Annotated in this window: 48 protein-coding genes and 2 pseudogenes (2 of these 50 only partly in view); 30 read left to right on the top strand and 20 right to left on the bottom strand. The window is 64.4% G+C overall.

Features of this window, described 5'->3' with window-relative positions:
- Nucleotides 1–665, bottom strand: partial view of an RNA-guided endonuclease InsQ/TnpB family protein gene (locus FVF58_RS22830; RefSeq protein ID WP_149672114.1) — the 5' portion only. It extends 469 nt beyond the left edge of the window; only the first 665 of its 1134 coding nucleotides appear in the window; its start codon is at nt 663–665; the stop codon falls past the left edge of the window.
- Between the two features lie 113 nt (nt 666–778).
- On the opposite strand from FVF58_RS22830, the gene FVF58_RS22825 reads away from it, so the two are divergent.
- The 3 genes from FVF58_RS22825 (at nt 779) to FVF58_RS22815 (ending at nt 5072) form a co-directional block, all read left to right on the top strand.
- Entirely contained in the window at nt 779–2524 is a 1746-nt protein-coding gene (locus FVF58_RS22825) for a long-chain fatty acid--CoA ligase (protein ID WP_149672113.1), read from the top strand.
- Entirely contained in the window at nt 2521–4077 is a 1557-nt protein-coding gene (locus FVF58_RS22820) for a class I adenylate-forming enzyme family protein (RefSeq protein WP_149672112.1), read from the top strand. Before FVF58_RS22825 ends, FVF58_RS22820 begins: the two co-directional genes overlap by 4 nt.
- An 89-nt stretch (nt 4078–4166) precedes the next feature.
- Nucleotides 4167–5072 carry an SDR family oxidoreductase gene (locus FVF58_RS22815; protein WP_149672111.1) on the top strand — a complete coding sequence of 302 codons (906 nt, stop codon included), beginning with the start codon at nt 4167–4169 and terminating at the stop codon, nt 5070–5072.
- Nucleotides 5073–5136: 64 nt separating this feature from the next.
- Here the strand turns inward: FVF58_RS22815 and FVF58_RS22810 are convergent, their stop codons facing one another.
- The 6 genes from FVF58_RS22810 to FVF58_RS22785 all read right to left on the bottom strand — a co-directional run bounded on the left by FVF58_RS22810 (nt 5137) and on the right by FVF58_RS22785 (nt 11394).
- Nucleotides 5137–6321 (bottom strand): ABC transporter substrate-binding protein, encoded by a 1185-nt coding sequence (locus FVF58_RS22810; RefSeq protein WP_149672110.1) that lies wholly within the window; start codon nt 6319–6321, stop codon nt 5137–5139.
- A gap of 81 nt (nt 6322–6402) precedes the next feature.
- A complete protein-coding gene (locus FVF58_RS22805; RefSeq protein ID WP_149672109.1) occupies nt 6403–7110 on the bottom strand; it encodes an ABC transporter ATP-binding protein in 708 nt (235 codons plus the stop codon).
- Nucleotides 7097–7861 carry an ABC transporter ATP-binding protein gene (locus FVF58_RS22800; RefSeq protein ID WP_149672108.1) on the bottom strand — a complete coding sequence of 255 codons (765 nt, stop codon included), beginning with the start codon at nt 7859–7861 and terminating at the stop codon, nt 7097–7099. The genes FVF58_RS22805 and FVF58_RS22800 overlap by 14 nt, the downstream gene beginning before the upstream one ends.
- Nucleotides 7854–8864: a branched-chain amino acid ABC transporter permease gene (locus tag FVF58_RS22795; protein WP_149672107.1), complete on the bottom strand. Its 1011-nt coding sequence runs from the start codon at nt 8862–8864 to the stop codon at nt 7854–7856. Before FVF58_RS22795 ends, FVF58_RS22800 begins: the two co-directional genes overlap by 8 nt.
- Nucleotides 8861–9724 (bottom strand): branched-chain amino acid ABC transporter permease, encoded by an 864-nt coding sequence (locus tag FVF58_RS22790; protein ID WP_425468962.1) that lies wholly within the window; start codon nt 9722–9724, stop codon nt 8861–8863. Before FVF58_RS22790 ends, FVF58_RS22795 begins: the two co-directional genes overlap by 4 nt.
- Nucleotides 9725–10302: 578 nt before the next feature.
- Entirely contained in the window at nt 10303–11394 is a 1092-nt protein-coding gene (locus FVF58_RS22785; protein ID WP_425468960.1) for a porin, read from the bottom strand.
- Nucleotides 11395–12075: 681 nt separating this feature from the next.
- On the opposite strand from FVF58_RS22785, the gene FVF58_RS22780 reads away from it, so the two are divergent.
- The 4 genes from FVF58_RS22780 (at nt 12076) to FVF58_RS22765 (ending at nt 15915) form a co-directional block, all read left to right on the top strand.
- Nucleotides 12076–12390, top strand: a complete 315-nt coding sequence (locus FVF58_RS22780; protein ID WP_188130900.1) for a hypothetical protein — start codon at nt 12076–12078, stop codon at nt 12388–12390.
- A 445-nt stretch (nt 12391–12835) separates the two neighbouring features.
- A complete protein-coding gene (locus tag FVF58_RS22775) occupies nt 12836–14014 on the top strand; it encodes a quaternary amine ABC transporter ATP-binding protein (protein WP_149672105.1) in 1179 nt (392 codons plus the stop codon).
- A complete protein-coding gene (gene choW, locus FVF58_RS22770; RefSeq protein ID WP_149672104.1) occupies nt 14007–14909 on the top strand; it encodes a choline ABC transporter permease subunit in 903 nt (300 codons plus the stop codon). The genes FVF58_RS22775 and choW overlap by 8 nt, the downstream gene beginning before the upstream one ends.
- A 7-nt stretch (nt 14910–14916) precedes the next feature.
- Nucleotides 14917–15915, top strand: a complete 999-nt coding sequence (locus FVF58_RS22765) for a GlxA family transcriptional regulator (protein WP_149672103.1) — start codon at nt 14917–14919, stop codon at nt 15913–15915.
- 22 nt (nt 15916–15937) lie between these two features.
- On the opposite strand, the gene FVF58_RS22760 is transcribed toward FVF58_RS22765, so the two are convergent.
- Nucleotides 15938–17020 carry a GlxA family transcriptional regulator gene (locus FVF58_RS22760; RefSeq protein WP_149672102.1) on the bottom strand — a complete coding sequence of 361 codons (1083 nt, stop codon included), beginning with the start codon at nt 17018–17020 and terminating at the stop codon, nt 15938–15940.
- 321 nt (nt 17021–17341) lie between these two features.
- Between FVF58_RS22760 and FVF58_RS22755 the strand changes: the two genes are divergently transcribed.
- The 7 genes from FVF58_RS22755 to fdhA all read left to right on the top strand — a co-directional run bounded on the left by FVF58_RS22755 (nt 17342) and on the right by fdhA (nt 25799).
- Nucleotides 17342–18736: an L-serine ammonia-lyase gene (locus FVF58_RS22755; protein ID WP_149672101.1), complete on the top strand. Its 1395-nt coding sequence runs from the start codon at nt 17342–17344 to the stop codon at nt 18734–18736.
- A 29-nt stretch (nt 18737–18765) separates the two neighbouring features.
- On the top strand, nt 18766–20010 hold the full coding sequence (locus FVF58_RS22750) for a sarcosine oxidase subunit beta family protein (protein ID WP_149672100.1): 1245 nt from the start codon (nt 18766–18768) through the stop codon (nt 20008–20010).
- Nucleotides 20011–20071: 61 nt separating this feature from the next.
- Nucleotides 20072–20443 (top strand): sarcosine oxidase subunit delta, encoded by a 372-nt coding sequence (locus FVF58_RS22745; RefSeq protein WP_149672099.1) that lies wholly within the window; start codon nt 20072–20074, stop codon nt 20441–20443.
- Complete coding sequence (locus tag FVF58_RS22740) at nt 20440–23442, top strand: sarcosine oxidase subunit alpha family protein (RefSeq protein ID WP_149672098.1); 3003 nt, start codon at nt 20440–20442, stop codon at nt 23440–23442. Before FVF58_RS22745 ends, FVF58_RS22740 begins: the two co-directional genes overlap by 4 nt.
- Nucleotides 23432–24088 carry a sarcosine oxidase subunit gamma gene (locus FVF58_RS22735; protein WP_149672097.1) on the top strand — a complete coding sequence of 219 codons (657 nt, stop codon included), beginning with the start codon at nt 23432–23434 and terminating at the stop codon, nt 24086–24088. Before FVF58_RS22740 ends, FVF58_RS22735 begins: the two co-directional genes overlap by 11 nt.
- A 66-nt stretch (nt 24089–24154) precedes the next feature.
- Entirely contained in the window at nt 24155–24418 is a 264-nt protein-coding gene (locus FVF58_RS22730; protein ID WP_149672096.1) for a hypothetical protein, read from the top strand.
- 181 nt (nt 24419–24599) lie between these two features.
- Nucleotides 24600–25799 (top strand): formaldehyde dehydrogenase, glutathione-independent, encoded by a 1200-nt coding sequence (fdhA, locus tag FVF58_RS22725; protein WP_149672095.1) that lies wholly within the window; start codon nt 24600–24602, stop codon nt 25797–25799.
- Between the two features lie 126 nt (nt 25800–25925).
- On the opposite strand, the gene FVF58_RS22720 is transcribed toward fdhA, so the two are convergent.
- The gene (locus tag FVF58_RS22720; RefSeq protein WP_149672094.1) at nt 25926–26921 is read right to left on the bottom strand and encodes a GlxA family transcriptional regulator; all 996 of its coding nucleotides are present in this window, start codon (nt 26919–26921) and stop codon (nt 25926–25928) included.
- Nucleotides 26922–27388: 467 nt separating this feature from the next.
- Here FVF58_RS22720 and FVF58_RS22715 point away from each other — a divergent pair, with 467 nt between their 5' ends.
- The 10 genes from FVF58_RS22715 to FVF58_RS22670 all read left to right on the top strand — a co-directional run bounded on the left by FVF58_RS22715 (nt 27389) and on the right by FVF58_RS22670 (nt 39960).
- A complete protein-coding gene (locus FVF58_RS22715; protein ID WP_149672093.1) occupies nt 27389–28663 on the top strand; it encodes a serine hydroxymethyltransferase in 1275 nt (424 codons plus the stop codon).
- Between the two features lie 18 nt (nt 28664–28681).
- On the top strand, nt 28682–29653 hold the full coding sequence (locus FVF58_RS22710) for a dipeptidase (protein WP_149672092.1): 972 nt from the start codon (nt 28682–28684) through the stop codon (nt 29651–29653).
- A gap of 42 nt (nt 29654–29695) precedes the next feature.
- Nucleotides 29696–30232, top strand: coding sequence for a DUF5943 domain-containing protein (locus FVF58_RS22705; RefSeq protein WP_149672091.1), 537 nt, complete (start codon nt 29696–29698; stop codon nt 30230–30232).
- A gap of 81 nt (nt 30233–30313) precedes the next feature.
- On the top strand, nt 30314–32377 hold the full coding sequence (locus tag FVF58_RS22700) for an NADH:flavin oxidoreductase (protein ID WP_149672090.1): 2064 nt from the start codon (nt 30314–30316) through the stop codon (nt 32375–32377).
- Nucleotides 32378–32379: 2 nt separating this feature from the next.
- Nucleotides 32380–34329 carry a (Fe-S)-binding protein gene (locus FVF58_RS22695; protein WP_149672089.1) on the top strand — a complete coding sequence of 650 codons (1950 nt, stop codon included), beginning with the start codon at nt 32380–32382 and terminating at the stop codon, nt 34327–34329.
- A gap of 4 nt (nt 34330–34333) precedes the next feature.
- The gene (locus FVF58_RS22690; RefSeq protein ID WP_149672088.1) at nt 34334–35503 is read left to right on the top strand and encodes an electron transfer flavoprotein subunit alpha/FixB family protein; all 1170 of its coding nucleotides are present in this window, start codon (nt 34334–34336) and stop codon (nt 35501–35503) included.
- A complete protein-coding gene (locus FVF58_RS22685; protein WP_149672087.1) occupies nt 35500–36291 on the top strand; it encodes an electron transfer flavoprotein subunit beta/FixA family protein in 792 nt (263 codons plus the stop codon). The genes FVF58_RS22690 and FVF58_RS22685 overlap by 4 nt, the downstream gene beginning before the upstream one ends.
- Before the next feature lie 73 nt (nt 36292–36364).
- Nucleotides 36365–37669 carry an aromatic ring-hydroxylating oxygenase subunit alpha gene (locus tag FVF58_RS22680; protein WP_149672086.1) on the top strand — a complete coding sequence of 435 codons (1305 nt, stop codon included), beginning with the start codon at nt 36365–36367 and terminating at the stop codon, nt 37667–37669.
- 33 nt (nt 37670–37702) lie between these two features.
- Nucleotides 37703–38956, top strand: coding sequence for an FAD-binding oxidoreductase (locus FVF58_RS22675; protein ID WP_149672085.1), 1254 nt, complete (start codon nt 37703–37705; stop codon nt 38954–38956).
- 146 nt (nt 38957–39102) lie between these two features.
- Entirely contained in the window at nt 39103–39960 is an 858-nt protein-coding gene (locus FVF58_RS22670) for a glycine betaine ABC transporter substrate-binding protein (RefSeq protein WP_149672084.1), read from the top strand.
- A 47-nt stretch (nt 39961–40007) separates the two neighbouring features.
- Here the strand turns inward: FVF58_RS22670 and purU are convergent, their stop codons facing one another.
- Both purU and FVF58_RS22660 read right to left on the bottom strand, forming a co-directional pair.
- Nucleotides 40008–40892: a formyltetrahydrofolate deformylase gene (purU, locus tag FVF58_RS22665; protein ID WP_149672083.1), complete on the bottom strand. Its 885-nt coding sequence runs from the start codon at nt 40890–40892 to the stop codon at nt 40008–40010.
- 141 nt (nt 40893–41033) lie between these two features.
- Nucleotides 41034–41948, bottom strand: coding sequence for a LysR family transcriptional regulator (locus FVF58_RS22660; protein ID WP_149672082.1), 915 nt, complete (start codon nt 41946–41948; stop codon nt 41034–41036).
- A gap of 109 nt (nt 41949–42057) precedes the next feature.
- Here FVF58_RS22660 and FVF58_RS22655 point away from each other — a divergent pair, with 109 nt between their 5' ends.
- The 4 genes and pseudogenes from FVF58_RS22655 to FVF58_RS22640 all read left to right on the top strand — a co-directional run.
- Nucleotides 42058–42699, top strand: coding sequence for a glutathione S-transferase family protein (locus tag FVF58_RS22655; protein ID WP_149672081.1), 642 nt, complete (start codon nt 42058–42060; stop codon nt 42697–42699).
- A 66-nt stretch (nt 42700–42765) separates the two neighbouring features.
- Nucleotides 42766–44808: a pyridoxamine 5'-phosphate oxidase family protein gene (locus FVF58_RS22650; protein ID WP_149672080.1), complete on the top strand. Its 2043-nt coding sequence runs from the start codon at nt 42766–42768 to the stop codon at nt 44806–44808.
- A 973-nt stretch (nt 44809–45781) separates the two neighbouring features.
- Nucleotides 45782–46426: pseudogene (locus FVF58_RS22645) on the top strand (MipA/OmpV family protein); the annotation flags it as partial.
- A gap of 1 nt (nt 46427) precedes the next feature.
- Nucleotides 46428–46673, top strand: a pseudogene (locus FVF58_RS22640) (ankyrin repeat domain-containing protein); the annotation flags it as partial.
- A gap of 46 nt (nt 46674–46719) precedes the next feature.
- Here FVF58_RS22640 and gph read toward each other — a convergent pair.
- The 5 genes from gph to FVF58_RS22615 all read right to left on the bottom strand — a co-directional run bounded on the left by gph (nt 46720) and on the right by FVF58_RS22615 (nt 50332).
- Nucleotides 46720–47415 (bottom strand): phosphoglycolate phosphatase, encoded by a 696-nt coding sequence (gene gph, locus FVF58_RS22635; RefSeq protein ID WP_149672078.1) that lies wholly within the window; start codon nt 47413–47415, stop codon nt 46720–46722.
- Nucleotides 47409–48227, bottom strand: a complete 819-nt coding sequence (locus FVF58_RS22630; protein ID WP_149672077.1) for an HAD-IA family hydrolase — start codon at nt 48225–48227, stop codon at nt 47409–47411. Before FVF58_RS22630 ends, gph begins: the two co-directional genes overlap by 7 nt.
- Before the next feature lie 145 nt (nt 48228–48372).
- Nucleotides 48373–48795, bottom strand: coding sequence for an ExbD/TolR family protein (locus FVF58_RS22625; protein ID WP_149672076.1), 423 nt, complete (start codon nt 48793–48795; stop codon nt 48373–48375).
- A complete protein-coding gene (locus FVF58_RS22620) occupies nt 48786–49547 on the bottom strand; it encodes a MotA/TolQ/ExbB proton channel family protein (RefSeq protein WP_149672075.1) in 762 nt (253 codons plus the stop codon). Before FVF58_RS22620 ends, FVF58_RS22625 begins: the two co-directional genes overlap by 10 nt.
- 35 nt (nt 49548–49582) lie before the next feature.
- On the bottom strand, nt 49583–50332 hold the full coding sequence (locus tag FVF58_RS22615; protein ID WP_246217153.1) for an energy transducer TonB: 750 nt from the start codon (nt 50330–50332) through the stop codon (nt 49583–49585).
- Nucleotides 50333–50515: 183 nt separating this feature from the next.
- Between FVF58_RS22615 and FVF58_RS22610 the strand changes: the two genes are divergently transcribed.
- The gene (locus FVF58_RS22610; protein ID WP_149672073.1) at nt 50516–51616 is read left to right on the top strand and encodes a YVTN family beta-propeller repeat protein; all 1101 of its coding nucleotides are present in this window, start codon (nt 50516–50518) and stop codon (nt 51614–51616) included.
- A 24-nt stretch (nt 51617–51640) separates the two neighbouring features.
- Here FVF58_RS22610 and FVF58_RS22605 read toward each other — a convergent pair whose 3' ends face one another.
- A complete protein-coding gene (locus FVF58_RS22605) occupies nt 51641–53992 on the bottom strand; it encodes a TonB-dependent receptor (RefSeq protein ID WP_149672072.1) in 2352 nt (783 codons plus the stop codon).
- A 181-nt stretch (nt 53993–54173) separates the two neighbouring features.
- On the opposite strand from FVF58_RS22605, the gene FVF58_RS22600 reads away from it, so the two are divergent.
- A complete protein-coding gene (locus FVF58_RS22600; RefSeq protein WP_149672071.1) occupies nt 54174–55223 on the top strand; it encodes a histidine kinase in 1050 nt (349 codons plus the stop codon).
- Here FVF58_RS22600 and FVF58_RS22595 read toward each other — a convergent pair.
- The 3 genes in view from FVF58_RS22595 to pqqD are tightly spaced (at most 4 nt apart) and all read right to left on the bottom strand, a layout consistent with a single transcriptional unit that may run on beyond the window.
- Nucleotides 55193–55855: a response regulator transcription factor gene (locus tag FVF58_RS22595; RefSeq protein ID WP_149672070.1), complete on the bottom strand. Its 663-nt coding sequence runs from the start codon at nt 55853–55855 to the stop codon at nt 55193–55195. The genes FVF58_RS22600 and FVF58_RS22595 overlap by 31 nt on opposite strands.
- Nucleotides 55852–57078 (bottom strand): pyrroloquinoline quinone biosynthesis protein PqqE, encoded by a 1227-nt coding sequence (pqqE, locus tag FVF58_RS22590; protein WP_149672069.1) that lies wholly within the window; start codon nt 57076–57078, stop codon nt 55852–55854. Before pqqE ends, FVF58_RS22595 begins: the two co-directional genes overlap by 4 nt.
- Before the next feature lie 4 nt (nt 57079–57082).
- A protein-coding gene (gene pqqD / locus FVF58_RS22585; RefSeq protein WP_149672068.1) for a pyrroloquinoline quinone biosynthesis peptide chaperone PqqD crosses the window boundary here: on the bottom strand, nt 57083–57108 show its end. It continues 265 nt past the right edge of the window; only the last 26 of its 291 coding nucleotides appear in the window; its start codon lies beyond the right edge, outside the window; it ends in the stop codon at nt 57083–57085.

The raw sequence follows: 57108 nt of genomic DNA, 5'->3' as shown, positions 1-57108 counted from the left end.
TTTGCAAGTCGCCGTTGCAACCTGGCGAGCTTGGCTTCGTTCTTGCGGAACGCATTCGGCGCAGCGATCTTCTCGCCCGTCGAAAGAATGGCGAAATGCGTCAGGCCCAGGTCGATACCGACTTGGGATTGCGCTTTGGGCTTGGCGGCCACCACGTCATCGCAGAGCATAGAAACGTGGTATCGCCCGGCCGTGTCTTTCGACACGGTAACGGTCGTTATTTTCGCGCCCTGCGGAATAGTGCGTGACCAGCGGATCGCGAGAGGCACATCCATCTTTGCGAGCTTCAGCGATACGCCATCCCATTTGAATGCACTCGTCGTGTACTCGGCAGACTGCACGCCATCCTTGCGCCTGAAATTCGGATACTTCGCGCGCTTGGCGAAGAAGTTGGCGAATGCCGTTTGCAAGTGGCGCAAAGCCTGCTGCACAGGAACCGAACTGACTTCGTTCAGCCATGCGTGCTCAGGTGTTTTCTTGAGCGCCGTGAGCGCAGCGGAGGTTTCGTGGTAGCCGACTCGTTCCTGCCGCTGATACCACGCATCGGTACGCAACCGCAGCATGTGGTTATAGGCAAAGCGCGCGCACCCGAACGTCCTGGCAAGAATCACTTCCTGCCCAGGCGTTGGGTAGAACCGAAATCGGTATGCGAGCTTAATGTCCATGCCTCACACAATATCGTTAGTTTGCGTGAGATTCAAATGTTGGAGAAGCAGCCTTGCGGCTGCGCTCCTTTCACTCCCCACCCTGAAGGACGGGTTTTTTCGGAGCAAATCTGATGAACGAACGCCATCATCCACATTGGCCACCGCAAGTGCCGTTGCATCTGACGCTGCCGCAGACCAACATTTTCTACAACGCCGAAGTCTCGGCGGCGCGTTTTCCCGACAAGCCGTTTATTGTCTTTTACGACACTGCGGTTTCGTTCGCCGAGTTCAAGGACGAAGCCGAGCGGATCGCGGGCTTCCTGCAGCACGAGTGCCACGTGAAGGCGGGCGACCGCGTGCTGCTCTATATGCAAAACAGTCCGCAATGGATCATCGCTTACTACGGCATTCTGCGGGCGAACGCGGTCGTGGTGCCGGTCAATCCGATGAACATGGGCGCCGAGCTGGCGCACTACGTCGAGGACAGCGGCGCGACCACGATCATCGCGCCGCAGTGCCTGTTCGCGAACGTCGAGCCGCTGATCGGCAACGGGCCAGGGCAGGGACTCGAACACGTGATTGTCGCGACGTATAGCGATTATCTGAAGCGGCCGTCGCCGTTTGCCGTGCCCGAGTTCGTCGCCGCGCCGCGCAAGACCTTCGACGTCGACGGCGTCACGTCCTGGCAAGCCGTGCTGGAGCGTCGCATCGCGCCCGGCCCGCTGACCACCGGCGCCGACGATCTGTGCGTGATGCCCTACACGTCCGGCACCACCGGCAAGCCGAAGGGCTGCATGCACACGCATCGCAGCGTGATGAGCACGCTGCTCGGCGGCTGCGTATGGTTCGGATCGCAGTCGGACGGCGTCCATCTTTCCGTGCTGCCATTTTTTCACGTCACCGGCATGCAGGGCGGCATGAACAGCGCGGTCTTTTCCGGCGCGACGATCGTCGTGCTGCCGCGCTGGGATCGCGACGCGGCCGCGCTATGCATGCAGAAATATCGCGTCACCGCATGGCAGTCGATCTCGACGATGATGGTCGATTTTCTGTCGAATCCGCGCCTCGCCGAATACGATCTGTCGAGTCTGTCCGGTACGCGCGGCGGCGGCGCGGCGATGCCGGACGCGATCGCCAGAAAGCTCAAGGCGCTGACCGGGCTCGATTATGTCGAGGGCTATGGCATGTCGGAGACGATCGCCGGCACGCACATCAATCCGCCGCATCGTCCGAAACCGCAGTGTCTGGGCATTCCCGTGTTCGACGTGGACTCGCGCGTGATCGATCCGATCACGTTGCAGGAACTGCCGCAAGGCGAAACGGGCGAGATCGTCGTCAACGCGCCGCAGGTGATGCAAGGCTACTGGCGCAATCCGAAGGCAACCGAAGAAGCGTTCATCGAACTCGACGGCAAACGCTTTCTGCGTACCGGCGACCTCGGGCATATCGACGAGGACGGTTATTTCTTCATGACCGACCGCCTCAAACGGATGATCAACGCTTCCGGCTACAAGGTCTGGCCGGCCGAGGTCGAGGCGCTGATGTACCGGCACCCGGCGATTCACGAAGTGTGCGTGATCGGCGTGAAGGACGAGAAGCGCGGCGAGACCGTCAAGGCGCTGGTGGTGCCCGACGCCGCGCATGCGGGGACCATCAGCGCGCAGGAAATCATCGACTGGGCGCGTGAGCAAATGGCCGCGTACAAAGCGCCGCGCATCGTCGAGTTCGTCGCGTCGCTGCCGAAGTCGGGCAGCGGCAAGATTCTGTGGCGCAAATTGCAGGAAGAGGATGCGGCGCGCACGGCAGCTGCTAGTCGCGGCAATCAAGGCGACGCGGGCAACGGTAGCGGCAACGGCGGCGGAGGCGCGGCGCGATGACATGGCTCGATACCTTGCTCGACGAACCGTTCGTCTGCATCACCGACATGCTGCGCCGCTTCGCCAAAGAGCGCGGCGAGCATCCGGCGTTGATCTGCGGCGGCGAAGTGGTCACCTACGCGGCGCTCGATGCGCGCGTCGACCGCTTCGCAGCGGCGTTGCAGCGCGATGGCATCCAGCCGCGCGACGCGATCGCGTTGTGCGCGGCCGCTTCGGTGAACTACGTGGTGGCGTTTCTCGGCGGCTTGCGCGCGGGGGCGGCAGTCGCGCCACTTGCACCTTCGTCGAGCGCGGCGAGTCTGGTCAGCATGATCGGCAACTCGGGCGCGCGGCTACTGTTCATCGACGCCGAGGTCAAGCGTCTGCTCGAACCGGTCGCCGTTGAAATCGGCGCGGTGCGGGTCGCGCTCGACGGCCACCCTGGCAGCCTGGCGCTCGACCCATGGCTTGCACCCGATGGCGCAACGCCCGCTGCGGTGACGATCGATCCGGCGTGGCCGTTCAACATCATCTATTCGTCCGGGACCACTGGAACGCCGAAGGGCATCGTGCAATCGCACGGCATGCGCTGGGCCTACGCGGTGCGCAGTATCCAGCGCGGCTACGGACCCGATGCGACGACGCTGATCTCCACACCGCTGTATTCGAACACCACGCTCGTGAGCTTCATGCCGACGCTGACCTTCGGCGGCACCGTCGTGCTGATGCCGAAGTTCGAGACCACGCGCTATCTGGAACTGGCGCAGCAGCACCGCGTCACGCACACGATGCTCGTGCCGATCCAGTATCAGCGGCTGATGGCGCATCCGGATTTCGACCGCTACGACCTGTCCAGTTTCCAGGCGAAGTTCTGCACCAGCGCGCCGTTTGCGGCCAGCATCAAGGCGGAGGTGGTGCGCCGCTGGCCCGGCAGGCTCACCGAGTACTACGGGATGACCGAAGGCGGCGGCTCGTGCCAGTTGGAGGCCGACGAATGGCCGGCCAAGCTGCATACGGTCGGCCGGCCGATGGAAGGGCACGACATCCGCCTGATCGACGAACTCGGCAACGAGGTGCGGCCCGGCGAGGTGGGCGAGGTCGTCGGCCACTCGCCGGCGATGATGACCGGCTACTACCGGCAGCCCGACAAGACGGCGGAAGCGGAGTGGTACGACCCGGGCGGCAAGCGCTTCATTCGCACGGGCGACATGGGCCGCTTCGACGAGGACGGCTTTTTGACGCTGCTCGACCGCAAGAAGGACATGATCATCTCGGGGGGCTTCAACGTGTATCCGAGCGATCTCGAAGCGGAATTGCGCCAGCATCCGGACGTCGCGGATGTGGCGGTGATCGGCGCGCCATCGGAACAATGGGGCGAGACGCCGGTTGCCTTCGTGGTGCGCCGTCCGCACGCGCGGATCGACGAGCCAACGCTGCTCGCCTGGGTCAACGCGCGGCTCGGCAAGATGCAGCGCCTCTGCGCGCTGAGCTTTGTCGACGGTTTGCCGCGCAGTCCGATCGGCAAGGTGTTGAAGCGGGAATTGCGCGAGCGGTTCTATCCCGCCGCGCGCTAGCCGTACTTGTCGCACCAGGCGCGCTGGTGCAAATCACTAGCGCGCAATCGCAAGAAAAACCGACACCAACCTAAGCATAGGGACAACGCATGGACAATTTTGCAGGCAAGGTCGCGGTGATCACCGGCGCGGGCTCCGGCTTCGGGCGCGAGTTCGCGAGGCTCGGCACGAAGCTCGGCATGCGGCTCGTGCTGGCCGACGTGCAGCAGGACGCGCTCGACCAAACCTTCGCCGAGGTCGAGGCGGCCGGCGGCCAGGCGATCGCGCGCCGCGTGGACGTCGCGAAGGGCGACGAGGTCGACGCACTGGCGCGCGCCACGCTCGACGCGTTCGGCAGCATGCATCTGGTGTTCAACAACGCGGGCGTGGGCGGCAGCGGCGGCCTCGTATGGGAGAATTCCGAGCACGACTGGCAATGGCTGCTGGGCGTCAATCTGTGGGGCGTGATTCACGGCGTGCGCGCGTTCACGCCGTTGATGCTGGAGGCCGCGAAACGCGATGGCGGGTATCGCGGGCATATCGTCAATACGGCGTCGATGGCGGGTCTGCTCAATCCGCCGATGATGGGACCGTACAACGTGTCGAAGCACGCGGTGGTGTCGCTGACGGAATCGCTGTATCAGGATCTTTCGCTGGTCACGCAGCAGGTGGCGTGCTCGGTTCTGTGTCCGTACTTCGTGCCGACCGGGATTGCCCACGCGCATCGCAACCGCCCGTCGGAACTCGCCAACGACACGCCGCCGACCTTGTCGCAACGCGTATCGCGCGCCCTCAGCGAGAAGGCGGTGAGTTCGGGGAAGATCAGCGCCGAGGAAGTCGCGGCAATGGTGTTCGACGCGATTCGCGCGGAGCAGTTTTATATCTTCTCGCATCCGCACGCGCTGGGTGCGGTGAAGACGCGTGCGGAAGATGTCGTGACGGCACGCAATCCGAGTGATCCGTTTGCTGAGCGGCCGCAAGTGCGTGAGCAGATTGTCGAGGCGTTGAGGGGGTGAGGGGCCTTCAATAAAAACGGCGCCGTGACCACCACGGCGCCTGTCTCACATCCCACCCAAAACCTCACTTCGCCGCAGTCAACGAACTTAACGCCGCCTGCTTCAACTGCCCACCCTGAATCACCGCCGCAAGCGGATTGTCGATCACGAAACCCCCGTGGTCATCGACACCCGTCACGCTTTGCGGATTGTTCTGCGGCGGCAGCGCCTTCACGGCCTTGTCGAACTGATTGCGGATCGCGGTCGCGTCATTGACGCTGCTGGCCAGTTTCATCGCGAGCGCGGTCGCGTAGACGGCGGTGTAGTTCAGCGCCACTTCCTGGCTCGGATCGCGCCCACCGTGAGTCTTGCGGAACCGTTCGACGAAGGCCTTCGCGTTCGGCGTCTGATCGTCGGCGAGCGGCAGCACCCCGATCGCGCCGTTCAGCGGCGCGTAGCCGCTCGTCACCTTGGCCACCTCATCGAGCTTGGCCTGATCCATCACGATGAAGCCGCCCTTGAAGCCCAGTTCGCGTGCCTGCTGCGCGACCAGACCGGTCGGCTCGGACGGTCCGCCGATGAACAGCACGTCCGGTTTGGCCGCGAGCACGCGGCTCACGCCGCTGTAGAAATCGGTTGCGCGGTTATACGACATCGCGTTGTCCGCGACGATCGTGCCGCCGGCAGCCTCCCATGCAGGCTTGAACGCGGCGACCCAAACCTTGCCGTAGTCGGTGTCGGTGGCGGCCAGCGCGACCTTCTTGCCGTAGGTCGCCATCTCATACTTGATGAACGAGTTCAGATACGACGTGAACGCAGGCGGAATGCGCACGGTCAGCTTGTTACCGCGTTCGCTGATCTGCGGGACGCTGGTGTACGACAGCAACAACAGCTTCTGCTGCTCGTTGCTGGTCTGCACCGCGAAGCCGCCGCCCGAATGCGGCACGAGCACCACTGCGGCCTGCTGTTCCTGCGCGAGACGCCGCGCGTTGATCGCGGTTTCGCTGGGGTTGTACTTGTCGTCGAGCGGCACGATCTCGAACTTGACCTTCTTGCCGGCCACCTCGATGCCCGCCTGATTGACATCGGCTGCGGCCATCTGCATGCCGTCGAGCACTTCCTGGCCGTACTTCGCGGCGCCTCCGCTCAACGGGCCCGAGAAGCCGATGTGCACCACCTGCTGCGCCATCGCGGCGCCCGCACTCATCAGCGCGGTCGTAGCGACGGCCGCAACCAGTCCGGCGCGAGCGCGCAAGCGTTTGATCGTCATAGGTGTCTCCTTGGGAAGGTTCGAATGCTGGAATGCGCCACGCTCACCGCGCGCGGCAATACGTCGAATGCCTCGAATGCGTCAGCCGCCGACGTACGCGCGCCGGATCGCTTCGTTGTTCATCAGGCTCGCCTGATCGCCTTCGAGCACGATGCGGCCGTTCTCGATCACATACGCGCGGTGCGCGATCTTCAGCGCCGCGAACGCGTTCTGTTCGGCGAGCAGCACGGTCGTGCCCGCGCGGTTGATCTGCTGGATCACGTCGAACACCTGCTTGACCACCAGCGGCGCGAGTCCGAGCGACGGCTCGTCGAGCAGCAGCACCTTGGGCCGCGCCATCATCGCGCGGCCGATCGCGACCATCTGCTGCTGGCCGCCGGACAGCGACCCGGCCGCATGGTCCTTGCGCTCGGCGAGCAGCGGGAACAGCGCGAACACCTGGTCGAGATTGCGCTGATTGCCGGCCTTGTCGCCGCGATGCACGTAAGCGCCGAGCGTGAGGTTCTTCAGCACCGACATGCCGGGGAAGAGCTTGCGTCCCTCGGGGCACTGAATCACGCCGTTACGGACGATCTGTGCGGGCGTCATGCCGAGCAGTTCGCGATTGCCGAAGCGCAGGCTGCCGCCCGCCGTGCGGCGCAAGCCGCTCGTCGCCAGAAAGATCGAGCTTTTGCCCGCGCCGTTGGCGCCGAGCAGCACGACCAGCTCGCCGTCGGCGGCGTGCAGATCGATGCCGTCCAGCGCACGAAAACTGCCGTAGTCGAGCGACACGTTGTCAAACTTCAGCATGCTCGCTCCCCAGGTAAGCGTCGATCACGGCCGGGTTCGCGCGAATCTCGGCGGGCGCGCCCTCGGCGATTTTCTTGCCGTAGTTCAGCACCATGATGCGGTCCGCCAGCTTCATGATCATGTTCATCTTGTGTTCGACGAGGCACACGGTCACGCCGTGTTTCACGAGCTTGCGGATCAGCTCGGCGAGGCCTTCGGTCTCTTCGGGATTCACGCCGCCGGCCGGCTCATCCAGCAGCATCAGGCTCGGCCCGGTGGCGAGCGCGAGCGCGACAGCCGCGCGTTTGCGCTCTTCCTGCGAGATGTCGCCGGCCATCCTTGTAGCGATTGCGGACAGGCCGACGAAGTCGAGCGCCTCGCGCGCCTTGTCGCGGCACACACGTTCCTCGTGCTTCAGACGCTGCGAATGCGTGAGCACGTCCCACAGCCCCGAGCGCGTGCGCAGACGATGGCCGACGATCAAATTGTCCAGCACGCTGGCCCGGTCGAACAGCGCGGTGGACTGGAACGTACGCGCGACGCCGAGACGCGCCATCTGGTCGGCGCCGAGCTTCGTCACATCCTGGCCTTTGAAGCGGATGCGGCCCGAGGTCGGCAGATGCGTGCCGCTGATCAGATTGAAGAAGGTGGTCTTGCCCGCGCCGTTCGGTCCGATGATCGCGTTGATCTTGCCGGCTTCGATGTGCGTGCTGACGTCGTCGACCGCGACGAGGCCGCCGAAGCGTTTGCTGAGCGAATCGATTTCAAGCATGACCGTCGCCTCCGGTGGGTTGCGGCCGGCGCGCGGCCATGCCGCCCGCGGGCGCCGCACGATGCGCGCGCCGGACCTTGCGCGCCTGATACAGGCCGACGATCCCGTTGGGCAAGAAGATCACCAGCACGATGAGGATCGGCCCGAACACCACGAAGCGGTACTCCTGCAAAAACTGCAGATACTGCGTGAGCCACGGGATGATCAACGCGCCGAGCAACGGACCGGCGAGCGTGCCGATGCCGCCCACCAGCATGTACATGGTCATGTCGAACGTGTGTTCGACGCCTGCCAGATCCGGGCCGAGAAAGCGCACGGCTCCCGCATACAGCCCGCCCGCGAGCCCTGCATAGACGACCGACAGCACGAAGGCCAGCACCTTGTTGCGCATCAGGTTGATGCCGAGCGATTGCGCGAGTCCGTCGCTATTGCGGATCGCCATGAAGGTGCGGCCGAGCAGCGAGTCGACGATGCGATGCATCAGCCACACGCCGAGCACGAGGAACGCGAACACCAGGTAATAGAGCGCGCGCGGATTCTCGAACGACACGAGCCCGAAACCCGATGGCGCCGGAATGCCGATGATGTCCGCCACGCCATGCGTGAGGCCGTCCCACTTCTCGATCACGAGAAACATGATGTAGCCCACGCACAGCGTGAAGATCGAAAAATAGTGACCGCGCAGCCGCAGCGACACGAGGCCGACCAGCGCACCGAGCACCGCGACCACCACGCCCGACGCAATGAACGCGAGCCAGAACGGCACCTGATGATCGACGGTCAGAATGCCGACCGTGTATGCGCCCACCGCCATGAAGCTGCCGTGCGCGAGATTGAACTGCCCGGTATAGCCGGTGATCAGATTCAGTCCGACGGTCGCCAGCGCGAAGATGTACGCGGTGGACATCATGGTGAGCATGTAGTCGTTGGTGGCGACGAACGGAAACACCAGCCCGAGCACGAACAGCAGCGTCCACCCCGGTTTGCCCTCGAGTAATTTCATGATGCGCGCAGTTCCCTGGTGAAGAGCCCCTGAGGACGAACCGACAGAATCACCACCAGCAGCACGAACGCGATGATGTCCTTGTAGTCGGTCGAGATATAGAACGCGCCGAAGCTCTCCGCCATGCCGATGATCAGCCCGCCGACGATCGCGCCCGGCACGCTGCCCATGCCGCCGAGAATGATGATGACGAAGGCCTTCAGGATCACCAGTTGGCCCATGGCCGGATAGACCAGGTTGATCGGCGCGTAGAGCGTGGCGGCCACCGCCGCGAGCAGGCCCGAGATGCCGAAGGTGAGCATGGTCACCCGGTTCGCGTCGATGCCCATCAGCGACGCGCCTTCGCGGTCTTGGGCCATCGCCACGATGCTCGCGCCGATCACCGTGAACTTGAGGAACAGTTGCAACAGTACGACCAGCGCGAACGCCGCGCCGATGATCAAGAGCCGCTGCAACGGCGCGCTCACGTTCCCCAGTTCGACGATGCCCGTATAAGGCGTAGGCATGCGGTGAAAGTCGGCACCCCAGAGCGCTTGCGCGCCGGCTTCGAGAAACAGCAGCAGACCGATCGCGGCGATCATCGGATGCAGTTCGGAAGACTTGCGCAACGGATGGAACACCAGCCGCTCGGCGAGGATGGCGAGCAGCGCGACCGCGAGTCCGGAGCCGATCATCGCCAGCCAGTAGTTGAGGCCGAGCCGGTTCATCAGGTAGAACGACACGAATGCGCCGACCATGTAGAACGCGCCGTGCGCAAAGTTCGGCACCGCGAGAATGCCGTAGACCAGCGTGAGGCCGAGCGCGACGAGGCTGTAGATGCCACCGAGCGTCAACCCGTTGAGGACCTGCTGCAGAAACATATCCACGCTTTGACACCCTCCAGCGAGGCACACGGCGTGAGCACGGCCCCGGCTTCTGGGGGCGCGGCGCGCCTGATTTGCGGACGGGACAACAGCCGCTGTTCGAACCAGACGACGGCTGCCGACGGTTGAAAACACGCCCTGAGGGGGCGCAGACTTTTAAACGCGATGTGCGGTGGTGCGGGATAAATTTGGCACGGGCGTTCACTTTTCGTCAATAGGGTTTTGCATTCGCTTGTTCTGCATTGCAGATTATTAGGGAAGTCACTGACACAGCGGATGACGTGCGTTAGCGGTTTTGATGCGAGTTGCCTCGATGCTTGAAGAGGCGCGCAGGGACTTGCATTCGGCGCGTATCGACGTTTTGCAAAAGGGCTGCGCGACGAGCATGGGCAATGGTGAAAGCATGCTAGCCAATTTCTTTGAACGCATGTCACGGTTCTGCCATGCAGAAGCTCAACGGGCTCGCCGGCTCACGCTTCGCAGCCTGGCGATGCACGCATCACCAGGCTGCAGGCCGCCGCACGCATCACGCGATGCGTGCGGCGGCCCACCACCTGTCTCATGCTCGCCCGCAACTAGAACGTGTGGCGGATGCCGACGTTCGCGCCAGCCGTCGTGCCGGTCGGCAGATTCAGCGCGTTGTTGACCGAGAGTCCGTTGTGCATCGCGCCGTGATTGGTCACGAAACCGACCTGCGCATACGTGATGGTGGCCTTCGACAGCGCATACGTCACCCCGGTCGACGCCAGCACCGAATTGTTCGACGAGTCGTTCCCGTCGCGCGTGACCCACACGCCCGCGTCGACGTTCAGCGCCGGTGTGATCCGATAGCTCGCGCCACCCGAAAACACGCGGCTGTTGAACGAGCCCGCGACCTTGTATTGCACATACGACGCTTTCACCGTCAGGTCGCTGAACGAGTAGCTCGCGCCGAGCGCGCGGCCGTTGAATTCGACCACGCTCGGCACCGGGATCGACGCGGCGCTGCCGCCCGCGTTGCCGCTATAGAGTGCGGCATCGACGGTCAACGGACCGAGGTGGTAGCGCAGGCTCGCCGAGTACTGGCGGCCGGCCTGGAAGTCGCCCGCGGCGCCGCCCAGCGCTAGCAGCGCGCTGGCTTGCAGCCCGGCAATTTCCGGTGAGGTGTACGAAATGCCGTTGGGGTTGAAGAGGCCGGTCACAAAAACGTTGTTCAGATAGGTGACAAGTCCGCTGCCGAAGTACGACATGTCGCGCGGGTCGACGTCGTACACCGCGAGGAAGAACGGCGAGTACTGCAAACCGGCCTTGACCGTGCCGAAGCGGCTTTCCACCCCGACGTTGGCGAGGCGGCCGAACAGATTGCCGTTCGAATTGCCGAGCGCGCCGTTCGCGACGCTGAAGCCGCTTTCGAGCTGGAAGATCGCGCGCATGCCGCCGCCGAGATCTTCGGCGCCGCGCATGCCGAAGCGCGAGCCGGACATGCCGCTGTCGGTGAACGAGTATTGATGGCCGGTGCTCTGGCCGGTCGTGGTGTTCAGCGTTTTATTGGTGTAGAGCAGCGATGCGTCGACGATACCGTATAGCGTGACGCTGCTTTGCGCGTGCGCGCTGTGGGTCGCCCCCAGCGCGCATGCACCCATCAATCCGAGAATGGCTCCAATCCGATTGCGATGACTTGCCGGCATGCTGCGTGTCTCCCTGTTTTTGGATTCGACTTGGCAATCTGTTGCGCGCTGCGGTTTCAATGGACAACAGCGCGCCGTCGCAATCTGATAAGGGCTGCGAAATATCGGCGATGCTGGTTTGTATGTCAGTTGAATGCGCCGCGCGCTCCTGTCTCCCTCAAGCGGCGCTCCAGTGCCGCCGCGCTCGTTGCCTGCTGGTTCGCGCACCGGATGCAGGCGCAATTTGGCACGACCGTTCGTACTGTGTCAACGGGGGTAAATCACGATTCGGACTGCAATGCAGTTCAGAATAGGGAAAACACCTGGCAAACACCTTGGGGCTTAATTATTTGGATAAGCGCTTGTAATCAATGGAATAGTTTGGAAGATCGCGTTTGACAAAGGGGTCGTTGGGTCTTTGATAAGTTCTGCATTGCAGAACTCGCGCCGGGTAGGCCTTGCGCGCCGAATAACAAGGCCGGCCCCGCGACTTGCGCGTTGCAGCTTGCAGTCTGCCGCCACTCTCGCGGCGCTATATCCAATCAAACAGAACGCTCAACGCATTCAGTTGCGCTCGTCCGATTTGGCTGTAAGCTCTTGCCGACGAGCCGGTGTCACGATCGCGCCGCGGCTCGTCGTGGCGAACGAAGATTCGCAGTCAGGCTTCACTGCATTGTCAACTTTTCACAAGGGATATCAGATATGAAGAGCTCTGCCATTAAACGAATCATGCTCGGGGTTTCGGTCGGCGCGCTGGTGGCCGGCAGCATTCCGCTCGCCGCCGCGCAAGACGCAAGCGACGTCTCGGCTTCCCCTGCGGGCAAGACGACGAACACCGCGAAAACGACCAAAGCAGAGCGCAAGGCGGCCCACAAGCAGGCCCGCGCGAAGAATACCGCGGAGCTGAAGAAGCTCGAGGACGCAGGCTATCAGCCGGCCCAGAATGATCCGACTTATCCGGCCAAGCTGCAGCAGGCGGAAAAGAAGGCTGGGGTCGGCGCAGCCGCAAGCCAATAACCGTTGAGCGCGGACGCCCGGCGCGCGGTGATCCGGCGCAGCGCACGCCGGGCGTCTCGAACTGCATGTCGACGAACGCGTCGACATGCGTCTTCGTTTGTCACTGCTGCGGTTATACGGCCTGGCTTTTAGGTCCCGCCTGTCGGCTCCCGCCGTTTTCTGCTCCGCGCGAGCGCCACTTGCTCTAACGCGACATCCGCGGCCGGCCTCGCCGGCGCCCGCCAAACCCTTGTCCCACAACGCCCTCGCCGTGCGCCGACGGTCTGCGCGCCGCCCAGGTGTCGTATTTCCTCATGTGGTTGTCGCAAATAGTCGGCAACCCGCACTTTTTTCTGGCAACTATGTAGGCACAGCGCGGACGCATGTCCGCCCCCCAGCAAATATCTTGCATGGGACCGGAGTAGGCGCTGAAGCGCCAACTCTGGTCGACAAAGGAGAGCATTCGATGGATTCCCCCAAGGTCGTAGTCGAAGGGCTATGCAAGGTGTTCGGCGCCAGCCCGCAACAGGCGCTCGCCATGCTGGCAGCCGGTGCGACGAAAGAGGACGTGTTCGCGCGCACCGGTCAGATCGTCGGCGTGCACAACGTGTCGTTCGAAGTGAAGGAGGGCGAGATCTTCGTGCTGATGGGCCTGTCCGGCTCCGGCAAGTCGACGCTGATTCGCCTGATCAATCGGCTCGTCGAGCCGACCGCCGGCAAGGTGCTGATCGACGGCCGCGATGTGGCGAGCGTGCCGCGCTCGGAATTGACCGCACTGCGCCGCAAGGACATGAGCATGGTGTTCCAGTCTTTCGCGCTGATGCCGCAGCGCACCGTGCTGTCGAACGCGGCCTTCGGGCTCGAAGTGGCGGGCGTCGGCCGCAAGGAGCGCGAAAAGCGCGCGCTCGCCGTGCTCGAACAGGTCGGCCTCGCACCGTTCGCCGAGAAGCTGCCCGCGCAGCTGTCGGGCGGCATGCAGCAGCGCGTGGGCCTCGCGCGGGCGCTCGCGGTCAACCCGTCGCTGATGATCATGGACGAGGCGTTCTCCGCGCTCGATCCGCTCAAGCGCAAGGAAATGCAGAACGTGCTGCTCGATCTGCAACGCGAGCAGCAACGCACCATCCTGTTCGTGTCGCACGATCTGGAGGAGGCGATGCGCATCGGCACGCGCATCGCGATCATGGAAGGCGGCCGGGTGGTGCAGATCGGCACGCCGCAGGAAATCATCACGAATCCCGCCGACGATTACGTGCGCGCGTTCTTCGAAGGCATCGACACCAGCCGCTATCTGACCGCCGGCGATCTGATGCAGACCGACGCCGTGCCGCTGATGCAGCACTCGTCGCGGCTCGACGCATCGAGCGTCGCGGCGACCCTCAACGGCAGCGCCGACTATGCGTTCGTGCTGGACAGCGAGCGCAGGATTCGCGGCTTCGTATGCCGCGATGCGCTGGGCAGCGCGTCGCCGCAGCTCAACCAGATCGAATGCATCCGCCGCAGCACGCCGCTCGACGACGTGGTGGAACGCGTGGTGGCGAGCCGCGCGCCGCTGCCTGTCGTCGAAGCGGACGGTTCCTACTGCGGGTCGGTCAACAAGACGAACGTGCTGCATGTTCTCACGCGCCATCGAGGTTCCCATGTCTGAAGTCATTCCACTTGGCGCCTGGGTCGATCACGGCGTTCACTATCTGCTCAACCACGACGCCAAGGCGTTCGATTCCATCGGCAAGGTCATCGAGAGTTTCGCGGCGATGGTCGAGCACGGTCTGCAAGCTGTGCCGATGTGGGCGCTGATGGCGTTCTTTGTCGGCATCGGCCTGTGGCGGGTGGGCTGGCGCTTCGCGCTGTTCACGCTGCTGGCGCTGCTGCTGATCTACGGCACCGGCTTCTGGGATCAGATGGTGATCACGCTCGGCCTCACGCTCTCGTCGACGCTGATCAGCCTGCTGCTCGGCATCCCGCTCGGCATCTGGACTGCGAAGAGCCGCGCCGTCGAGATGATCGTGCGCCCGGTGCTCGACCTGATGCAGACCATGCCGGCTTTCGTCTACCTGATTCCGGCCGCGATGCTGTTCGGCCTCGGCCGCGTGCCGGGCATCCTGTCGACGGTGATCTTCGCGATGCCGCCTGCCGTGCGCCTCACCTCGCTCGGCATCAAGCACGTGAACCGCGAGATCGTCGAGGCGGGCCAGGCGTTCGGCTGCACGCCGTGGCAGCTGCTCTACAAGGTGCAGTTTCCGAACGCGCTGCCGTCGATCATGACCGGCGTGAACCAGACCATCATGATGGCGCTGTCGATGGTGATCATCGCGTCGATGGTCGGCGCGGGCGGTCTGGGCAACGACGTGCTGGCGAGCATTCAGCGGCTCGATATCGGGCTCGGCTTCGAAAGCGGCCTCTCGGTGGTGATGCTCGCGATCATTCTCGACCGCATCACGGAGAGCTTCGGCCGCGCGCCGGGGATGGCGCGCGCGCCGCTGCTGTCGGGCCTGCGCAGCGTGATGAAGGTGCGCCGCGCGCCGGCCCCGCAGCACGGCTGAGCCGCCAATGAAGCGCGACGCGCTCACACCAGCCGGGCCCCAGACCGATGCACCGTTGTCCGGGCCCGCGCACTTCGGCTTTCTGACGTTGCCGAACTTTTCGATGATCGCGTTCACCAGCGCGGTCGAGGTGCTGCGCATGGCCAACTACGTGGGCCGCGCGCAGCACTACAGCTGGTCGGTCATCACGCCGGACGGCGAGCCGGCGCGCGCGAGCAACGGCATCACCGTGAAGCCGACCACGACGCTCGCCGAAGCCGGCATGCCGGATGTGCTGTTCGTCTGCGCCGGCTGGCACGTGCGCGATCACGTCGACGAGACGATCATCGCGTTGTTGCGCGAGGTGGCCGCGCAGGGCATCCCGCTTGGCGGCATCTGCACGGGACCGTATGCGCTGCTGGCCGCGGGCCTGCTCGACGGCTATCGCGCGACCGTGCATTGGGAGGACATGTCGCCGTTGCATCAGCGCTATCCGCACGTGCGTTTCGCCGACGAACTGTTCGTGATCGACCGTGACCGGATGACCTGCACGGGCGGCACCGCGCCGCTCGATCTGATGCTGAACCTGGTCGGCCAGCGGCTCGGGCCCGCGGTGGCGGCGCAGGTGTCCGAGCAGTTCGTCGTCGAGCGGATTCGCGGCTCGACCGACTATCAGCACATTCCCGTCGACGCGCGGGTCGGCTTCTCGCGCGCGGAGTTGATCGAAGTGGTGCGGCTGATGGAAGCGAACATCGAGGAGCCGTTATCGCTCGACGAACTCGCGCGGCTCGTGCAGTTGTCGCAACGTCACTTGCAGCGCATGTTCAAGATGTTCCTGAGCGTGTCGCCCACGCACTACTATCTGACGCTGCGTTTGCGGCGCGCGCGCGAGTTGCTGCGCAACACGGATGCGTCGATTGCGCGGGTGACGGCCGTGTGCGGCTTTCATTCGCCGTGTCATTTCAGCAAGGCTTATCGCGCGCAGTTCGGGCATGCGCCGAGTGTGGAGCGGCGCTTGTCGGCGTGAGGCGAGGCAATGATCGAGCGCCTCAGATTGCCTGCGCGCGCCCCGGAAAAGTTTCGTCGTAACCCGAGCCGTCGTCCGTCTGTGCCGCCGTGCCGCGCTGCTCTCGATACATGACGGGCGGCAAGCCGAACTGCTTGCGGAATTCGCGGCCCAGATGCGACGCGTCGGAAAAGCCGCAACTCGATGCGATGTCCGCAACCGTCTTGTCCGAACTCGTCAGCAGCCACGCGGCGGTGCGCAAGCGCACCTGCTTCGCGTAGGCCTGCGGCGCCTTGCCGGTTTGCGCCTTGAAGAGACGCTCGAGCTGGCGCGGCGACAGGTCGAGCTTGCGCGCCAGTTCGTCGAGCGGTAGCGCGCGGCCCACGTGCTGCTCCATCAGCAGGATCGCGCGCTTGACCTTCGGATGGGCGGCGGGCGCGAGGCCAGGCGGATGCGGTTGCGGCGCATTGCCTTTCTGCATGTCGTCGACCAGCAGGATGCGCAGCGCCTTCTGCACGGTGGCGGTTTCGAAGTGACGCAGCAGGATCGCCGCCGCCACGTCGATCGACGCCCGTCCGCCGGAACACGTGATGCGCCGCCGGTCGATCACGAACAGCCGGTCCGCGACCAGCGCTTCCTCGTTCACCGACGGAAAGCGCTCGATGAAGTCCCAGTAGTGAAACCAGCTCACGCAGATGCGATGGCCGTCGAGCACGCCCGCGCGCATCAGCGAGAACACGCCGGTGCACATGCCGACCAGGGTCGCGTCGGTGGCGGCGGCGCGGCGGATGAACGCGAGCGTCGCGTCGCTCGCGGCGGGCCCCGAATGCAGCAGGCCGCCGACCACCACCACGTAGTCGAACGGCTCGGCTTTGTCGAACGTCTCCCACGGCGTGATCTGGATGCCGCAACTCGCGCGCACCGGTGCGAGGGTTTCCCCTAGCACGCTCCACGAACAGCGCACCGGCTTGCTGAAGTCGCCTTCGTCGGCGGACAGGCGCAACAGGTCGACGAAGCCGGAAAACGCCGTCAGCGTGAAGTTCGGCAGCAGGATGATGCCGAAGCGGATGCGTTGCTTCGCGGCGCCATCGACGGATTGAGGGGGAAGCGGTTCAGCGGAATTCATGCAGGCGACCGGCAAGGAAAGGGTGGAGTCGGGCATGGCGGCGGGTTGAGACAGCGCTCGAACGCAGAGCGGGCGCGTGGCAGCTTGCCATGTCCATTCAGTGACGCCAACGCTGCCGTTGCCAGGCCAGCATCGCGAGCCTCGAGACCAACGCCTGTCGCCAATGCGTCAGAAGTCATCGCAAATGCGCCGCCACGCTTGGCCGGTGGCCCGCTTGACGCCACTATCCCACTGTCATGCCGTTTTTATTCTAGCGATTCAAAGCGGCGTGCGGTGCAATAGCGACACATTCACTTGATGCACCTACGCACAAGGCACCCCATGAACGTCAGCGTCTTCGATCTGTTCAAGATCGGCATCGGTCCTTCCAGCTCGCACACGGTCGGGCCGATGATCGCCGCCTGCCGCTTCGCCTCGCATATCGAAGACGCGAACCTGCTCGGCTTCGTGCGGCGCGTGAAGGTCGATCTGTTCGGCTCGCTCGGCGCGACCGGCAAAGGGCACGGTACCGACAAGGCGATTTTGCTCGGACTCGAAGGCAATCTGCCCGATCTGATCGACCCGGACCTGATCGAGCCGCGCTTGCGCTCGATCCGCGAGACCAAGCAACTGGTGTTGCTCGGCAAGCATGCGATCGGCTTCGACGAGCGCGAGCACCTTGGCTTCTTCCGCAAGCTGATGCCGGGTGCGCCGGGCTCGGGCATCGTGCATCCGAACGGGATGCGCTTTCAGGCGTTCGACGAACACGGCCAGTTGCTGGTGGAGAAAGAGTATTACTCGATCGGCGGCGGCTTCGTGGTCAACCGCGAAGGCGATCGCGTGAACGGCCTGCGTGCCGGCGCGCAGGTGCCGTATCCGTTTCGCACCGGCGCCGACCTGATGCGGGTGTGCCGCGAAACCGGCCTGTCGATCGCGCAGGTGACACTGCGCAACGAATGCGCGACGCGCACCGAGCCCGAAGTGCGCGAAGCCCTGCTGGCAATCTGGCGCGTGATGGCCGCCTGCGTCGAGCGCGGCTGCACGGTGCACGGCGAGTTGCCCGGCCCGATGCACGTGAAGCGCCGCGCCGCCGATCTGTGCGCGCAACTGCGCACGCGCTCGGAAGAGTCGCTGCGCGACCCGTTGTCGATGCTCGACTGGGTCAACCTGTACGCGATGGCCGCGAACGAAGAAAACGCCGCCGGCGGCCGCGTGGTGACCGCGCCGACCAACGGCGCAGCCGGTGTGATTCCGGCGGTGCTGCATTACTACGTGAAGTTCATGCATGCGTCGAGCGACGCGGGCATCGTCGACTTTCTGCTGACCGCCGCCGCGATCGGCGTCATCTACAAGGAAACCGCTTCGATCTCCGGCGCCGAAGTGGGCTGCCAGGGCGAGGTGGGCGTGGCCTGCTCGATGGCCGCCGCGGCGCTCGCCGCCGTGATGGGCGGCACGCCCGCCCAGGTGGAGAACGCCGCCGAAATCGGCATGGAGCACAACCTCGGCATGACCTGCGATCCGGTCGGCGGACTCGTGCAGATTCCGTGCATCGAGCGCAACGCGATGGGCGCGATCAAGGCGCTGAACGCGGCGCGCATGGCGATGAAGGGCGACGGCCAGCACTACGTGTCGCTCGACAACGTGATCAAGACGATGCGCGAAACCGGCGCCGACATGAAGACGAAATACAAGGAGACGTCGCGCGGCGGGTTGGCCGTGAACGTCATCGAGTGTTGAAAGAGACCGCATTGAGACAAGGACCGACGATGAGCCGCTATTCGATATTCAGCCTGTTGCGCAACGGGATGTCGTATCACGAGAACTGGGAGCGACAGTGGAAAAGCCCCGAGCCCAAACGTGAATACGATGTCGTGATCGTCGGCGGCGGCGGGCATGGTCTCGCCACCGCGTACTACCTCGCGAAAGAGCATGGCGTGCGCAATGTCGCCGTGCTGGAGAAGGGCTGGATCGGCGGCGGCAACACGGCGCGCAATACGACGATCGTGCGCTCGAACTACCTGTGGGACGAATCAGCCGCGCTATACGAAAAGGCGATGAAGCTGTGGGAAGGGCTCTCGCAGGATCTGAACTACAACGTGATGTTCAGCCAGCGCGGCGTGATGAATCTCGCGCACACGTTGCAGGATGTGCGCGACACCGAGCGCCGCGTGAACGCGAACCGTCTGAACGGCGTGGACGCGGAGTTCCTCACGCCCGCGCAGATCAAGGAGATCGAACCGACGATCAATCTGAACAGCCGCTATCCGGTGCTCGGCGCATCGATCCAGCGGCGCGGCGGCGTGGCCCGGCACGATGCGGTGGCCTGGGGTTTCGCGCGCGGCGCGGACCAGGCGGGTGTCGACATCGTGCAGAACTGCCAGGTGACCGGGATTCGCCGCAATGGCAGTCAGGTAGTCGGCGTGGAGACCACGAAGGGTTTCATCAAGGCGAAGAAAGTCGCGGTGGTCGCGGCGGGCAACACCTCGACGCTTGCCGACATGGCCGGCGTGCGGCTGCCGCTGGAGAGCCATCCGTTGCAGGCGCTCGTGTCCGAGCCGATCAAGCCGGTCGTCAATACGGTGGTGATGTCGAACGCGGTGCATGCGTATATCAGCCAGTCGGACAAGGGCGATCTGGTGATCGGCGCGGGCGTCGATCAGTACACGGGCTTCGGGCAGCGCGGCAGTTTCCACATCATCGAAGGCACGCTCGAAGCGATCGTCGAAATGTTTCCGGTGTTCTCGCGGGTGCGGATGAACAGGCAGTGGGGCGGCATCGTCGATGTCTCGCCGGATGCGTGCCCGATCATCAGCAAGACCGATGTGAAGGGGCTCTACTTCAATTGCGGCTGGGGCACGGGTGGCTTCAAGGCGACGCCGGGTTCGGGCTGGGTCTATGCGCACACCATCGCGAGGGATGAGCCGCATCCGCTGAACGCGCCGTTCTCGCTGGAGCGTTTCTATACCGGCCACCTGATCGACGAGCACGGCGCGGCTGCCGTTGCGCACTAATGTTGTACATGGGACCAGAGTCAGTGTTGAAACACCAACTCTGGTCGACAGGAGAACCTACATGCTGCTGATCGAATGCCCGTGGTGCGGACCCCGCGCCGAAACCGAATTTTCCTGCGGCGGCGAAGCGGGTATCGCCCGCCCGCTCGATACCGACCAACTCACCGACAAGGAATGGGGCGACTACCTGTTCATGCGCAAGAACCCGCGCGGCGTACATCACGAGCAGTGGATGCACACGCAGGGCTGCCGCCGCTGGTTCAAGGCGCAGCGCGACACGGTGAGCTACGAGATCCAGGGCTACGAGACGTTCGAGCTTCCGCTGTTGTCGATGGGCAGCGACGCCAACGCACCAGGCCAGTCACAAAGCCAGACGCAGAGCCAGACCCAGGGCAAAGCAGGAAGCAACGCACAAGAGGGCACCGCATCATGAGCCAGAAAGACCGACTGCCCAGCGGCGGGCGCATCAACCGCGCGATCGCGCTGGGCTTCACGTTCAACGGCGTCAAATACGAAGGCTATCAGGGTGACACGCTGGCCTCCGCGCTGCTCGCGAACGGCGTGCATTTCGTCGCGCGCAGCTGGAAGTATCACCGGCCGCGCGGCATCGTGACGGCGGGCGTCGAAGAACCGAATGCGGTCGTGCAGCTCGAAACCGGCGCGTACACCGTACCGAATGCGCGCGCGACCGAAGTGGAGCTGTATCAGGGACTCGTAGCGGCGAGCGTGAACGCGAAGCCGAGCATCGAGAAAGACCGCATGGCGATCAACCAGAAGTTCGCGCGCTTCATTCCGGCGGGCTTCTACTACAAGACCTTCATGTGGCCGCGCAAATTCTGGCCGAAGTACGAGGAAGCGATCCGCGACGCGGCCGGTCTCGGCAAGTCGCCCGAACAGCCCGACGCCGACCGCTACGACAAGTGCTTTGCGCATTGCGACGTGCTGGTGGTCGGCGGCGGCCCCACCGGTCTCGCGGCCGCGCATGCTGCGGCGTTGTCCGGCGCGCGCGTGACGCTGGTCGACGATCAGCCGGAACTCGGCGGCTCGCTGCTGTCGTGCCGCGCCGAGATCGACGGCAAGCCCGCGCTGCAATGGGTGCAGAAGATCGAAGCCGAATTGCGGCGCATGCCCGACGTGAAGATCCTGAGCCGCAGCACCGCTTTCGGCTATCAGGACCACAACCTCGTCACCGTGACGCAGCGGCTCACCGATCATCTGCCGGTCTCGCAGCGCAAGGGTACGCGCGAACTGCTGTGGAAGATCCGCGCCAAACGCGTGGTTCTCGCGACCGGCGCACATGAACGGCCGATCGTGTTCGGCAACAACGATCTGCCGGGTGTGATGCTGGCGTCGGCGGTGTCGACTTATCTGCATCGCTACGCGGTGCTGCCGGGCCGCACCGCGGTGGTGTTCACCAACAACGACGACGGCTATCAATGCGCGCTCGACCTGAAGGCAGCGGGCGCGCAGGTGACGGTGATCGATCCGCGTGCGGGTGAATCGAAAGGCACGCTGCCCGCGCTCGCCCGCCGCCACGGCATCAAGGTGCTGAGCGGTGCGGTCATCACGGCGGCGCACGGCAAGCTGCGCGTCGCGTCGGTCGAGGTGGCGTCGTATTCGAACGGACAGCTCGGTGCCAGGCAGGGCGAGTTGCCGTGCGATCTGCTCGCGATGTCGGGCGGCTGGAGCCCGGTGCTGCATCTTTTCGCGCAATCGGGCGGCAAGGCGCATTGGCATGACGACAAGGCCTGCTTCGTGCCCGGCAAGGCGATGCAGGCGGAGACGAGCGTCGGCGCGTGCGCGGGCGACTTCACGCTGGGCCAGGGCATCCGCTTCGCTGTCGATGCGGGCATCGAGGCGGCGCGCGCGGCCGGCCACATCGTCGCGCGGCCCAGTGCGGTGCAGGTGGCCGAGCTGACCGAGACGAAGCTCGCGCCGCTGTGGCTGGTCGGCGGGCGCGAGCTGGCCACGCGCGGGCCGAAGCAGTTCGTCGACTTCCAGAACGACGTCTCGGCGGCGGATATTTTCCTTGCCGCGCGCGAAGGCTTCGAATCCGTCGAGCACGTGAAGCGCTACACGGCGATGGGTTTCGGCACCGACCAGGGCAAGCTCGGCAACATCAACGGCATGGCGATTCTCGCGCAGGCGCTCGGCAAGACGATCCCCGAGACCGGCACGACGACCTTCCGGCCGAACTACACGCCGGTCACGTTCGGCACGTTCGCGGGCCGCGAGCTGGGCGAGTTTCTCGACCCCGTGCGCAAGACGGCGGTGCACGAATGGCACGTGGAAAACGGCGCGGCGTTCGAGGATGTCGGCAACTGGAAGCGTCCGTGGTACTACCCGAAAGCGGGCGAGGACATGCACGCGGCAGTCGCGCGCGAAGCGCTCGCGGTGCGCACGAGTGTCGGCATACTCGACGCATCGACGCTCGGCAAGATCGACATTCAGGGGCCCGACGCGGCGAAGCTGCTGAATTGGGTCTACACGAATCCGTGGGGCAAGCTGGAAGTCGGCAAGTGCCGCTACGGCCTGATGCTCGACGAAAACGGCATGATCTTCGACGACGGCGTGACCGTGCGTCTGGCCGACCAGCACTACATGATGACGACCACCACCGGCGGCGCGGCGCGCGTGCTCACCTGGCTCGAACGCTGGCTGCAAACGGAATGGCCCGACATGCGCGTGCGGCTCGCGTCGGTCACGGATCACTGGGCCACGTTCGCCGTGGTCGGGCCGAACAGCCGCAAGGTGTTGCAGAAGGTCTGTCACGACATCGACTTCGCGAACGCCGTGTTTCCGTTCATGAGCTATCGCGAAGGCACGGTGGCCGGCGCAGCGGCGCGCGTGATGCGCATCAGCTTCTCGGGCGAACTGGCTTATGAAGTGAACGTGCCGGCAAACGTCGGGCGCGCGGTGTGGGAGGCGCTGATGGCGGCCGGTGCGGAATTCGGCATCACGCCGTACGGCACCGAAACGATGCACGTGCTGCGCGCGGAGAAGGGCTACATCATCGTCGGCCAGGATACGGACGGCTCGATGACACCGCACGACCTCGGCATGGGCGGCCTCGTCGCGAAGTCGAAGGATTTTCTCGGCAAGCGTTCCCTGACGCGCTCGGACACCGCGAAGGCGGGGCGCAAGCAACTAGTCGGGCTGCTCGCGGACGATCCGTCGTTCGTGATACCCGAAGGCTCGCAGATCGTCGCGGGTCCGTTCCAGGGCGACACCGCGCCGATGCTCGGCCACGTCACGTCGAGCTACTACAGCCCGATCCTGAAGCGCTCGATCGCGATGGCGGTCGTCAAGGGCGGTCTCGACAAGATCGGCGAAACGGTCACGATCCCGCTTGCGAGCGGTCGGCAGATCGCCGCCAAGGTCAGCAGTTCGGTGTTCTACGACAGCGAAGGAGCACGTCAACATGTGGAATGAAACAGGCGGGACGATGTCGGTCGTGGATCGCACCGTCGGCGGACAAACGGGTGTGTGGCAGGAGTCGCCGCTGGTGGGCGCGGACGCATTGCTGAAACGGCATCAGGCGGTGACGTCCGCTGCGTTCAGGCTGAGCGAGCGGCCGTTTCTCGAACTGGTGAACCTGCGTGGAGACACGCGCGATGCGGCGTTCATGCAGGCGGTGCAGGACGTGATCGGCTGCCTGCCGCCGGAGAAGCCGAACACCGTGGCGTGCGGCAACGGCTACGACATGGTGTGGCTCGGCCCGGACGAGTGGCTGGTGCGCTCGGCCACCGCGCACGACGCCGCTCGCAGCGCGCCGTTGCAGGCGAAGCTCGGTACTGCGTTGAGCGGCGTGTTCGCGTCGGCGGTGGATGTCGGCAGCGGCTATACGGTGCTCGAAATCAGCGGCACGCGCGCGCGCGACGTGCTGGCGCGCGGTTGTCCGCTCGACCTGCATCCGAAACTGTTCGGCGAAGGGCAATGCGCGCAGAGCCACTATTTCAAGGCGTCGATGACTTTGCTGCATAACGGCGCGGACAGCTTCGAGATCGTCGTGCGCCGCAGCTTCGCGGATTACTTCGTCCGCATCCTGCTCGACGCGGCCGAGCCGCTGATGTCGTAACGCGTGGCGAGCGGTGATCGCACACATCGCTCGCGTCGCCCTCGACTCTCGCAGCCACTGACCGCCATGCCGTCGACGCGCATCGCCACCGCGCGCCTCACCGAGCGCGCGTGCCACGAAGGCGATGCCGATGCCGCACTCGCGCTGCTCGATCAGAGCATCGCGCTGCGGCATCGACGCATCGCGCTGATCCGCTATCTGCTCGCGCAACAGCTTGGCGCGCCGTTGCAGGCGCGCCATCACGAATACGTCGAGAAAATCGCCGCGCGGCTGAGTGCGGACACGCTCGCGAGCCTGGCGGGTGCTGCGCGTGCGCGCTTGCGCGTGTAGTGGGGCGAGGCCACGGCGGTGGTTTGCGCGCACCTGTCGCTCGATCAAAAGCGCTCCTGTCGGTTTCAGCCAAACTCATGTCGCGTTCGCTGCATGTGCTTCGCGGCGGCGGGCGCTACGCTCGTTGAACGGCGTGCCCCGTACAGTCGGTCGCGCCGCTCACAAGACATGGAGACAGACAATGAGCAGCAATCGCGGCGTCGTGTATCTAGGGCAGGGCAAGGTGCAGGTTCAGTCGATCGACTATCCGAAGATGGTCGATCCACGCGGCCGGTCGATCGGCCACGGCGTAATCCTGAAGGTGGTGAGCACGAATATCTGCGGCTCGGATCAGCACATGGTGCGCGGCCGCACGACCGCCGAAGTCGGCCTCGTGCTGGGTCACGAGATTACCGGCGAGGTGATCGAGGTGGGGCGCGACGTCGAGACGCTCAGGATCGGTGATCTGGTTTCGGTGCCGTTCAACGTCGCGTGCGGACGCTGTCCGACCTGCAAGGCGCAGCATACCGGCGTGTGCCTGAACGTGAACCCGTCGCGCGCGGGCGGCGCGTATGGCTATGTGGACATGGGCGGCTGGATAGGCGGCCAGGCCGAATACGTGATGGTGCCGTACGCGGACTTCAATCTGCTGAAGTTTCCGGACCGCGCGCAAGCGATGTCGAAAATCTGCGATCTCACGTGTCTGTCCGACATTCTGCCGACCGGCTATCACGGCGCGGTGATGGCGGGCGTGAAGCCGGGCGCGACGGTTTATATCGCGGGCGCGGGACCGGTCGGCATGGCGGCTGCTGCGTCGGCGCGCTTGCTTGGCGCGGCCTGCACGATTGTCGGCGACATGAACGAGGCGCGTCTCGCGCATGCGCGCAAGATGGGCTTCCAGACCATCGACCTGTCGAAAGACGCGACGCTCGGCGAGCAGATCGAGCAGATCCTCGGCAAGCCCGAAGTGGATTGCGCGGTGGACTGCGTCGGTTTCGAGGCGCACGGTCACGGCAGCAGCGGCTCGCATGAAGAAGCGCCGGCCTCGGTGCTCAATTCGCTGATGGAGATCACCCGGGCGGCCGGCGCGATCGGTATTCCGGGCCTGTATGTGACCGACGACCCCGGCGCCGCCGATGCCGCCGCGCGCAAAGGCAGCCTGAGCATCCGCTTCGGACTCGGCTGGGCCAAGTCGCATTCGTTCCATACGGGGCAGACGCCGGTGATGAAGTACAACCACAATCTGATGCAGGCGATCTTGTGGGACCGCCTGCCGATTGCGGACATCGTCAACGTGACCGTGGTGTCGCTCGATGACGCGCCCGAGGGTTACCGGCAATTCGACGGCGGCGCGCCGAAGAAGTTTGTGATCGACCCGCACGGGTTGTTGAAGGCGGCTTGATGGCCGGCTGAAGCGTGACCTGATGCACGCAACCGCGTGGCGATAGCCACGCACGCGCTGAGCGGAGATCCGTTCAGCGCGTTTATTTTTTATGGCGAAGAAAAACGCCCAGCCGGACCGCTCGCCTCAAGCCGCCAGAGTCGGTACCGGCGCAAGCGACGGCGTCTGCTTGCGCCGCTCGCGCGTGGGCGCCGTGCCGAAAGCGTCGCGATAGCTCTTCGAGAAATGGCACGCGGACTGGAAGCCGCAAGCCATCGTGATGTGCATGATCGACATGTCGGTCTGCAGCAGCAGTTCGCGCGCGCGCCGCAAACGCAGCGTCAGATAGTAGTGCGTGGGTGTCATCCCCAGATGTTCGCGGAACAGCCGCTGCAATTGCCGTTGCGACATCCCTGCGAGCCGCGCGAGTTCTTCGCGCGACAGCGGCTCTTCGATGTTGTTCTCCATCAGCGAGATCACTTCGAACAGCGACTTGTTGGCCGAGCCGAGCCGCGCGACGAGCGGCATTTTCTGTTGCGCGCTGGTGTCGCGCACATGTTCGACGATGAACTGCTCGGCGATCTGCGTGACGCGTGCCGTGCCGACGCGCGGCGTGATCAGGTTCAGCATCATGTCGAGCGGCGCGACGCCGCCGGTGCAGGTGACGCGATCGCGGTCGACCACGAACAGCTCTTTCAGAAAGCGGGTGTCGGGAAACTCTTCCTTCAGCGCCGACATGTTCTCCCAGTGAATCGCGCACGCGTAACCGGCCAGCAAGCCGGCGCGTGCGAGCGCATAGGTGCCGGTGCACAGGCTGCCGAGCATGCTGCCCATGCGCGCGAAACGGCGCAGCGCCGTCAGGTGGGCAGGCGTGGTCGAGTGCTGCACGTCGATGCCGCCGACCACGAACACGATGTCTGGCAGGCCGACGCCTTCGACGGGAGCGGTGTCGACCGACAGGCCGTTGCTCGCGGCGACCGGACCGCCTTCGGGGCTCACGATCGACCAGCGGTAAACGGTTTGCCCCGTCAGATAGTTCGCCATGCGCAGCACTTCGATCGCGTTGGTGAACGCGATCATCGTGAAGTTGGGAACCGGCATGAAGGCGAAGTGCGACAACGACGCAATGCGATCGGTGGACATGGGGGGATTGATTCCTTCGAACCTGTAATGTCGCGTCGCCGTGGGGAGCGGCGACTCCTTCAATTCTGAGCAGTAGCGCAACTAGCGTGCCATCGGGCTAAACCCTCGGTTGGCGGAGAAACAGCTTGGATAGCTAAACAACCAGCACCAGAACGGCGCCGCTGGACGCGTGCGGCGCACTCGAAGAGCGCACGGCGATCAGTCGCAGTGCAGCAAATACCCGGCGTTTATTGAGCATTTCATTCGTTATATCGGGTCGCGCTATTCGTCGCCGAGCGGTCGCGCCGCGGCTTGTTCATGCCGACTTGTCGAAAAAGGACGCGGATGGCGGAAAAGGTAAAGAACACGTCTGAATTCGTAAATTGACGCGCGGGGCGAGCGTCAAGAATAGATGCAATGCAGACACCGGCGCAGCAACGCTTCAGGCGCCGCAACCGGACTTTCGTCAACCACCCCACGGACCTTCCATGTCGAACCCGAATCCTTTCTTCCACGACTCGCTGGCCGCGCGCGATACGGCGGTGCGAGGCGCCATTCTGAAAGAGCTGGAACGTCAGCAGTCGCAAGTCGAGCTGATCGCGTCGGAAAACATCGTGTCGCGCGCGGTGCTCGAAGCGCAAGGCTCGGTGCTGACCAACAAGTACGCGGAAGGGTATCCGGGCAAACGTTACTACGGCGGTTGCGAATACGCGGACGTGATCGAGACGCTGGCGCTCGATCGCATCAAGCAGTTGTTCAGTGCCAAGTTCGCCAACGTGCAGCCGCACTCCGGCGCGCAGGCCAACGGCGCGGTGATGCTCGCGCTGCTCAAGCCGGGCGACACGGTGCTCGGCATGTCGCTCGACGCGGGCGGCCACCTCACGCACGGTGCGAAGCCTGCGTTGTCGGGCAAGTGGTTCAACGCGGTGCAATACGGTGTCAGGCGCGAATCGATGCTGATCGACTACGAGCAGATCGAGGCGCTCGCGCAACAGCACCGACCCGCACTGCTGATCGCCGGCTTCTCGGCTTATCCGCGCGCGCTGGATTTCGCACGGCTGCGTGCAATTGCCGACAGCGTGGGCGCGAAACTGATGGTGGACATGGCGCACATCGCCGGTGTGATCGCAGCGGGGCGTCATGCGAATCCGGTCGAGTACGCACACGTGGTCACGTCGACCACGCACAAGACCTTGCGCGGCCCGCGCGGCGGCTTTGTGCTGACGAATGACGAAGACATCGCGAAGAAGATCAACTCGGCGGTGTTCCCCGGCCTGCAAGGCGGCCCGCTGATGCACGTGATCGCCGGCAAGGCGGTGGCGTTCGGCGAGGCGCTGCAACCCGGCTTCAAGACCTACATCGACAACGTGCTCGCCAATGCGCAGGCGCTCGGTGATGTGCTGAAGGCAGGGGGCGTCGACCTGGTGACGGGCGGCACCGACAACCATCTGCTGCTGGTCGATCTGCGGCCCAAGGGCCTGAAGGGCAATCAGGTCGAGCAGGCGCTGGAACGCGCGGGCATCACCTGCAACAAGAACGGCATTCCGTTCGACACCGAAAAGCCCACGGTCACGTCCGGCATCCGCCTCGGCACGCCGGCGGGCACGACGCGCGGCTTCGGCGCGAGCGAGTTCCGCGATATCGGGCGGCTGATCGTCGAGGTGCTCGACGCGCTGCGCGACCACCCGCAAGGCGATGCCGCCACCGAACAACGCGTGCGCCGCGAGATTTTCGCGCTGTGCGAGCGCTTCCCCATTTACTGAGTCCGCGTGGAGCAAACGATGAGCACTTTGCACGACAACAGCATCATCATCGACGGTCTGAACATTTCGAAGTTCGAGCGCTCCGTGTTCGAGGACATGCGCAAGGGCGGTGTGACCGCGGTGAACTGCACGGTCTCGGTGTGGGAGAGCTTCCAGAAGACCGTCGACAACATCGCCGAAATGAAGCAGCAGATTCGCGAGTACGGCGAGATTCTCACGCTGGTGCGCACCACCGACGACATCTTCCGCGCGAAGAAGGAAAACAAAACCGGCATCATCTTCGGCTTCCAGAACGCGCACGCGTTCGAAGACAACCTCGGCTATATCGAGGCGTTCAAGGACCTCGGCGTGAACGTGGTGCAGCTTTGCTACAACACGCAGAACCTCGTGGGCACCGGCTGCTACGAACGCGACGGCGGCCTGTCCGGCTATGGCCGCGAAGTGATCCAGGAGATGAACCGCGTCGGCATCATGGTCGATCTGTCGCATGTGGGCGGCAAGACCTCGTCCGAAGCGATCGCCGCGTCGAACAAGCCGGTGTGCTATTCGCATTGCTGCCCGTCGGGGCTGAAAGAGCATCCGCGCAACAAGAGCGACGAGCAATTGAAAGAGATTGCCGACGCCGGCGGTTTCGTCGGCGTGACGATGTTCGCGCCGTTCCTCAAGCGCGGCCCCGACGCCACCGTCGACGACTATATCGAGGCGATCGACTACGTGGTGAATCTGATCGGCGAAGACCAGGTGGGCATCGGCACGGACTTCACACAAGGCTACAGCACCGAGTTCTTCGACTGGATCACGCACGACAAGGGCCGTTACCGCCAACTGACGAACTTCGGCAAGGTCGTGAATCCCGAAGGCATCCGCACGATCGGCGAGTTTCCGAATCTGACCGCCGCGATGCAGCGCGCCGGCTGGAGCGAAACGCGCATCAAAAAGATCATGGGCGAAAACTGGGTGCGGGTGTTCGGCGAAGTCTGGAAAGTCTGAGCGTTCAGCCACCCGATCAAGCACATAAAACGGAGTCCCCACATGCAACCCCAACTGCCTATCGACGTCGACGCGAACACCGGCGTCTGGACCACCGACGCGCTGCCGATGCTCTACGTGCCGCGCCATTTCTTCACCAACAATCACACCGCCGTCGAAGAAGCGCTCGGCCTCGATGCGTATGCGGAGATTCTCTACAAGGCCGGCTACAAGTCCGCGTATTTCTGGTGCGACAAGGAAGCCAAACAGCACGGCATCAGCGGCATGGCGGTTTTCGAGCACTACCTGAAGCGTCTGTCGCAACGCGGCTGGGGGATCTTCACGATTACCGAAGCGGATCCGCAGAATTCGCGCGCCCGCATCGAACTGCATCATTCGTCGTTCGTGCTCGCGCAGCCGGGCAAGGTCGGCAAGCTCTGCTATATGTTCGCCGGCTGGTTCGCGGGCGCGATGGACTGGGTCAACGACACCGCGCCGGACGCCGCGCGCAAAGGGCCGCCGTCGCATTCGAGAGAAGCGCGCTGCGCGGCGGAAGGCCACGCGCATTGCGTGTTCGAAGTGTCGCCGCTCGCGTCCTGACGCGGCGGCTGTCGCAACCCCGCGCAATCCACGCAAGCACGGCAGAGCGCAACTAGCCTATCCATTCCGAGGTCGATCGCGATGCGTTACCCGAACCTTTTCAAACCGCTCACGCTGAACAAGCTGACCTTGCGCAACCGCATCGTCAGCACCGCGCACGCGGAAGTTTATGCGGAGCCGGGCGGCTTGCCCGGCGACCGTTATATCCGCTACTACGAGGAAAAGGCCAAGGGCGGCGTCGGGCTTGCGGTGTGCGGCGGTTCGAGCCCGGTGTCGATCGACAGCCCGCAAGGCTGGTGGAAGTCGGTGAATCTGTCGACCGACAGGATCATCGACCCGCTCGCGCGGCTTGCCGAAGCGATGCATGCGCACGGCGCGAAGATCATGATCCAGGCCACCCACATGGGACGCCGCTCGGCGTTTCACGGCGAGCACTGGCCGCATCTGATGTCGCCGTCGGGCGTGCGTGAGCCGGTGCATCGCGGCAACGCGAAGATCATCGAAGTGGAGGAGATTCGCCGCATCATCGACGACTTCGCGGCGGCCGCGAAACGCGTGAAGGAGGCGGGCATGGACGGCATCGAAATCTCCGCCGCGCACCAGCATCTGATCGATCAGTTCTGGAGTCCGCGCACCAATTTCCGCACCGACGAATGGGGCGGTTCGCTCGAAAACCGTCTGCGTTTCGGTACCGAAGTGCTGAACGCGGTGCGCGCGGCGGTGGGTGCGGACTTCTGCGTGGGCCTGCGCATGTGTGGCGACGAGTTCCATGAGGACGGGCTCGATCACGAACAACTCAAAGAAATCGCCCAGGCGATGAGCGAAACTGGTCTGATCGATTACCTCGGCGTGATCGGCTCGGGCGCGGACACGCACAACACGCTCGCCAACTGCATGCCGCCGATGGCGCTGCCGCCCGAGCCGTTCGTGCATCTCGCGGCCGGCATCAAGTCGGTGGTGAAGCTGCCGGTGATGCACGCGCAGAGCATTCGCGACGCGGGGCAGGCCGAGCGGCTGCTGGCGAGCGGCATGGTCGATCTGGTCGGCATGACGCGCGCGCAGATCGCCGATCCGCATATGGTCATCAAGATCCGCGACGGCCGCGAGGATGAGATCAAGCAGTGCGTCGGCGCGAACTACTGCATCGACCGGCAATACAACGGGCTCGACGTGCTGTGCGTGCAGAACGCCGCGACCTCGCGCGAAGCGACCATGCCGCATGTGATCGCGAAGACGCGCGGGCCGAAGCGCAAGGTCGTCGTGGTCGGCGCGGGTCCGGCCGGACTCGAGGCTGCACGCGTGGCGAAGTCGCGCGGTCACGACGTAGTGTTGTTCGAGAAGAACGACTACGTGGGCGGCCAGATCATGCTGGCAGCAAAAGCGCCGCAACGCGAACAGATGGCGGGCATCGTGCGCTGGTTCGACATGGAGACGAAGCGCCTCGGCGTCGAACGGCGTCTCGGTGTCGCCGCCGACGAGAAAACCATCATGGCCGAGAAGCCGGACATCGTCGTGCTCGCGACGGGCGGCTCGGCGTTCACGTCGCAAGTGGCGGCGTGGGGTGTCGCGGACGGCCTGGCGGTGAGTTCGTGGGACGTGCTGTCGGGCAAGGTCGAGCCGGGCAAGAACGTGCTCGTGTACGACGGCGTCAGCACACATGCCGGTGCGGGCGTCGCCGATTTCATGGCGGGCCGCGGCTCGAACGTCGAGATCGTGACCCCCGACGTGAAGGTCGCCGACGACGTCGGCGGCACCACGTTCCCGATCTTCTACCGGCGGCTCTACGCGCAGGGCGTGATCCATACGCCGAACTACTGGCTCGACAAGGTCTACGAGGAAGATGGCAAGAAGATCGCCGTGATCCGCAACGAGTACACCGAGGAGCAGGAAGAGCGCGCGGTCGATCAGGTGGTGATTGAAAACGGCAGCACGCCGAACGATCAGCTTTACTGGACGCTCAAGCCGGAGTCGCTCAACCGTGGGCAAGTGGACGTGCACAAGCTGTTCGCGTCCGAGCCGCAGCCGTGGCTCGGCGAAGAGCTCGGCAACGGCCGCTTCCTGCTGTTTCGCGTCGGCGACTGCATTTCGATGCACAACATTCACGGCGCGATCTACGACGCGCTGCGTCTTTGCAAGGATTTCTGACGATGAGCCCCGTGTTTGTCATCACCGTCCTGCTGTGGATGTCGGTAGCCGGACTCGCGTTCGCGCTCGCGAAACGCGCCGCTTACTGGCGCGAAGGCCGCGCGACCGCGGCGGGCGCCTACGGCTGGACCAATCTGCTGTCGATTCCGAAACGTTACTTCGTCGACCTGCATCACGTGGTGGCGCGCGACCCGTACATCGCGAGAACGCACGTCGCCACCGCCGGCGGAGCGATCCTCGCAATGGCGCTGGTGTTCGTCAATTACGGCCTCGCGATCTACTCGCCGTGGCTCGACAAACTGATCCTGCTGGCCGCGCTGGTGATGCTGGCAGGCGCGGTGTTCGTCTGGCGCCGCCGGCATAGCGCGAAGGCGGTACCGGCGCGGCTCTCGCGCGGGCCATGGGATCAGCTGCCGTTGCTGCTCGGGTCGTTCGCGCTCGGGCTTGCGCTGTTCATCGTGCTGCCCGCGGCTGCGATGTCGGGCGCGCTCGCGGTGGTCGTCGCGCTGCTGATCGCGGCGGGCGCCTTCACGATGACGTTCGGCGCGGCGCGCGGCGGTCCGATGAAGCATGCGCTCGCGGGTCTGCTGCACCTTGCGTTTCATCCGCGCCAGGAGCGCTTCGCCGACCACCGCGAACGCAATGATCGCAGCGAACGCACCGGCCGCTCGGGCCACGATACGGTGCCGCCTACCGCGTTGAAGACGCCGCTGCTCGACGCAAAGGAGTATGGCGTCGGCAAGCCGGTCGAATTTCGCTGGAACCAGTTGCTCGGTTTCGACGCGTGCGTGCAATGCGGCAAGTGCGAGGCGGCATGTCCCGCGTTCGCCGCCGGCCAGCCGCTGAATCCGAAGAAGCTGATTCAGGATCTGGTGACAGGCATGGTCGGCGGCACGGATGCCGACTATGCAGGCAGCCCGACGCCCGGCATCGCGATCGGCAAGCATGCCGGCGCGCCCGGCAAGCCGCTGATTTCGAGCCTGATCGAAGCGGACACGCTCTGGTCCTGCACGACCTGCCGCGCTTGCGTGCAGGAGTGCCCGATGCTGATCGAGCACGTCGACGCGATCGTCGACATGCGGCGCAATCAGACGCTGGTCGAAGGCAGGGTGCCGGGCAAGGGGCCGCTCACTCTAGCGAATCTGCGCGAGACCGGCAGCGCGAACGGCTACGACATCGGCGCGCGTTATGACTGGGCGGTCGATCTGCAGGTGCAGGTCGCGCAGCCGGGACGCCGCGTGGACGTGTTGCTGATTGCCGGCGAAGGCGCGTTCGACATGCGCTATCAGCGCACGCTGCGCGCGCTGGTCAAGGTGCTGAACCGCGCGGGCATCGACTATGCGGTGCTGGGCGGCGTCGAAACCGATACCGGCGACACGGCCCGGCGTCTCGGCGACGAAGCGACTTTCCAGCAGCTCGCGCACAAGCTGATCGGAACGCTGGCGCAGTACTCGTTCGGCAAGATCGTCACCGCCGATCCGCACGTGCTGCATAGCCTGCGCAACGAGTATCGCGCGTTGGGCGGCTTCTATGAGGTGCAGCACCACACCGCGTTGATCGACGAACTGATCGCGAGCGGCAAGCTGTCGCCGCGCGCGGTCGCCGCGGTCACGGAGCGCAAGATCACCTATCACGACCCGTGCTATCTGGGCCGCTATAACGGTGAAACGGAAGCGCCGCGCCGCGTGTTGAAGAGCATCGGCATCAAGGTGGTGGAGATGGAGCGCAACGGCATGCGCGGGCGCTGCTGCGGCGGTGGCGGTGGCGCGCCGTTGACCGATATTCCGGGCAAGCGGCGCATTCCGGATATCCGCATCGACGACGCGCGCGCCACCGGCGCGGAGATCGTCGCGGTGGGCTGCCCGAATTGCACGGCGATGCTCGAAGGCGTGGTGGGGCCGCGTCCGGAAGTGCTGGACGTCGCCGAACTGGTTGCTGCGGCGCTGGAGTGACGCGATGAACACGCTCAAACGAATCGACCCGCGCCGGCCGTTCACGGTGACGGCAGAAGGACTCAGACGCATCACGCTCGGCGCGACCGGTGTGGCGGGTGCGCAGCCAGTCAACCTGCCCGGCGCCGCGCATCACGAACCACCGAAGCCGCGCCGCACGACGGCCGCGCCGCAACGCGCGCTGCTGGTGGCCGCGCACGCGGACCGTGGCGCGCTCGACGAACACGCTCGCCAGACGCTGGCCGGCGCCGCGCTGATCGCCGACGCGAGCACCGAAGTCGTGCTGCTGGTGTTCGGCGAATTCAGCGGCGACGCGGCCGCGCTCGGCGCCGACAAACTGGTCGCGTTGCCGATGTTCGACCGCCGCACGTTCGCGCCGCTCGACGAGGTGAACGCGCTGGCCGCATGCGTTGCGGCGTATGCGCCCATGCATGTCTTCCTGCCTGACAACGCGACCGGCGACGGCGACCTCGGCCGCCGCTACGCGGCTGCCGCCAATGCCAGCGTCGCGACGCATGTCGTCGAGCTGGATGGCGCGCACGTGGCCGCTTATATCCACGCGAATACAGCGCTTGCGGTGCGCGCGTTACCGGACGTCGTGCTGCTCGCGCCGAATGCGGTCGAGCCGAAACTGCCGTTCGTCGGCGCGGGCGAGCGGGTCGAGTGGCGTTTCGACGGCGATGCGGCTGTGTCGCGCAGCGCCGTGCGCGATCTCGGCATCGACGAAATCGACGCGGCGCAACTGGCGCTCGAAGAGGCCGACTTTATCGTGTCGGCGGGCAACGGCGTGAGCGACGTGCCCGCGTTCGAGCGACTGGCGTCCACGCTGGGCGCGGCGATCGGCGCAAGCCGCGTCGCGGTGGACGACGGCAGGTTCACGCGCGACAAGCAGATCGGCGCGACCGGCAAGACCGTCGAGGCAAGCGTGTATATCGCGTTCGGCATTTCCGGCGCGGTGCAGCACTTGCAAGGGATCAAGAGTTGCCGCCACGTGATCGCCGTGAATCTCGACGCCAGCGCGCCGATCGCGAAGCGCGCGAATCTGACCGTGGTCGGCGACGCGCAGGAAACCATCGCGGCGCTCAACGAAGCGGCGGCCGCGGCGCGCAGCGCGCGTGGAACCAGTACTGCGTTGCTCAACTCAACCGCTGTCGCTGAAGGAGCGCTCGCATGAAGATCGCCGTGCTGGTTTCGGTGGGCCGTCATCCGGTGAGCGGCACCGCGCGCTATAGCCGTAACGATGCGGCCGCGCTCACCCTTGCGTTGTCGCTCGCGAAAACGCACGGCGCGACGCTCGACGTGCTGCACGCGGGCGATGCGTCGAACCCTGCGTTGAGCGAGTATCTGGCGCTCGGCGCGCGCGTAGTCGAGGTGCTTGAAATGGGCGGCACGTCCGCCTCGCAGGCCGACGCGGCGACGCTGCTCGCCGCGCGTCTGCGAGGCTACGACCTCGTGCTGACCGGCACGCGCGCGGAAGGCGCGTTCGACAGCGGAATGCTGCCGTATCGCGTCGCGCATGCGCTGCAGATGCCGTTGATCGGCGCTGCCGTCGACCTGAGCCTGCGCGACGGTTGCGCGCAAGTCCGGCAATTCATGCCGAAGGGTTTGCGCCGGCGCGTCGAAGTGCAACTGCCCGCGCTGATCGCGGTGCATCCGTTGGCCAATGCCGCGCCGACCTACGCGTATGCGCGGCTGCGCGAAGGCGCGATACGCCTGGGCGCTGCGCAAACCGCAACAGATCCGCACCCAACCAACCCCGACGACCTTGCATGGACCATCCGTCCCGCGACCGCGAAACCGGTGCGCCTCGCCGCCGCCGAAAAGCGTTCCGGCCATGCCCGCATGCTCTCGGCGACGACGACCGAAAGCCGTGGCGGCAGCGTCGTAATTGAAGGGAGTTGCGTCGAAAAAGCACAAGTGATCCTCGCGTATTTGCGCGAGCATCAACTGGTGGATTACTGAATTCCGGTTCGGGCCAGCATGCGACCAGGAGGGCCTGGCGCGGCGCCAGACGTGACATGCAACGGAGCACACAATGAAAGTTTCGGCAGATGTTCGCGCGATGATCGAACGCCGCAAAAAGAATTACACGCTGGAAGCGCCGTTCTATACGAGCGAGGATATCTTCGCGCTCGACATGGACGCGATCTTCCGTCAGCACTGGATTCAGGTCGCGGTGGAACCGGACGTGCCGGAGCCGGGCGACTACGTCACGGTGGAGCTGGGTCACGATTCGATCCTGATCGTGCGCGACGACGACATGCAGGTGCGGGCGTTTCACAACGTGTGCCGCCATCGCGGCGCGCGCTTGTGCAACGCCAGCAAGGGCTCGCTCGGCAATATCGTGTGCCCGTATCACAGCTGGACGTACAGCCTGAACGGCGATCTGATGTTCGCCGAACACATGGGCGAGCAGTTCGACCGTTGCAAACATAGCCTGAAGGCGGTGCACGTCGAGAATCTCGCGGGACTGATTTTCATCTGCCTCGCCGAGCATCCGCCGACCGACTTCGCCGTGATGCGCGCCGCGATGGAACCGTATCTGCTGCCGCACGATCTGGCCGGCTGCAAGATCGCGGCGTCGATCGACATTATCGAAGAGGGCAACTGGAAGCTCACGATGGAAAACAATCGCGAGTGCTATCACTGCGTCGCGAACCATCCGGAGCTGACCATCTCGCTGTACGAATACGGCTTCGGCTATCAGCGCACGCCCGCCAACGAGGAAGGCATGGCCGCGTTCGAAGAGACCGTCGCGCGGCGCACCGCGCAATGGGAAGCGATGCAGTTGCCGTCGGCGGAAATCGACCGGCTGGCCGATCTCGTCACCGGCTTTCGCACGCAACGCCTGCCGCTCGATCGCGACGGCGAATCGCAAACCCTGGACGCAAGGATCGCGTCGAAGAAGCTGCTGGGCAGTTTCGAGCAGGCCGATCTTGGCGGGCTGTCGTTCTGGACCCAGCCGAATTCGTGGCATCACTTCATGAGCGATCACATCGTCAGCTTTTCGGTGATTCCGCTTTCGGCCGGCAAGACGCTGGTGCGCACCAAGTGGCTCGTGCACAAAGACGCCCGCGAAGGCATCGACTACGACCTCGACAATCTGACCGCCGTGTGGCGCGCGACCAACGATCAGGACCGCTCACTCGTCGAGTATTCGCAGCGAGGAGCGACGAGCAGCGCGTATGAGCCGGGGCCGTATTCGCCGTTCACCGAGGGTCTCGTTGAGAAGTTCTGCGAGTGGTACATCGGCCGTCTCGCGGATTACGGCAATGCGCCGCAAACGCTCGACACCGAGCCGCTTTCGCACGGCGAGAAAGTCGTGTCCTTCATGCGCTGAGCGCGATAGCGCAACCACGAGCGGGAGAGAACAATGATGCGCGATCAGGCGACGTTTCAGCTGAGCACCGAGCCGGTCCTACCGCGCGCCGCGAGCCGTGTCACCCAGCCGAGCTTCTGGGAGACGCTGCCCGCGCGCTGGAACAGCGATGCCGACGACACGCTGGTGTGCTGCCACGTGCGCAACGAAACGCACGATGTGAGGAGCTTTTTCTTCCGCGCACCGTCCGAGCGCGCGTTCGTATTCGAGCCGGGGCAGTTCATCACGCTGGAGCTGGAAATAGACGGCGAAGCGATCAACCGCTGCTATACGATCTCGTCGCCGCCGACGCGGCCGCACACGATCTCGATCACCGTGAAGCGCGTGCCGGGCGGCAAGGTGTCGAACTGGCTGCACGACCATCTGCACGCGGGCATGCAAGTGCGCGTGCTGGGGCCGTCCGGCGAGTTCACCTGCGCGCGGCATCCGGCGCGCAAGTTTCTGTTCCTCTCGGCGGGCTCGGGCATCACGCCGCTGATGTCGATGAGCCGGGCGCATCACGAACTTGGCGAGGATAGCGACATCGTGTTCGTGCACAGCGCCCGTACGCCGGACGACATCATCTTCGCGCGCGAACTCGATCTGATCGCGTCGAATCAGGCGCATTTCCGCACGGCATTCGTTTGCGAGCGCGTCGGTGCGCGCACCAACTGGCCTGGCGTGACCGGCTTTCTGAGCTTGCCGCTGCTCAAGCTGATCGCGCCGGACTTTCTGGAGCGCGAGGTTTTCACGTGCGGGCCCGCGCCGTATATGCAGGCAGTGCGCAAGCTGCTGGACGAGGGCGGTTTCGATCGCGGCCATTATCACGAGGAAAGCTTTTCGTTCGAGACCGTCAGCGAAGTGGCCGCGCAATTGACTACGATGCATGTCGCCGACGGGTTGCAGCACGCGAACGCGCCCGTGACTGCCGGGAGCTTTGCCGAGGCGCATGCGCAGGCAGCGGAGTTCGAACCGCCGCCCGAAGCCGCCCCGGTCGAGACGGAAACGCGCTTCAAGGTGAGCTTCGTCAAAAGCCACCGCGAGATCGAATGCGCGAGCGGCCAGCACGTGCTCGACGCGGCGAAGAAGTCCGGCGTGCGGCTGCCCGCGTCGTGCACGCAAGGCATGTGCGGCACCTGCAAGGTCAAGCTAGTGTCCGGTGAAGTCGCGATGAAACACGCGGGCGGCATTCGCCAGCGTGAGATCGATCAGGGTATGGTGCTGCTGTGCTGCAGCAAGCCTTTGAGCGATCTCGTCGTCGATAAGTAAGAGGTAAGCAGGAAGCGCACGCAAACCAGGGGCCGAAGTCGCGCGCGGACAACTGCATGTCGCAAATCAACGCTACCTGGCAATTCTGGCTGGCGATTCTAAATGTTCAATGGGTTGTTTTGTTGAAGGCAAACGGGAGAACGGCGATGAGACTGATCAGAAAGATATTCGTGGCGAGCGCGTTGAGCGCAGCGCTGGCGGCAAGCACCGTGAGCGTATCGGCCGATACGAAACCGACCATCAAGATCGGCTACGTGGAAGGCTGGGACGACAGCGTCGCGACCTCCAACGTGGCCGCGCGCGTGATCGAAAAGCGCCTCGGCTATCAGGTGCAGCTCGTGCCGGTCGCGGCCGGCGTGATGTGGCAGGGTGTGGCGCGCGGCGACCTCGACGCGACGCTGTCCGCGTGGCTGCCGGTCACGCATGGCGCTTACTGGAACAACTTCAAGGACAAGGTGGTCGACCTCGGCCCGAACTTCAACGACGCGAAGATCGGCTTGATCGTGCCGGATAACGCGGATGTGAAGACGGTCGGCGATCTGGAGGCGAAGAAAGCGGAGTTCGGCGCGCGCATTGTCGGCATCGACGCGGGCGCGGGCGTGATGCAGAAAACCTCCGAGGCGATCAAGGCCTATGGGCTCGACTATCAGTTGATGCCGAGTTCGGGCAGCGCGATGACCGCGGAACTGGCGCGCTCGGAAGCGGCGAGCAAACCGATCATCGTGACCGGGTGGAAACCGCACTGGATGTTCGCGAAGTACAAGCTCAAATTCCTGGACGATCCGAAGAAGGTGTTCGGCGAGGCCGAGCACGTGGACAGCGTGGTGAATCCCGATCTGGAGAAAAAGGCGCCGCCGGTCGTCGCGTTCCTGAAGAAGTTCCAATGGAAGCCGGGTGAGATCGACAGCGTCATGCTGGCGACGCAGAACGGCGAAAAGCCGACCGCCGCCGCCGATGCGTGGATCAGCGCACACGGCGATCGCGTGGATAGCTGGGTGAAGTGATCGCGTGAGTCGGGTGAACGGAGCGCCGCTTTTCAGCGGCGCTTTTTTTATTGCAGCACCACGGTCCGATCGCCGTTGATGAACACCCGCCGTTCGACAAACGCCTTGACCGCTCGCGCGAGCGTCAGGCACTCGACATCGCGCCCCGTCGCGAGCAGCCGTTCCGGGCTGTACGAATGATCGACGCGTTCGACGCTCTGCTCGATGATCGGCCCTTCGTCGAGATCGTCGGTGACGAAGTGGGCCGTCGCGCCGATCAGTTTGACGCCGCGCGCATGCGCCTGGTGATAAGGCTTCGCGCCCTTGAAGCCGGGCAGGAACGAATGGTGGATGTTGATGGCGCGCGCGGCGAGCGCGCGGCTCGTCGCGCCGGACAGAATCTGCATGTAGCGCGCGAGAATCATCAATTCCGCCCCCGACGTCTCGAACAGATCGAGCAAGCGCGCTTCCTGCTGCGGCTTCGTGTCGGGCGTGATCGGCAGATGATGAAACGGTAGGCCGTGCTGTTGCGCGAGCGGTTCGAGGTCGCGATGATTCGAGCCGATGCCGACGATATCCATCTTCAGTTCGCCCATGCGCCAGCGAAACAGCAGATCGGCAAGACAGTGCTCCAGCTTCGAGACCATGATCAGCACTTTGGGCCGCGTGCCGACATCGTGCAGCGCCCATGTCATTCCGAAGCGCTCGGCGATCGGCGTGAATTCGCGCTGCAGCGCGGCGACGTGCAGCGTTTCGCCGCTATCGGTACTACCGGTGCCATGAAAGACGCAGCGCACGAAGAAGCGTTCGCTGAGGTCGTCGTCGAACACGGTGAGTTCGTCGATATAGCAATGATGCCGGTCGAGAAAGCCGACGACGGCGGCAACCTGGCCCGCCGCGCTCGGACACGCGACGGTGAGGACCAGTTGAGCGGGACGGGAATCGGCGGACATGCGCTCTCCAGATGGGCGAAAAGGCGACACCGCGACATGCGGCATCCATCCTCGCAGTAGAGCAAGGCAGCGGCCCGCGCGGATAGAAGCTAAGCGCCGTTGCGCTGGAACGGGAGCGTCAGCGTTGCAGCCGACGACGCTTCATGCGGCGCCCGCGAGCCGCTGCTTGAGCGTGTCGATCAACGCGCGCACTTTCGCCGGCGGATGACTGGTCGGCGGAAACACCGCCTGGATGCTCGCGGATTCGGTCGCCCACTGCGGCAGCAGGCGGATCAGCCGACCGGCCGCGAGATCGCCGCCGCACGAAAAGTCGGTCAACAGCCCGAAGCCGCCGCCCGCGAGCGTCGCCGCGCGGCAGGCGTCGGCGGTGTTGGTCAGAAACGCGTTTTCGCAGCGCACGCTTTGCGTTTCGCCGTCGCCGTCGCTGCGCCGCAGATCGAGCGTCAGCGGGCGCGGCAGCACCGTCAATGCGCAGAAAGGCAACCCGGGCAAGTCGGCGGGCGTGCGCGGCGGGCCCCATGTGCCGATGAACTCCGGACTCGCGACGAGCCATTTGACGAAACTGCCGAGCTTCACCGCGCGGTAATTGGAATCCGCGAGCCGGCCGAGGCGGATCGCGACGTCGATGCCGTCCGCGATCAGATCCACGTATTGATCGGTGCACAGCAATTCGACATCGAGTTGCGGATGCGTGCGGCGCAGTTCGACCAAGGCGGGCGCGACCACCAGCGCGCCGTAGTCGATCGGCGAACTGACGCGCAACGTGCCGCGCACCGGGGATGCTTCGCCGCTGACCGCATTCAGCGCTTCTTCGGCCGCGCGCAGAATCTTCACGCTCGCTTCGTAGAATGCGCGTCCCGCCTCCGTGACGCCCAGACGCCGCGTGGTGCGCACCAGCAGGCTCGCGCCCACTTCGGCTTCGAGCCGCTGCATATGCGTGCTGACCATCGTCTTGGCGAGTCCCAGCCGGGCTGCGGCGGCGGTCAGCGATCCCGCGTCGACGACCGCGACGAAGATCGCCAGGCGGTTCAGGTTTACGTCGCGTACGTCGGCCATGGTCGATTGTCCATCTTCGATTGAATGTGTTTCCCGGATTATCGGGCTTCCGCCGCATGATGCGTGCGCCTATCCTCGTTGCACACCTCACAGAACACGGAGTCCCGACATGCCCGCTGCCAAACCCGCCCAGCCGATCCGGTTGCATACGACCCTGCTTTCCGGACACGGGCATCGGGTGAAGCTGTTCCTGTCGCTGCTCGACCTGCCGTTCGAGGTCGTCGAACTGGACATGAGAGCGGGCGATAACCGCAAGCCGGACTATCTGGCGCTGAACCCGTTCGGCCAGGTGCCGACGATCCAGGACGGTGACGTCACGCTGTTCGATTCGAATGCGATTCTCGTCTATCTGGCAAAGCGGTACGGCGACCCGTCGTGGTTGCCGGACGACCCGCTCGGCGCGGCGGCGGTGCAGCGGTGGCTTTCGCTCGCCGCCGGGCAGATTGCCTATGGGCCGTGCGCCGCGCGGCTCGTGACGGTGTTCGGCGCGCCGCTCGATCATCAGAACGCGAAGAACATCGCGGGCAAACTGTTCGATGTGATCGAACAGGAACTGGCCGCCAAGCCGTTCGCGGCAGGCGATCATGCGACGATTGCCGATATTGCGGCGCATACCTATATCGCGCACGCGCCGGAAGGCGGGGTGTCGCTGCAGGCGTATCCGAACATTCGTGCGTGGCTGCGCCGAGTGGAGGCATTGCCGCGTTTCATCGCGATGCCGTCGACCAAAGCGGGACTGCTCGCGGCGTGAATGTGGCAACAACGTCGCGTCAGTGCTGCATCGGCGACGATTTTCTTCTTTGACTGGAGTCCGATCATGTCGGCTTTTATCCCGTTGGATGGCTGGGGCGTGGAGACTTCACCGTTTCATGCGGGCGAGCTGGCTGTGCAGCAGCGCGTCGGGGTGAGTAGCCAGGCGGAGTCGATCGGACGTCGGGGGATTCGCCGTTACATGCCGGAGCAGCATCGGCGGTTCTTCGCCGAGCAGCCGTTCATGGTGTTCGGCGGCGTCGATGGGCAGGGCCAGCCGTGGGCGACGCTGCGCGCCGCCGCGCCGGGGTTCGTGTCGACGCCGGATGCGCGAACGCTGCGCATCGAAGGCGGCGTGTTGCCCGGCGATCCGCTCGCGGGGCACTGGCAGAGTGGCGCGATGATCGGCGGGCTTGGACTGCAGCCGCAGACCCGGCGCCGCAACCGGATCAACGGCGTGGTGCAGTCGGCGCAAGGGGACACGTTGCTGGTCGGCGTGACGCAGAGCTTTGGCAACTGCGCGAAGTACATCCAGAGCCGTACGCCGACCTTCATCGAGCGCGGCGCGCAGGTGCCCGCTCAAGCCACGCAAGTGGCGACGCACCTCGGCGACGCGGACCGCGAGCTATTGGCGCGGGCGGACACGTTTTTCATTGCGAGCGCGAATCTCGCGCAAGAGGCGGGGCTCGCGCGCGGCGTCGATGTGTCGCATCGCGGCGGTGCGCCGGGCTTCGTTCGTGTCGACGACGCGAACACACTGACGACCCCCGACTACAGCGGCAATCGCTTCTTCAATACGATCGGCAACCTGATTCATGATCCGCGAGCCGGTTTGCTGTTCATCGACTTCGCGACGGGCGATCTGCTTTATCTCGCGGTGCGGGCCGAAGTGGTGTGGGACGGCGCAGAACTCGCGGCCTTCGAAGGCGCGGAGCGGCTCGTCCGGTTTCATATCGACGAAGTGCGGCGCAGTCGCGGCGCGTTGCCGTTCCGGTGGTCCGAGGCCGAACTGGCTCCGCAGTTTGCGTCGGCGAGGCGTGAGCCGGAGAGTCAGCCGTCGTGGCAGAAGCTGAAGGTCGCGGCGGTCGTCGACGAAACGCCATCGGTTCGCTCGTTTTACTTCGAATCGGTCGACGGTGCGCCTTTGCCGTCGTTCAAGGCAGGGCAGTTTCTGCCGATTCGCGTGCCGGTATCAGGTTCGGATGCGCCACTTCTGCGCACCTATACGCTCTCCGACTCGCACGACGTACGTCGCTATCGGATCAGCGTGAAACGCGAGGGTGTTGCGTCGAACTGGTTACACGATCATCTCGAAGGGGGTGTGCAGATCGAAGCGAGAAAGCCGACTGGCAGGTTCATCTACGACGAACACAGCCCGCGGCCTGCGGTGTTCATTTCCGCCGGCATCGGCATCACGCCGATGATCGCCATGCTGCATCGTGCGTTGCAATCATCGGGAAGCGGCGAAGCGCATCGCGCATCCAGGCGCTTATTCTTTTTTCACGGCGCGCGTAGCGATCGCGAACGGCCTTTCAGTGCTCATCTGAAAGACCTTGCGACGCGTAATCCGGCGGTTTCGCTGCATCTGTTCGACAGCGCGGAAGGACGGGCAGAAGGTGTGTCGGGCGGGCGAGTGACCATCGACGCGTTAAAACGCGTGCTGCCCTTCGACGACTACGACTTCTATTTATGCGGCCCCGCCCAGTTCATGCGTGACATGTACGAAGGACTGCGCGGCCTGAATGTCGCGGACGAGCGGATTCGTCTCGAGGCGTTCGGTCCTGCCAGCGTGAAGCGCACGGTGGCCAGTAAGGAAACACCGGCCTCGGACTCGAAGGCGCATGACGCCATACCTGTGACGTTCGCGCGTTCGGCGCGCACGGTTGCGTGGCGGCCGCATGACGGAAGTCTGCTGGAGTTCGTTGAAGCGCATGGCGTCGAAGCGCGTTCGAGTTGCCGCTCGGGCATGTGCGGCACGTGCTCGACGCGTCTGTTGTCCGGCAAGGTTCAATATGACGGTGAAATCGAAGCGCCGATTGAACCAGACCATGCGCTCATCTGCATGGCGCATCCGGTGCCTGGTGACGCAGAAGTCGTGTTGGACCTGTAAGCGGAAAAAAGCGCATTGAATATTCGCAGGCCTGACTATCTGATCGGATGCGCAAATATCTCGCTCGTATCCACGATACAACGAATGAAATAATCAGCGGGACGCGTCAGTATTGCGCCTTCTCGTTGCATCAATTGCAGTTTGGCGTGCTGTGACGTTTCGATGAAATCGAGTTGGCGAAACTGCCCGTTCGCATTCGCAAGTTCGAGCGTGTGCGACGCCCGAGCGAAATCGCAAGGCTGTAACGCAGCGATTGCGATGTGCACCGCGTAATACGACGCGGTGCGGGCAAGCCGGCCTCGCTGAGCAGCGGCATATGCTTGCGAAAGCTCTCATATGCATCCGGCAGCAAGGTCAGCGCGGCGAGCGGCGACACGCCCACCGTCAAAGGCGGTGCCAGGCGTGCGGTCCGTCAATAGCCGTCTTACGGTGCGCAGCGAAATCACCGGACGCGGTAGCCAGTAGTCTCGCGTGGTCCGGCCGATACGTACACGCCGTCGGTCTTGCAGCCGATCGCCTTATATCTGCAAGGTGTTTTTTTAACCTTTCGTCTTTCATAATGACGCGCAGGTTCTGATCTGGACCGGCAATCAGATTGATATTCTCGAGCGGGTTGCCGTCGAGTTGAGCCTTCGCAGATTATCGTTTATGCAAGACCAACGCAAAGCAGAGCGCGATTTTGGCGAGGCTTAGCTCGTCATGCGAACCCCGAACGAAATGATCGGCAACAGAACCGCAGTACTAATCGAATTGTCAAATTTCGAAACTACATCGATCATTTAAAGAAAAATTTGCTTGCCGCGGTCTAAAAACGGGCTATGCTCATGTCACTGACTGCGCCAATGAATCTCGAGAGTTCGGATAAATGTACTCTGCAATCCGAACGATTTCCACGTGCGCCGTACTCAGCCTGAAAAGGCAGTAGTAAAGACTCGCTGATGAAGCTAAGGACCGACCTCGCCCGGGCGCGAGCGGCACGAAGTGGGAAGTCGTGCCGACGGTGAGCGTCAACTATGACCGGTTCTTCCTGGGTTCAAATGCGGATGCCGCGTCGCTATTGTCACTCGGTGCTTATCTCTATCGCGACAGCAACTGGCGCGTGGGCGCCGCCATCACGTACGACTTCATAGAACCACGCAGCGAATCCGACGATGCGCGTTTGCACGGCCTCGGCGATGTCAAGAGGACCGCGCACGCTGAACTATTCGGCGTGTTTACGTACGACTTCGTCACCGCGCGCGCGAGTGTGTTGACCGATATTGCCGGCAATGACCGCGGCACGGTGGCGACGTTCGATCTGATGGGCAAATACGAGCCTGTCACGGGGTTGACGCTAAGCGCCGGGCCGGGTTTGACGTGGGCGAGCAGCAATTACAATCAGACGTATTTCGGCGTGAACGCCGAGCAGAGCGCCCGCTCCGGATTGCCGGGCTTTTCGGCAGGTTCCGGCTTGAACCAGGTGCGCTTCTCGATTGGCGCCCTTTACCGGATTGCGCCGCGCTGGAATGTCGGCGCAAGTGTGGCCTTTGCGTGGCTGCGCGGCGACGCAAGCGACAGCCCGATTACCGAGAAAACCAGTCAGATTTCGTATGGCATCTTTTGCGCTTATCTGTTCTGAAGCCGGCGAGGGCCAAACGAAGGTCGTGAGTCAGGTGCTCGACGCCGGCGTCGACGTGAACCGGGCCTACAAGAACGATCTCACTGCGCTGATGTGGGCCGCGGGATACGATCGCGCGGAGACCGTCGAGTTGCTGCTCGCGCGCGGCGCGAACCGGTCGTTGAAGGACAACCGGGGCATGACGGCGAAAGATATCGCGGTGCAGACGAAATCGGATCGGATTACGGAACTCTTGTCTGCGGGCTAGGCGCGGCAGTTCCAGGAGGTTGGAACATGGCGTTGCAACCTTGCCGTTACTTCGCGTGCGTGAGGCGCCGCTCCTGCGCGAGAATCGCCGGTAACGCTTCGAACGAGTCGATCAGTGCATCGCAACGTAATGCTTCGGCGCCGGTCTCGCCGGCATAGCCATAGCTGACGATGAACACAGGCAGGCCCGCGGCTCGCGCCGCTGCAACGTCGACAGGCGAATCGCCGACCAGCGCGCAATGAGCGGGGTCGGCATCGAGCAGGCGGCAGGCGTGCCAAAGGGGCTCGGGAGAGGGCTTCATGCTGGCCAACGTGTCGCCCGCGACCAGCACGTCCAGATAGTTACCGAGGCCGGTCCTCGCCAGTAGCGAAGCGGCCAGCGCCTCAGGTTTGTTGGTCACGCAAGCGCTGCGGTAACCTCGCTCCCGCAATCCGCGCAGCCCGGCTGTCACGCCGGGAAATACCCTGCTTAACTGTCCGTTCGTATCGGCATAGTGCTGTTCAAACACGCGGAGGGCCCGCTCGATATCGAACTGCTGGTCGATGCCCGCCGATGCCAGCGAGCGTCGCACGAGATTCGGCACGCCGTTGCCGATAAACCCGCTCACCGTGTCGAACGGCAGCGGGGTTATGCCGAAGTCCTCCAGCATACGGCTGACGGCCGCGACGATGTCCGGTGCGGTGTCGACCATCGTGCCGTCCAGATCGATCAGCACGGCATCGAAGTGGCGGTCCGCTACCATGGCGAGCTTGCCTGCGATCGATCCGCGTCCGGCGCCACGCGCGGAATCGAATCGGTCAGCGACGCAGCGTCCCGATGCCAGCGGCGCAGCGTCTGCAGATCCACCCAGCGATGCTGTTCGCCGCGCACCGGCTGAAGGATCGGCGTCTGCGGATCGCCGAGATGAGGCAGCACGGCCAGCGCGCCATCAAAGCAGTCCTGCGCTGTGTACGCGGTCGGCGTGACGATGGTCGGCACATGCGCGGCGCACGCCGCAAGCAGACCGTTGCGGGAGTCCTCGAAGGCAAGACAAGCCGCGGCTGGCAGATCGAGCTGCTCGAGCACATGCTGATAGACGTCGGGGGCGGGCTTCTTTGCGTGCGTGGTGCCGGCGTCGCCAATTGCCGCGAAGCGCGTGCGCCAGGCCGCGCCGAAATGGACTTGCAGCAGGGCGTCCAGATTGGCGGGTGTCGTGGTCGTCGCGATGGCCACCCTGATGCCGGCCGCCTGCGCCTGCGCCATCAGACGCGCAATGCCGGGGCGCAGCGGCAAGCCGCTGGCGCTCACCCGTTCGGTGTAGTGGCGGGTCTTGAGCGCGTGGACCGTCTCGACGACTGCCAGCGCGTTCGCGCCATCGGCTGCTTCCCGCTCGACCATCCGCCAGTAGTGAAGCAGGCGTTCCTTGCCGCCGGCCACCTTGAGAAGGCGGGTGTAGAGCGCCTCGTCCCAGAACCAGTCGAGCCTCGCCTGCGCAAAAGCGGCATTGAAGGCTTGCAGATGAGCGGTCTCGGTATCGGCGAGCGTGCCGTCGACGTCGAAGATAAGAGCTTGCATCGCGCGGTCCTCGCCAGGGTGATATGCGGTTCAGACACGCATCACGATAGCGGAGCCACAGGCCGATTTGAATTCAGAGATTCTTTCGCCGTCGATAAGCCACTCTTTGGGTGCTCGCGCCGCGATGAGCGTACGAGCCGCCGTGCTATTTTTTGGGCTGAGGGTTGGTCACGAAGCCGATCTTCGTCAGACCGCCAGTCTGGGCGGCGGACATCACATCCGCGATTCGCTCATAAGGCACTTTCCGGTCGGCACGCAAATGCAGTTCCGGCTGAGGCGTTGCATGAGCGGCCTGCGCGATCCGCGCGCGCAATCCGTCGTCGGTCACGGCATGACCGTCCCATAGAATCGAACCGTCGGCTTGCACGGCGAGGTCAACGTGGGCGGGTTTGACGGCTTCCGGCTGGCTGTTCACCCGGGGAAGATCGATCCTCACCGCATGTTGCATGGCGGGAATGGTGACGAGAAAGATGATCAGCAAAACCAGCATGACGTCGACCAGCGGCGTCATGTTGATCTCGTTCATCAGCCCCTGTTCGTCGTCGTCGGAGAACGGGCTCATTGCCATCTGAAGTCTCCGTCACGGGTTGCGCTGCCGCTGCGCGGCACGACGCGCACCTCCGGAGCGGCGCTCGAAGGCAATTGCGAGCCGGTCACGAAGTACGCGTGCAGTCCGTGCGCAAAGCGCTTCAGGCGCGCGACGATCGACCTGTTTGCGCGCGTCAGCCCGTTGTAGCCGAGCACGGCGGGAATCGCCACGAAGAGGCCGAAAGCCGTCATGATCAGTGACTCGCCGACCGGTCCCGCCACGTGGTCGATGGAGGTCTGGCCGGTCTCGCCGATCACGATCAGCGCATGATAGATACCCCACACGGTGCCGAAGAGCCCGACAAAGGGCGCCGTGCTGCCGATCGACGCGAGGATCGCGAGGCCGCTTTGCAGGCGCGCGATCGTTTCGTCCATCGTGTCCTGCAAGCGGCGCGTGATCCAGTCGGATACGTCGATACGGTCGTGCAGATGCTGCTGGGTCTGCCGATGGTGCGTCGCCGCTTCGTGGCCCGCGAGCGCGAGTGCGAGCAGCGGATTATCGCGCGCTGTCGACTCTGGATGACCGAGACTGCGCAACCCGTCATCGAAGCGGTCCGCGCTCCAGAAGCGCGCGTCGCTCTGCCGGGCGACGCGCCGCAGCCGCATCAATTGCAGTAGCTTGATGATGATGACCGTCCACGACATGACCGACATGATCACCAGCACGCTCAGAATGCCCCGTGTGACCAGATCGCCAGATTCCCAGACATTTGCGAGTCCGTAATGTTGCATGGTCGTTTCCTCTGTCCTTTGACTCGGTGGCGGAGTTAGTCGGTCAGCCCGAAGACGAACGACTGTGAATACGCGGCACGAACCACGGTGCCGTTCTCGCTATACGGCCGGCAGACGCTCGCGTGGACAGCGGCGAGCGCGGCTTCGTCGAGCCGGTCATAGCCGCTGCTCTTTTGCAGTTGCACCGTTTCGATACCGCCGCCAAGACCCACGACGAAGCGCACGACGGCGGTGCCGCTCTCGCTGCGCCGCTTCGATATCTCGGGATAGTCCGGCTTCGGGATCGTGCAATCGACATGCGCGACGTTCTTCGGCGCAGTCGATGCGGGCGTCGCACGTTCGGCGGAGGGCGCGGACGCTGGCGTCGGCGCTGCGGGCAACGGTATCGCCGGAGCGGGGGCCGCTTGCGTCGCGGCAGGCGGTGCGGCCTTCTGGGCCGGTGCCTCTGGCGCAGGCGTCGCGACGTTGCGCGGCACGTGCGGGCGCGGCTGAGGCGATGGTTTGACGCGAACGGCAGGGCGTGCGGCCGGCGGTGTCGGCGGGGCGACAGCGGCAGGCGCGGCGGGCGTGGCCGGTATCTGCGGTTCGGGCTCAGGGCTCAACAACACGGCGGTGACCGTTCGCGTTTCGACTGGCCGCTCGACCGTTCTGTCGCGTGACACCATCATCAAGGCCAGCAAAACCACATGCGCGCCGATCACAGCGCCCAGCACGATCACCGCACGACGGTAGCCCGTCGCGGCAATCGCAGGGGGTTCACGGTTCGCCATAGCAATTTGCAGCATCACTGCCACCTCCGCATTCATTGTCCTCCCGCGTCCAGGGTTTTAGAACCCGCGGCTGCCGGCGTGAATCAATTCGGGAAATTCTCCCGCCCGATGTTCGTTGTCAAACAATCGCCGGGTGGGATACTTTGAATGAATGACGCGAGCTGTCGCGGCGCATCGATTTCACCACGGAGTACAACAATGCTGGAGACACGGATTCCCATCACAAGTCCACGCCGTTGTATCGCGCTGGCTGCCGCGCTCATGGTGGCCGCGAGCGCCGCGCATGCCACCGCGCCGCTTGCCTATGTGACGAGCGAGAGGGCCGGCGTCGGCGTGATCGATCTCGATCAGATGACGCTCGCAAAAACGTTTCCGGTCGGCGCGGACGGCCCGCGCGGCCTGAGCCTGAATGCGGATGGCACACGTCTTCTGGTCGCCAACAAGAACACGGGCGATCTGGCGGTGATCGACACGGCATCGGGCAAGGTCGTGCAGCGCGTGAAGATCGGCAAGAACCCCGAGTACGTGCGGGTGCACAACGGCCACGCCTACGTGACCTACGAGCCCGGCGAGGACGGCGGGCCGCCGGGAGCCAAAGCGGACGGCAAGCCTGGCGGCAAGCCGGACGGAAAACCCGGGGTGGACGACGACGATGCCAACAAGCCACCCGCGGAAATCGCAATCGTGGATATGAAAACGTGGCGCGTGATTCGCTCGGTGACGAGCGGTCACGAAACCGAAGGCATCGAATTCTCGCGCGACGGCCAGACGATGCTCGTGACCAACGAAGGCGACGATACGGTGTCGGTCTACCACGCGCGCACGGGGGCGCCGATCAGAACGGTGAAGCTTGCGCCCGGCGGCCGCCCGCGTGGCATCCGCCTGTCGCCCGACGGCAAGCACTATGTGGTCACGCTGGAGTCGCTCAGCAAGCTGGTCGTGATCGATGCGCACAGTTTTGAGGTGGTCAAGACCGTCGATACCAAACTCGGACCGTATGGCGTGGCGTTCGGACCGGACGGGCAACGGCTTTTCGTTGCCGCGGCGCGCGACAAGACGGTCCAGGTATTCGACGGCCACACCTATGAGCACGTCGCCGACGTGCCCGTCGGGCAGCGTTGCTGGCACTTCAGCTTCACGCCGGATAGCGCGAAGCTGATGGTGGCGTGCGGGCGCTCCGATGCGGTCTATGTGCTCGACGCGAAGACCTATCAGCCGATCAAGCAGATCGGCGAGTTACCGCTCGCATGGGGCATCGTCACGTATCCGCACAGCGACGGCTCGATCGAATCGCATTGACCGGCGCCATGTTGCGCGGCGGCGCTATTTCCACGCGTAGCGCAACCCCACCCACATACCCCTGGGCGCACCCGGGCCGACGAATTGCTCGTTGACCGGGTTCGCGCCGTCGAAGGTATGGTTCGGCCCGTTGAAGAAGTTCTGACCCAGCGCGCCGAAACTGGCGTAGCGCTTGTCGAGCAGGTTCGTCACGGACGCGAACACCTGCAATTGCTTCGTCACCTGGTAGGACGAGTCCAGATCGATCAGCAGATAACCGGAGATCCTGCCGTTCGCATCCTGGTTGTTTTCGTCGCCCTGTGCGTAGATGCTGCCGCGCCATGTGAGGTTCGTGCCGATCCTCCATTTCGCCGTGGCCGAATAGTCGAGCCGCAGCTTGACGGTGGTCGCGGGGATTCCCGGAATATGGTTGCCCGGCTTGACGGTGATATTGCCCTGCGCGTCGGCACTGGAGTTGCTCGGGCTGCTTTCGGTCCAGGTCGACTGGTAGGTGGCGTCGACGTAGCTGTAGCTCGCGGTCACGGCGAGCGGACCGAACTTCGTCTGGCCGGCCAGTTCGACGCCTTGCCGGCGCGTGCGGCCGACGTTCTGGAAAAACCCGAGCGAACTCCCCGCGCCATTGCTGCTGATGAACTGGATATCGTTGTCGAGTATCGTGCTGTACGCGGCGGCGCTCCAGGTCGTGGCCGCGTTGATATGGCCGCGCGCGCCTATTTCATAGGTCTTCGAGATCACCGGCTTGAGATCGGGGTCGGAGATGAAGTTGTTCGGCAGCGAACACGGCGCGGCCGGATCGGCGCAGGCCAGTTCGATCGCGGTCGGCGAACGCATGCCTTCGTTATAGGTGGCGTAGGCCGTCAAAGCCGGAGTCGGATTCCAGTTGATGCCAATGGCCGGGTTGAAACGCGAAAACGTATGGTGGCCGTCCAACGCGGGCTGCAAGCCGCTCGAATCGCCGATCGTGGCTTCGGCCCAGTTGTAGCGCCCCGAGAGCGTCAACGACCAGTGAGGCGTGAGCGACAGCGTGTCCGACAGATAGACGCCGTAGTTGGTGTTGTGCGTGCGCGCGTCGGTTTGCTGCACGAAGTCGCCGATGCCGACCGTCGCGCGCGAATCGGTGAAAGCCGCATCCTGCGACGATTGCGTGAAGTGCGAATTGGCCACATCGACGGCCATGCCCGCGATCAGCTGGTTTTCCATGCCGCCGAGTTTGCCGAGCAGCGTGAGTTGCAGGCTCGCGCCATAGCCGTCGGTCGACACGGTCGACTTCTCGTTGGTCGCCTGCAGCGTGTCGACGTTGCCGTCGGGGTCCACCGTGCCGAAGTCATCGTTGACGTTGCTGCTGGTATTGGTGTTGCGGAAGTGCCGGTAGTACGCGTTGCCGCTCAGTTCGACATGGTCGTTGAAGTAATGGTCACCCGCGAGCGTCACATAACCGACGCTGTTCTGATTCTGGTCGGGATAGGTGTAGGGCTGCTTGAAATTGTTGAGGAACGAGCGCGGAATGGTTTGCGTGCCATGCAGATCGTTATCGGCGCCGCCCGCGGACAATGACAGCGTGGTATCGGCGTCGGTATAGCGCAGCTTGCCGAACGCCTGCCGCACGCGGCTCGAGTTCTGCTCGGCCCACCCATTGTCGTTCGCCGCGTTGGCGGTGAAGTAGTAGTCGAGGTTGTGGCCGGCGGTGCCGCCCTGTTCGATCTGCGCGGTCTTGCGGCCCCAGGAGCCCCCGGACACCTCGGCCTCGCCGACCGGGTTGTCCTTGCCGTTTTTCGTGGTGATCGAGATCGCGCCGCCGAGCGTGTTGAACCCAAAGGTCGGATTCGAGCCGGGAATCAGTTGGATCGTGTCGATGGCCTGCTGCGGAATCAGGTCCCAGTTCACCACGTCGCCGAACGGCTCGTTCACCCGCACGCCGTCGACGAACACCGACAGACCCTGCGGCGTGCCCAGCAGCGGAGACGCGGTGAAGCCGCGATAGGTGAGGTTCATCTGATATGGATTGCCCTGCGCGTCGGCGATATCGACGCTCGGCAGATTCTTCGCCAGGAAATCGGTGATCGTGCTGCGGTGCTGCAGGGCGAGATCTTCTGCGTGGACGGTCTGCACGTTGGCCGGCACTTGCGTGAGCGGCGTGCCGATGCCGAGCAGCGGCGTGGTGCCCACCACGACAATCGGCGCGAGCGTCGTGACCGGGGCGGCGTTGGTTGCGGCGGCGTCGGGCGCTGCGCTTGCGGGCGCCGATGCCGCCACCGGCGGCTCGGTTTGCGCCCATGCTGCTGCGCACAGGCTGGCGAGGGCGCTGCCAAAACAGAGTGTGATGCCGGTGCGCCGCTGAAGGCGGCGTTTGCGGCGTGCCTGTGATCGCATGCTCATCTTTCGACTCCTGCCGCCTCGATATATTCGCGCGCATAACGCGTTCTTTGATGTGTGTGTAGAGCTTCGCATACGTGGCTGTAAGCCGCGCGGGAGCTTTTCCCGATCTGCCAGGGAAGCGTTCCCAAAAGCCGCGCAAAACTCCGCTGCGCGCGATTGCACTGGGTAGAATGCAAACGTCATGTCAAGCGACCCGATCCACTCATCCTCTGCTGGCCGTATGTCGCCACAACCGTCGCCACATTCGTCGCCACCTTCGCCGCCGCAATCCACGATATGGCGCGATCTCGCGTGGGTCGTCGCCGTGACCGCGCTGGCCGCGGTGCTCGGCGCCGCGTTCGATATCAGCGAACGCGCCTACCGGTTCACGCGCGGCATGGAGCGCTTCCAGCTCGACGAATTGCCGGGCACGCTATGCGTGCTGTCGATCGGCCTTGCGTGGTTCGCGTGGCGCCGCTACCGCGACGCGCGCCGCGAGTTGAGCCATCGCCGCTATTTGGAAGAGCAGGCCGAGCGGCTGCTCGCCGACAACCGGCGTCTCGCGAATCAGGCGCTGCAGGCGCAGGAACTCGAACGCCGTCATATGGCGCGCGAACTCCACGATGAACTGGGCCAGTATCTGAATGCCATCTCGCTCGACGCCGCACGCATCCGCGATCTGTCCAGCGGGCGCGAGCCTGAGATCCACCGTGTCGCAATGGGTCTGATTCAGAGCGCAAGTCACGTCTACCGGGAGATCGGCGACATGATCCGCCGCTTGCGGCCTATCGGCCTCGACGAGTTCGGCTTGCCGAGCGCACTCGAACATTGCGTCGACGGCTGGCGCGAGCGTCTGCCCGACGCATCGTTCTCGCTGACGATAGAAGGGGATTTCAGCGGCCTGAGCGAGGCGCTTACCATCACGCTCTACCGGCTCGTGCAGGAAGGGCTGACCAATGTGTCGAAGTTCGCGCGCCGCTCACGCGTGGAAGTGTTCATGGTGCGCGCGCCGCGAGAAACACCGGACGCGCGCGCGCCTCAGGGGTTGATCGACGAAATCGTCGTGACCATGGCAGACGACGGTCCCGGCACAGATCTCACGAAGCCACGCGCCGGACTCGGGCTGATCGGCATGCGCGAGCGCGTCGAAGCGCTCGGCGGCGAATTTCATGTGGCGAGCAAGCCGCAAGGCGGTTTTCTGTTCTGCGCACGCGTGCCCGCTCACGCGGGGCTCGCCGAACCCGTGAACTGAAGTCCGAGCCGGCTCGCCATCTGCGCGAGCTGCACGCCGTTGTCGGCGCCGAACTTCTGCCGGATCACGGATTGATGGTTGGCCACCGTCTTCTGACTCAACCCCAGCTTCTCGGCGATGCTCGGCAGCGTATAACCCTGCACGAGCAGACGCAGCACCTCGAACTCGCGGGCCGACAACTGACGCCCGGGCGGTCCTTCGTTGAAGGCCGTGCGCATCGCCAGCGCCTGTGAGACGTCCGGGCTCAGATAGCCCGAGCGCCGGGCGATGGAGCGCACCGCTTCCACCAGCACATCGGGCGCGCTGGCTTTGGTCACGTAGCCGAGCGCGCCGGCATCGAGCGCACGGCGCACGAAGATCGATTCTTCATGCACGCTGAAGATCAGCACGCGCGCGTCCGGCTCACGCGCGAGCATGCGCCGCATGGCTTCGATGCCGCTCGCACCCGGCAGCGACACATCCATCACGACCACGTCGGGCCGCAATGCGCAGAAGCGCTGATAGGCCTGCGCGGCATCGGCGGCCTCGCCGCACACCTGCACGTCGGAGTTCAGTTCGAGCAGACGCCGGTAGCCTTCGCGCACGACCGCATGGTCGTCGACGAGCAGGACGGAGATGGTTCCCGCAGTCATGGTTTGGCTCCGCTGCCGCCGCTGATGACAGTGACGTCGGGCTCGCGGGCGGCGGCCGCGAGCTTGCGGGAGTTGGCGTCGTTACGAAACAGGATGGGCTGTTCGCGCGCCACGGTGGCCGCTGCCGACGCCGAGGCCGCGCGCTGCACGACCTTGACCACGGTCTCGTGAAACGGCGACTTGTCGCAAACAGGGTCGGCGTTCGCCGCGTCGCCTGTGAGCAGGTAGGCCTGGCAGCGGCAGCCACCCAGATCGTGTTCCTTTTCCTCGCAACTGCGGCAAGGTTCCTTGAGCCAGTGCAGACCGCGAAAGCGGTTGAACGCATCGCTCTCGTACCAGATTTCGCGCAACGGCGTCTCTTTCACGTTCGGCAGCGTCAGGCCCGGCAGGCCGCGCGCGGCGTGACAGGGCAGTGCGACGCCGTCCGGCGCGACGCCGAGAAAGACCGCGCCCCAGCCATTCATGCAACGTTTTGGGCGGTGCTCGAAGTAGTCCGGCACGACGAAGAAAATCTTGCAGCGCTCGCCGTGCGTGCGGCGATAGTGCGCGACCACCGCTTCGGCTTCTTCGAGCTGCTCGCGCGTCGGCATCAACTGCGCCTCGTTCGCGTGCGCCCAGCCGTAATACTGCGTGTTGGCAAGTTCCAGATATTCGGCGCCCATCGCCAACGCCATGTCGATGATCTTGCCGACGTGCGGCAGGTTGTAGCGATGCAGCACGCAGTTGAGCACCATCGGAAAGCCGTGCCGTTTGATCGAAGCGGCGACGCGCTGTTTCAGCTCGAAGGTGCGCGTGCTGCTCAGGAAGTCGTTCAACTGCTGCGTCGAGTCCTGAAACGACAACTGGATATGGTCGAGACCGGCAGCCTTCAAATCGCCGAGCCGCTGGTCGGTGAGGCCGACCCCGGAGGTGATCAGATTCGTATAGAAGCCGAGCTTGTGCGCCTCTTCCACCAGCACTTCGACGTCGTCGCGCACGAGCGGCTCGCCGCCCGAAAAGCCGAGCTGCACCGCGCCGATCGCGCGCGCTTCGCGTAGCACGTCGATCCATTGCGCGGTGCTGAGTTCGCGGCTGTGATCCGTATAGTCGAGCGGGTTGTAGCAAAACGCGCAGTGCAGCGGACAGCGATAGGTCAGCTCCGCGAGCAGCCACAGCGGCGGCGGCACGCTGGCGGCGGTGTCGTCGGGCTGAACGCCGGCAGCGGGTTGCGAGAGATCGGTCATCGCGCTACTCCAGCCAGCCGCGCCCGTGCG

The sequence above is a fragment of the Paraburkholderia panacisoli genome (assembly GCF_008369935.1).
Lineage (GTDB): Bacteria > Pseudomonadota > Gammaproteobacteria > Burkholderiales > Burkholderiaceae > Paraburkholderia > Paraburkholderia panacisoli.
This window is presented reverse-complemented; position numbering and strand designations above follow the sequence as displayed.

What these genes read in the sequence shown, in the direction of transcription:
- FVF58_RS22820 (WP_149672112.1), top strand. Translation starts at nt 2,521, where the DNA reads ATGACATGGCTCGATACCTTGCTCGACGAACCGTTCGTCTGCATCACC.
- FVF58_RS22650 (WP_149672080.1), top strand. Translation starts at nt 42,766, where the DNA reads ATGTCGGCTTTTATCCCGTTGGATGGCTGGGGCGTGGAGACTTCACCG.
- FVF58_RS22705 (WP_149672091.1), top strand. Translation starts at nt 29,696, where the DNA reads ATGCAACCCCAACTGCCTATCGACGTCGACGCGAACACCGGCGTCTGG.
- FVF58_RS22675 (WP_149672085.1), top strand. Translation starts at nt 37,703, where the DNA reads ATGATGCGCGATCAGGCGACGTTTCAGCTGAGCACCGAGCCGGTCCTA.
- FVF58_RS22780 (WP_188130900.1), top strand. Translation starts at nt 12,076, where the DNA reads ATGAAGAGCTCTGCCATTAAACGAATCATGCTCGGGGTTTCGGTCGGC.
- FVF58_RS22620 (WP_149672075.1), bottom strand. Translation starts at nt 49,547, where the DNA reads ATGCAACATTACGGACTCGCAAATGTCTGGGAATCTGGCGATCTGGTC.
- FVF58_RS22800 (WP_149672108.1), bottom strand. Translation starts at nt 7,861, where the DNA reads ATGCTTGAAATCGATTCGCTCAGCAAACGCTTCGGCGGCCTCGTCGCG.
- FVF58_RS22625 (WP_149672076.1), bottom strand. Translation starts at nt 48,795, where the DNA reads ATGGCAATGAGCCCGTTCTCCGACGACGACGAACAGGGGCTGATGAAC.
- FVF58_RS22810 (WP_149672110.1), bottom strand. Translation starts at nt 6,321, where the DNA reads ATGACGATCAAACGCTTGCGCGCTCGCGCCGGACTGGTTGCGGCCGTC.
- FVF58_RS22715 (WP_149672093.1), top strand. Translation starts at nt 27,389, where the DNA reads ATGTCGAACCCGAATCCTTTCTTCCACGACTCGCTGGCCGCGCGCGAT.
- FVF58_RS22795 (WP_149672107.1), bottom strand. Translation starts at nt 8,864, where the DNA reads ATGAAATTACTCGAGGGCAAACCGGGGTGGACGCTGCTGTTCGTGCTC.
- FVF58_RS22685 (WP_149672087.1), top strand. Translation starts at nt 35,500, where the DNA reads ATGAAGATCGCCGTGCTGGTTTCGGTGGGCCGTCATCCGGTGAGCGGC.
- gph (WP_149672078.1), bottom strand. Translation starts at nt 47,415, where the DNA reads ATGGTAGCGGACCGCCACTTCGATGCCGTGCTGATCGATCTGGACGGC.
- FVF58_RS22710 (WP_149672092.1), top strand. Translation starts at nt 28,682, where the DNA reads ATGAGCACTTTGCACGACAACAGCATCATCATCGACGGTCTGAACATT.
- FVF58_RS22775 (WP_149672105.1), top strand. Translation starts at nt 12,836, where the DNA reads ATGGATTCCCCCAAGGTCGTAGTCGAAGGGCTATGCAAGGTGTTCGGC.
- FVF58_RS22760 (WP_149672102.1), bottom strand. Translation starts at nt 17,020, where the DNA reads ATGAATTCCGCTGAACCGCTTCCCCCTCAATCCGTCGATGGCGCCGCG.
- FVF58_RS22730 (WP_149672096.1), top strand. Translation starts at nt 24,155, where the DNA reads ATGCCGTCGACGCGCATCGCCACCGCGCGCCTCACCGAGCGCGCGTGC.
- FVF58_RS22695 (WP_149672089.1), top strand. Translation starts at nt 32,380, where the DNA reads ATGAGCCCCGTGTTTGTCATCACCGTCCTGCTGTGGATGTCGGTAGCC.
- FVF58_RS22655 (WP_149672081.1), top strand. Translation starts at nt 42,058, where the DNA reads ATGCCCGCTGCCAAACCCGCCCAGCCGATCCGGTTGCATACGACCCTG.
- purU (WP_149672083.1), bottom strand. Translation starts at nt 40,892, where the DNA reads ATGTCCGCCGATTCCCGTCCCGCTCAACTGGTCCTCACCGTCGCGTGT.
- choW (WP_149672104.1), top strand. Translation starts at nt 14,007, where the DNA reads ATGTCTGAAGTCATTCCACTTGGCGCCTGGGTCGATCACGGCGTTCAC.
- FVF58_RS22745 (WP_149672099.1), top strand. Translation starts at nt 20,072, where the DNA reads ATGCTGCTGATCGAATGCCCGTGGTGCGGACCCCGCGCCGAAACCGAA.
- FVF58_RS22740 (WP_149672098.1), top strand. Translation starts at nt 20,440, where the DNA reads ATGAGCCAGAAAGACCGACTGCCCAGCGGCGGGCGCATCAACCGCGCG.
- FVF58_RS22790 (WP_425468962.1), bottom strand. Translation starts at nt 9,724, where the DNA reads ATGTTTCTGCAGCAGGTCCTCAACGGGTTGACGCTCGGTGGCATCTAC.
- FVF58_RS22615 (WP_246217153.1), bottom strand. Translation starts at nt 50,332, where the DNA reads ATGCTGCAAATTGCTATGGCGAACCGTGAACCCCCTGCGATTGCCGCG.
- FVF58_RS22610 (WP_149672073.1), top strand. Translation starts at nt 50,516, where the DNA reads ATGCTGGAGACACGGATTCCCATCACAAGTCCACGCCGTTGTATCGCG.
- FVF58_RS22595 (WP_149672070.1), bottom strand. Translation starts at nt 55,855, where the DNA reads ATGACTGCGGGAACCATCTCCGTCCTGCTCGTCGACGACCATGCGGTC.
- FVF58_RS22735 (WP_149672097.1), top strand. Translation starts at nt 23,432, where the DNA reads ATGTGGAATGAAACAGGCGGGACGATGTCGGTCGTGGATCGCACCGTC.
- FVF58_RS22815 (WP_149672111.1), top strand. Translation starts at nt 4,167, where the DNA reads ATGGACAATTTTGCAGGCAAGGTCGCGGTGATCACCGGCGCGGGCTCC.
- FVF58_RS22700 (WP_149672090.1), top strand. Translation starts at nt 30,314, where the DNA reads ATGCGTTACCCGAACCTTTTCAAACCGCTCACGCTGAACAAGCTGACC.
- FVF58_RS22805 (WP_149672109.1), bottom strand. Translation starts at nt 7,110, where the DNA reads ATGCTGAAGTTTGACAACGTGTCGCTCGACTACGGCAGTTTTCGTGCG.
- FVF58_RS22785 (WP_425468960.1), bottom strand. Translation starts at nt 11,394, where the DNA reads ATGCCGGCAAGTCATCGCAATCGGATTGGAGCCATTCTCGGATTGATG.
- FVF58_RS22605 (WP_149672072.1), bottom strand. Translation starts at nt 53,992, where the DNA reads ATGAGCATGCGATCACAGGCACGCCGCAAACGCCGCCTTCAGCGGCGC.
- FVF58_RS22680 (WP_149672086.1), top strand. Translation starts at nt 36,365, where the DNA reads ATGAAAGTTTCGGCAGATGTTCGCGCGATGATCGAACGCCGCAAAAAG.
- FVF58_RS22720 (WP_149672094.1), bottom strand. Translation starts at nt 26,921, where the DNA reads ATGTCCACCGATCGCATTGCGTCGTTGTCGCACTTCGCCTTCATGCCG.
- FVF58_RS22765 (WP_149672103.1), top strand. Translation starts at nt 14,917, where the DNA reads ATGAAGCGCGACGCGCTCACACCAGCCGGGCCCCAGACCGATGCACCG.
- FVF58_RS22825 (WP_149672113.1), top strand. Translation starts at nt 779, where the DNA reads ATGAACGAACGCCATCATCCACATTGGCCACCGCAAGTGCCGTTGCAT.
- FVF58_RS22600 (WP_149672071.1), top strand. Translation starts at nt 54,174, where the DNA reads ATGTCAAGCGACCCGATCCACTCATCCTCTGCTGGCCGTATGTCGCCA.
- FVF58_RS22660 (WP_149672082.1), bottom strand. Translation starts at nt 41,948, where the DNA reads ATGGCCGACGTACGCGACGTAAACCTGAACCGCCTGGCGATCTTCGTC.
- FVF58_RS22630 (WP_149672077.1), bottom strand. Translation starts at nt 48,227, where the DNA reads ATGCAAGCTCTTATCTTCGACGTCGACGGCACGCTCGCCGATACCGAG.
- FVF58_RS22755 (WP_149672101.1), top strand. Translation starts at nt 17,342, where the DNA reads ATGAACGTCAGCGTCTTCGATCTGTTCAAGATCGGCATCGGTCCTTCC.
- fdhA (WP_149672095.1), top strand. Translation starts at nt 24,600, where the DNA reads ATGAGCAGCAATCGCGGCGTCGTGTATCTAGGGCAGGGCAAGGTGCAG.
- pqqE (WP_149672069.1), bottom strand. Translation starts at nt 57,078, where the DNA reads ATGACCGATCTCTCGCAACCCGCTGCCGGCGTTCAGCCCGACGACACC.
- FVF58_RS22690 (WP_149672088.1), top strand. Translation starts at nt 34,334, where the DNA reads ATGAACACGCTCAAACGAATCGACCCGCGCCGGCCGTTCACGGTGACG.
- FVF58_RS22750 (WP_149672100.1), top strand. Translation starts at nt 18,766, where the DNA reads ATGAGCCGCTATTCGATATTCAGCCTGTTGCGCAACGGGATGTCGTAT.
- FVF58_RS22670 (WP_149672084.1), top strand. Translation starts at nt 39,103, where the DNA reads ATGAGACTGATCAGAAAGATATTCGTGGCGAGCGCGTTGAGCGCAGCG.